The organism is Pseudomonas sp. FSL R10-2964 (assembly GCF_009600035.1).
GTDB classification, from domain to species: Bacteria; Pseudomonadota; Gammaproteobacteria; order Pseudomonadales; family Pseudomonadaceae; genus Aquipseudomonas; species Aquipseudomonas bubulae.
In genome coordinates, this window is sequence record NZ_WIWH01000010.1 from 1 (window position 1) to 57,671 (window position 57,671).

Consider the following 57,671-nt stretch of genomic DNA (forward strand, 5'->3'; position numbering starts at 1 on the left):
CCGCGCCAGCATGATTTGATTCCTCCCCACCTCAGACGCCGCCTGTTTGGATAGGTGAGGTTTATGGATCAGTTACAATGGTTCGCCAGCTGGATTCAGGTGCGCGTTCCGGCCATTCGGTGGTTGTGCTCAAACATGGTCTGGCCAGCGACATTGCCAGGATCATGGAGCAAGCGCTGGACAAAAAGGATGCGGGTTCGAACAGTCGAGTGATCGCCGACACATCGACCAATCGCGTGGTAATCATTGGCAACGAAACAGCGCGCAAGCGCTTGAGTGCACTGGCCCGCTCTCTCGATGCTCCGGGCAGCATCAAGCAGGAAAACTCACGGGTGCTGCGTCTTCGCTATGGCGATGCCAAGCAATTGGCCGCAGTACTGGAATCAGTAAGCCCGGGTTTGAAAAAGGACATGGCCCTGGAGAGCAGTACCCAGAAAGCATCAACCCGCGAAGTGATGGTAGCGGCAGATGAAAGCCAGAACGCACTGGTGATCATGGCTGAGCCTGCGCAGGTTCGTACCCTGGAAAATATCGTGCGCGAACTGGATCAGCCGCGCTCACAAGTGTTGATCCATGCCGCTATTGTTGAAGTTTCCGGGGATATTGCGAAAACCCTCGGCGTGCAATGGGGTGTCAACGCAGGCAGAGGCCGAGGCGGTATTACCTTCCCGGGCACCGGAATTCAAATTGGTGCGTTGTCCCAAAGTAATATCAAACTCCCAGAAGGTGCCGTGCTGCAGGTTGGCAACGACCGTTTCAACGTCCTGGTTTCAGCGTTGGCCAGCGATACCAACAACAATGTGTTGTCCACGCCGAGCCTTCTGACCCTGGACAATCAGGAAGCCGAGATCCTGGTGGGCCAAAACGTGCCGCTCAAAACTGGCTCCTATACAGGCTCTGGTGAAAACGCCAAAAACCCCTTTACCACGGTGACGCGTCAGGACATCGGCATCAGCCTAAAGGTCAAGCCGCATATCAATGAAGGCAGCTTGATGCGTCTGGAAGTTGCACAGGAAAACTCCGAGATAGCCCCTTCACTGCAGGGTGTCGAGTCAACCGATCTGATCACCAATAAACGCGCCTTGAAAAGCACCATCCTGGCCGAAGACGGGGAAATCATCGTGATTGGCGGGCTGATCAAGGACAGCGTTCGAACCCAGGTCAGTGGCGTTCCTTTACTTAAAGACATTCCGTACCTGGGCGCCCTGTTTCGCTGGAACAAAGACACCCGTACCAAAACCAACCTGATGGTTTTTTTGCGTCCGACCATTGTGCGCAGCAAGAATGATCTGCGTGAAATCAGCGAAAGCCGTTACAACGCTTTGCGCAAGCTCGATGAGAGCGGTCCCAAGGGCAAAAGCTCGCGGTTGTTGCCCGACAATGCACATCAAATGTTCGATACCCCTACGCAAGATAACCGTCGCCCACCTGAAGCAGGTCGACCATGACATCGCCAGGTGAGCGTTTGCCTTTCGGCTTTGCCCGGCGTTTCGGGGTGCTGCTGGACACCTCATCCACGCCTGCCACCCTGTTGCTTCGTGCCGACACACCATTGACCGCGTTGGCCGAAGCACAGCGCTGGGCAACGGCTGAATTAAAGGTCAGCACACTCACCGATGCACAATTCAGCGAGCGGCTGGCCAGCACCTATAGCGCTGGCCAAAGCGCGGCCGAGCAAGTAGCCCAAGGGCTGGACGACGAACTCGACCTGATGAGCCTGGCCGAGCAAGTACCGCAAACCGCAGATCTGCTGGAGCAGGAGGGCGATGCCCCGATCATTCGCCTGATCAATGCCCTGCTGCGAGAAGCCATGCGTGAGAAGGCTTCGGACGTACACCTCGAAACCTTTGAGCACTACCTGTCCGTGCGCATGCGCATTGATGGCCAACTGCGTGAAGTGCTCAGGCCCAAACGCGAACTGGCCAGTCTGCTGGTATCACGGATCAAGGTGATGGCGCGCCTGGATATTGCCGAGAAACGCGTGCCCCAGGATGGCCGCATCAGTTTGCGTCTGGCCGGGCATGAAGTCGATGTGCGAGTTTCTACCCTGCCTTCTGCACACGGTGAGCGGGTAGTCATGCGTCTGCTGGATAAACAGGCCGGGCGCCTGGATCTCCAGTGCCTGGGCATGCCCGCCGAGACCCTGAGTCGGTTTCAACACATTCTTGCGCGCCCCCATGGGATCTTTCTGGTCACGGGCCCGACCGGCTCGGGCAAAACCACTAGCCTGTATGCTGCGCTTAGCCATTTGAATCACCAGAGCCGTAATATTCTGACTGTCGAAGATCCGGTGGAATATCACCTTCCCGGCATCGGCCAGACCCCGGTCAACACCAAGGCTGACATGACGTTTGCCCGAGGTCTGCGGGCGATTCTGCGTCAGGACCCCGACGTGGTCATGGTCGGTGAGATCCGTGACCATGAAACCGCCGAAATCGCCGTACAAGCTTCGTTGACCGGGCATCTGGTGCTGTCGACCCTGCACACCAACAGCGCCATTGGCGCCGTCACCCGGTTGGTAGACATGGGGGTGGATGCCTATCTGTTGTCGTCTTCTCTGGTGGGCATATTGGCCCAGCGGCTGCTGCGCACGCTGTGTGCGGACTGCAAAACCCCGTACGCCGCCGACCCGGTCGCCAGGGCACGGCTTGGCCTTGACCCTGAGGCCAGGCCGATCCTGTTCCGGGCTCGGGGCTGCACACACTGCCGGCAAGGTTATCGCGGTCGTACCGGTATCTACGAACTGGTCAGTATCACCCCGGCCCTGGCCGGGATGATTCATCAGGGCGCCAGCGAGCCGGAACTGATCCGCGAAGCGCGAAAGTTATCCTGCGGGCTGTTTCAAGATGGCCAACGGCGGGTGCTTGACGGTCAGACCAGCCTCGACGAACTGCTGCGTGTCACTCAGGAGGACTGAGCATGCCTGCTTTTGAGTATCGCGCGCAGGACGCCAACGGGCGCAATTGCCGGGGGCTTCAAGAGGCTGACAGTGCCCGCCATGCTCGCCAGCTTTTACGTGAGCGGGGCCTGCGCCTGAGTCATCTTGGTGAGGCCAGAAAAAATCGGCAGAAGGACAGCCATGCGCAGTCCGGCACCCGTCTGGGGGGCACGGATCTGGCGCTGCTCACCCGTCAATTAGCCACTCTGATCCATGCCGGCCTGCCCCTCGAAGAAGCCTTGAGCGCCGTCACGGCTCAAAGTGAAAAGCGTCGGGTTAGCCATTTACTGGCGGCTGTGCGCAGCCGGGTGCTGGAAGGTCATGCCTTGGCCACCACGTTGGCGGTGTTCCCCCGCGCTTTCCCCGAACTGTTCCGGGCCACGGTCGCTGCAGGCGAGCGCAGCGGGCACCTGGGGCTCGTCCTGGAGCAATTGGCCGACTACACCGAAGCCCGTCAGGCCTCGCGCCAGAAAATCCAGCTGGCGTTGGTCTATCCCCTGATCTTGCTGGTTGCTTCGTTCTCGATTGTCGGTTTCCTGCTCGGCTACGTTGTACCCGACGTGGTCAAGATCTTCATCAACAGTGGCCAGCCATTACCTGTTTTGACACAAGCCATGATCGCCATCAGCAATGGTCTGCGCAGTTATGGCGCGTTGCTTTTTATCGTGCTGCTGGTTGCCTGCGGCGCGACCCGTTGGGCACTGCGTCAGCCGCGGCTGAAGCTGCGCTGGCATGTGCTGTTGCTCAACCTTGTGCTGGTGGGCGGGGTGCTGAGGGCAATGGAAGCAGCACGGTTCGCCAGCACCCTGGCGATACTGGGCAAAAGTGCCGTACCACTGGTGGATGCCCTGGAAATTTCGGCCACGGTCATCAGTAACCTGGCCATACGCCAACGCATGCTCGACGTTGCCCGCTCAGTCCGCGAAGGCGGCACTCTGGCTCGAGGGCTGGAGCGCAGTGGTGATATCCCGCCCATGATGCTGCATCTGATTGCCAGTGGCGAACGTGCCGGCGAGCTGGACAGCATGCTGGCGCGGGCCGCCGAGCAACAGGAAAAAAACCTCGCCGCCCGTATCGCCCTGGTAGTGAGCCTGTTTGAACCGATCATGCTGGTGCTGATGGGTGGCGTGGTGCTGCTGATCGTCATGGCCATTCTCTTGCCGATTCTTGGCCTCAATCAACTGGTGGATTGACCTATGAACAGTGCTTCAAAACCCAAGCAACGGGGCTTCACCCTGATTGAAATCATGGTTGTGGTAGTCATCATTGGTGTGCTCGGTGCCATTGTCGTGCCTCAGTTTATGAACCGCCCGGATCAGGCCAAGGTGACCGCTGCGCGCACTGATATTCAGGCCATTGCCACAGCCCTTGAAATGTATCGCCTCGACACCTTCAGCTACCCCTCGACCCAGCAGGGCCTTGAGGCTTTGAGCAAGCACCCGGCCGGCAGCCCGGTGGTAAAAAACTGGAACCCGCAGGGGTACCTCAAGCGGCTGCCACTGGATCCGTGGGGCACGCCTTATCAATACCTCAGCCCGGGTACCCGTTCGACAGATTACGATCTGTTTTCCTTGGGTTCAGACGGCGTACCCGGCGGTGAAGGGAGCGCGGCAGACATCGGCAACTGGAGCTACTGAGCCATGCGCAGGCGGGCGTCGGGCTTTGCCCTGATCGAGTTGCTGGTGGTCATTGTGCTGGTGGGTGTGCTCGCTTCAATGGTGCGTATCAGCCTGGGTGACAACAACAGCCGCAACGCTCGACAGGAAGCCGATGTCCTGTTGGGCGTTATGCACGGTTTACGCGAGAAAGCGGTTCTGGATGGCCGGGAATATGGCCTGCGGCTTGAGCCCGGGGCCTATCAGGTGATGCGCTTTGAACGTGATGCCTGGAAGCCGGCTGATGCCCGGGTGAAGTTGCCTTACGGACTGGCCCTTGCCCTGACTGTGGAGGGGCGCTCGCAGCCCCTTATACCTATGGCAGAAGCACCGCAGTTAATGTGGTTGAGCAGCGATGAAAACACCGCTTTCAGTCTGCACGTCGACAGTCCGCCCCGGCGCTGGCGAAGTATCGTCAGCGACGGCCTTGGCGACGCGCTGGTTGTTGTGGCGCAGGCATCCCATGAAGGCTGATAAAGGTTTCACCCTGCTGGAAGTCATGATTGCGCTCGCCATCTTTGCCATCCTGGCGGCGGCGGTCATGTCTGCCTGCCAGTATGTGCTGGGCCAGAGTGCGAGGGTCGAGGCAAGGTTGTTGGGCGCATGGCTGGCGGACAACCACCTCAATGAAATGCAGCTGCAAACTGCTCCTCCGGCCTTGGGGCTACAAACCCTCAATGTGACCTATGCCCGGCGTGACTGGCGCCTGAGTCGACGCATCACGGCCGAGCCCGGTACAGGCCTGCTGCGGGTAGAGTTGAGTGTCAGCCCGGCGGGCAGCGAGCATGCGATACAGTCTGTGACCCACTGGCTGGCGTTCAGCCATGAATAAGCCCCAGGCCGGCTTTACCCTGCTCGAACTGGTGATTGCCATTGCCATTTTCGCCTTGCTGGGCCTTGGCTGCTGGCGACTCTTTGACGCAGTTGTACGTGTCGAGCGCAGCAGCACGGCACAACAGCAGGCCCTGCGCAGCTTGCAGAGGGCGGTGGCGATGATCGAACGCGATGTTTTGCAGGCCCAGAGTTCAGCCCAAAGCCCGGGTGTCGTGCTGTACCCCGATAAACTCGAAGTGCGCCGCGTCAACTGGCGCAACCCGTTGGGCCTGCCGCGCAGTGAAGTGCAGGATGTCAGTTACCAGCTCAAGGATGGTGTGCTCTGGCGCTTTAGCCGCGGGCTGGAGGAGGGCGCGCAACTGCAACAACAAAAACTGCTTGGCGATGTGCGCGAGGTGCGCTGGCGGTTGTTCAATCGCAAGACGGGTTGGCACAGTGCAGGTGCTTCTGCCCCCAAAACTGCGCAGCACGCCCTGGAGTTAAACCTGTCGGTGGGTCGCTTCGACGGTGTACGCCGTGTGCTGTTATTGACGGGGGGCACGTGATGCGCCGCAACCAGCGAGGGATCGCCCTGATCACCGTGTTGCTGGTGATGAGCCTGGCGTTGTTGATCACCGCCGGCATGTTGCGCAGCCATCGTCTGGCCCTGAACAGCAGTGCCCAGCAGATCCACCAGTTGCAACTGCGCACCCTGGCATTTGCGGGCGAGACCTGGGCCCGTGAACACTTGCGTACCCTGATCCGCGACCCCATGGTGGCCGTTGCTTCTGGCCAGGCCTGGGCCAGCAGCCAGCCACAGTTGCGCATCGACGATGGACAAATCGACGTGGTAATTGAAGACCTCGCCGGGCGATTCAACATCAGCCCCTTATTGGCCAAAGGTCCCGCCAGCGATGTGATGGAGCAACGCTGGATGCGCCTGCAAACCCTGCTTGAATTGACCCCGCTGGATGCCAGCGTACTGCAGGGCCAGAGTTTGAGTGATATCAGCCAGTTGCGTGTGCTGCCCGGTGTCGACAGCCAGTGGTACATGCGTATGCAGCCGTGGATCGTGCTGTTGGGCAAGGATGCCGTACTGAACATAAACACTGCGCCTGCCACTCTCCTTGCGACGCTGGAAGGCGTGACGCCTGAGCTGGCGCGCGCGCTGGTGACTACCCGGCCGCTGCAAGGCTATGCCAGTGTTCAGGATTTCACGTTCACCCCGGCGCTGATCGGGTTGGGTGTTCAGGCTGCGGGTCTGGGCATCAGCAGTCGCTGGTTTCGGATCACCACCGATGTGCGCCTTGGGCAAAGTCGCTTGCGGCTTGAAAGCGATGTGGTCCGCGATCCTCATACCGGCGAATGGCACTTGTTGCAGCGACGCCTTTTAGCTCCCCGACACCGCGAGCCCTTTGTATGAACAGCTGGCTTTACCTCACCGCCAAGGGTTTTGCCCACAGTGTCGAGATTGATTATGACAACGCCCCTGTATTCGTCTGGCACGATGCTCAGTCGCCGACAGAAACCTCATTGAGCGAAGCTGCAGCCGGGCTGAAAGGCCGGAACGTCGCACTGGTCCTGCCCATGGAAATGTGCAGCTGGGTGCTGACCGAACCCTGGCCGGGCAAGCGTAGGCCCACCGCACAGGCCCTGGCTTTTGCCGTCGAAGATCAACTGGCCGATGATCTGGACGAACTGCACTTCGCCGTCGGGCCGGTGGATACGCAGCAGCGTTATCCCTTGCTGATCACTCACAAACAGCGATTTAGAACCTTGCTGTGCCAGCTCCATGAGCGCGGTTTGACTATCGTCAGCGCGCAGGTGGATGCGGATCTGTTGCCACGCGATCAAGCATGTATGCAATGGTGGTGTGGGCGCTGGTTGGTTGGCGGGACGCTTGAATTCCGGCTGGCCGTCTCCCTGGTGGGGCTGGAGTTGGTTAAATCCGGTTTGCCCACCGCATTGACGGCGCGAAAAATTGACTGGGACGCACTCCCGGAAGATGCAATCAACTTGCTCCAAGGTGAGTTTCGGCGTCAGGTGCGGGGTTGGCCGTGGCGGCGACTCAGGGTAATGGCACTGCTGATGTTCACGCTGGCCTTGGGGTTTACCCACCTGCGCAGCAGTTTTCTGGAGGGGGAAGCGGCGCGGATTTATGTCATGAGCGAAGAGCGGTTCAAAACCCTGTACCCGGCGCAAACCCGTATTGTGGACCTGTCCGCACAACTCAAGGCAATGCAGCAGCGCGCCACGGGTGCACAAGGAGGGCATATGGCACGGTTGCTTCAACTGACCGAGCAGGTGATTGGCGCCAGCAGTGTCGAAGTGCAGCATATGGAGTGGCGGGCAAGCATCGGTTGGGTATTGAACCTCACGGTCGGCAGCTTTGCCCAGCTTGAGCAATTACGCGAGCGAGGCGTGCAAAGCGCACTGCCGATTACGCTGGGCAATGCGAGCCAGCAGGGCAGTCGGGTGCAGGCCATGCTGACCCTCAGGGATGAATCATGAAGACGTTTGTGCGTGAGCGCTGGTTGCACCTGCCGCCTCGAGACCGCCAGTTGTGCGGTGTGCTGGCGGTATTTCTACTGATTGTGTTCAGCGTCTACGGGCTGTGGTTACCGGCTCAACAACGTCTGGATGCGGCCCGGGCGCTATACCTCAAGCAGCTGGCACTCGAAGGTGAAGTCCGGCAGGCACGCCCCGGATCCATCGCCAGGGGTGCTGAACAGCCCTTGGTCTCGCGTTTGAGCGACAGTGCCGCAGACTCCGGGTTGAGCGTTGAGCAGTTTGAAATGGATGGCGGTGTTGTACGCATCTCCCTGAACGGGGATGCGGTTGCGGTGCTGGGCTGGCTCAATCGTATTGAACTGGAAGGTGCAGGCTTCGAAAGCCTGAGTCTGGAAAAACGTGGTACCAGCCTCCAGGCACGGCTACAGATCAACAACCCGAATTGAGGTAGTGCCTGTAGCCGCAGGTGCAGGGAGTTACGTGTTCTTCGCGTTTCCCGGCAGCACTGGCAGCCGGGCCAGATGCAGCGCTACCAGCAGGGCAACCACCAGCATGCTGGAGATAAACAAGCCGATGCCGTTCCAGCCCGCCAGATGCCAGAACACCCCCCCCAGGGTGCCAGCTACGCTCGACCCGGCGTAGTAACTGAACAGGTACAGCGACGACGCCTGCCCCTTGGCCTTGCTTGCCCGGCGGCCGATCCAGCTGCTGGCCACCGAATGCGCGCCGAAGAAGCCGAAGGTGAACATCAGCATGCCGATAATCACAAACGCAATGGGCGTGAGCAGGGTCAGCGCGATCCCGGCCAGCATCAGCACAATCACCGCCCACAGTACGCGACGACGGCCCAGTTTGTCGGCCAGTGCGCCAATCTGGGCCGAGCTGTAGATACCCGACAGATAGACGATCGACAGCAAGCCTACCAGTGCCTGGTTCATATTGTACGGCTCGGCCAGCAGGCGGTAGCCGATGTAGTTGAACAGAGTGACAAAACTCCCCATCAGCAGGAACGCTTCGAGAAACAGCCAGGGCAGCCCGGCATCGCGAAAATGCATGGTGAAACCGTCGAGCAGGCTGCGCGGATTCATCGAGCGCGGGCGGAAGTTGCGCGACTCGGGGAGGATTTTCACGAACACCACCGCGGCCACCAGCGCCAGCGCGCCAATCACCAACATCGCGGTGTGCCAACTGACAAAGTCGATCAATACACCGCTGATCAGACGACCGCTCATGCCGCCAATGGCGTTGCCACCGATATACAGGCCCATGGCCAGGCCGATGTGCTGCGGGTGGATTTCTTCACTCAGATAGGTCATGGCTACCGCAGCCAGCCCGCTAAGAGACAGCCCTACCAGCGCCCGTGTAATCAGTACACCTTCCCAGGTCGGCATCAGGGCACTGAGGAGGGTAAACAGCGCGGCACTAAACAACGCAAACACCATCACGGGCTTGCGCCCGAAGGCATCGGAAATGGGCCCGGTAATCAGCAGGCCAATGGCTAGCATCGCCGTGGCCACGGACAGAATCAGACTGCTTTGAGCGGCATTGATCCCGTACTCATGGGATAGCACCGGCATCATCGGCTGCACGCAATACAACAGGGCAAAGGTTGCGAACCCACCCGAGAACAGGGCCAGCACCGTGCGCATAAACATCGGCGTGCCTTTCTCGATAAATACATCATTCAGTTGGGTAACAACATCATCCAGCGCGGACGGCGGGATTTCGTGGGCCAGGGGTGCAGCGGCAGTTTTCACGGGGACCTCAAATAGGGGTAAAGCCGAACGGCAATGACAAAAGAATATAGGCGGCTAACGATTCTTTCCAATATATAATTCGACCTGTTTAATAGGTTTTACGACTTAATGGAGGTTGTATGGAGCTGCGCCATTTGCGCTACTTCATTGCCGTGGCCGAAGAGCTTCACTTTGGTCGGGCGGCGCAGGTGCTGGGCATTTCCCAGCCACCGCTAAGCCAGCAAATTCAGGCGCTTGAGCAGGAATTGGGGGCACGGCTGTTCGAGCGAACCAATCGTCGGGTTGCCCTGAGCGAAGCCGGACGCTTGTTTCTGGAGGAGGCGCGGCGGGTGTTGGCCCAGGTCGACAAAGCCGCCGACGTGGCCCGGCGGGCGCAGTTGGGTGAGCTGGGTGAATTGAAAATTGGCTTTACCTCGTCGGCGCCGTTCAACTCCAGTATCCCCCAGGCCATTTTTGCCTTTCGCCAGGCGTTCCCGGCGGTGCATCTGGACCTCAAGGAAATGAGCAGCCGCGAGGTGGCCGAGGGGCTGGTGGATGAGTCCATCGAAGTCGGGATCATGCGGCCGCTGGCGTTGCCGGATTCGTTGCATGTCGTGGAACTGTTTCGCGAGCCGCTGGTGGCTGTGATTCGCGCCGATCACCCGCTGGCCGAAGGCAGCGAGGATGGTTTGCAACTGGCGGCATTGGCGGACGAACCCTTTGTATTCTTCCCGCGCAGCTATGGCAGCGGCTTGTACGCGCAATTGCTCAGCCTGGCGCGGGTGGCGGGGTTCAGCCCGCATATCTCCCAGGAGGCGGGGGAGGCCATGACCATTATCGGGCTGGTGTCGGCGGGGTTGGGGGTGTCGGTGCTGCCGGCGTCGTTCCAGCATATGCGTATCAAGGGTGTGGTTTATCGGCCGTTGCTGGATACCGATGCCAATACGGCGGTGTGGCTGGTGCAGCGCAAGGGTCACTCATCACCGATGGCGACCGCGTTTGCGCAGTTGCTGACGCGCAAGATGGTGCACCCCTCACCCTAGCCCTCTCCCGGAGGGAGAGGTTTGGGGTGAGGGCAGGGCTGATCAGCGAGCCAGCAACTTATCCACAGACGCTTTGATCTGATGGATCAGATGCACCACCGCCAGCGCCACATCGCGGTTCAGGCCTTGCAGGTTATCGGCCGACGCATAGGCCGTGGCGATGGCGCAGCGCAGCAGTTCATCGGTGTGTTCGAGGGTTTGTTCGTGATCGTGTGTAGTCATGGTGAGTCTCCATCTATACGAATTGGAAGCTGTCACCATTTGCTTGCACACAAAGAGGGTGGCAGCTGTACGCGGGTGTGCAAGACCGGTAGATAGGAGCAAAACCCGGCAGATCCGAAGACCTCCCACGTACAGCCGCCATAAAACAGAGTTTCTGGCGGTGATACTCAAATCTCAATCGGACTTGCACGCCCGGTCAACCATGGGGGATGACGTACCGGAGGCTAGCGATCGAAAGAGACAGGCGCAAGACCCAAGGATTCTCTAGGAAGCGTCCTGCGAATGAAAGAGATATGACCCTCGGACGTCGCTGCCCGGTCAATGTTGGCGCGCAAGATTTCCTCTTGGCGAAAAGTCTCTTAACAAATCGATGCCGGGAGGTGATCGCCTTTTGTGTACGTTTGTCGTTAGGTTATTAACCCCTGACATCGAGATTTGATCATGGCCCATAAAGGTTACGCAGTGCTCGCTGGCTTATGCTTGGCACTCAGCGGTTGTGGAACGACCAATACGGTATTGCGTGGTGATGAAGTAACGCGTCGTAATCTTAAAGAGTGGAAAACCTACTGTGATTCCGTGCCCCGGGTTTACAGTGGCGTGTCATACGGTCTGTGTATTCTGCACGGGCCATCCCCTACTGTTTCACAAGATATTGCAGCGTCTGCCTTGCTACCACTCAGGCTTCTGGATTTCGTGCCTTCCGCCATTGCTGACACGGTGGTGCTGCCCTACACGATTTATCGCCAAAGCACCGAAGGAAGTATCACTCTCGCCCGATAGTTGTAGCTTTGGGAGCGTGTATTACCGGGCCAGTCACTTATCCACAGACGTTTTAGCCTGATGGATCAGATGCACCATCGCCAGCGCTACATCGCGGTTCAGGCTTTGCAGGTTATGTCCTGCGAATGAAAGAGATATGGCCCGCAGGGGCTGCGGTTTGGCCGAGAATTGCGAAACGCGCAGTTATAAAACACGCTTGGAAACTTGAAAGTAATGCTGCGCAAAATCGCTTCTTTAAGCACGGGTCCAGTCAATGTCACTTCAATATCAACCGAAAGAAGGCAGCGTACTTATTTGTGATTTCAGAGGCTATGAAGTGCCGGAATGATCAAGGTCAGGGCCATCGTGGTTATTCGTAAACATCGGCTGTCCGCTGCGCTTTGAGCTTGTAAAAGAGCGGCCAGAAACTATAAGCGGGCGTCATGCTGGTTGCCTAAACGCTTAGCGCGAGTAATAGTCCATTCGTACCCGCAAGGGGCTTGTGAGACTCTGAGAATCCTGGGAAACCAGCCATTACAGAGCCGGACAGACACAGTGCTATGACAAGCCAGTCTGTTTGTGAATAAGGCGCCGAAAGGCGCCTTTGTCGTTTCTGATGGTTACAACGGTTTTACCCGCGCCGCTTCAGACAGCTGTTTGGCCGTGCGTTCGTTCTGATTGTCCTTGAGGTCGCGCACGATATCGCGATCCAGCAGGCGCACCCAGCGAATGTAATTCTTGTGAATCTTGCCGTCCTTGTAGTCCAGGCCGCTGCTGTCGCGGTACTGGATCCGGTAGTGATCGGCGCTGTACGGAATGTCGATTTCAGCGTGGTATTGCCCGCGCACGGTGATCTGCGCCTGCACCAGTTGCGGGGTGATTTTTTGCACTGTCCAGCCGCGCCCGACCAGGGCCTTGACGATGGCCTGTTGCATTTTCGCACGGTCGCTGTTGATCGAGGCATGCAATGTGCGGTCGGGGGTGAACACGGGTTTGCTGGTGCAGGACACGGTGGTCAGCAGGGCCAGGGCAATCAAGGTAATGCGCAGCAGGTAAGTCATTGCATGGGTTCCACAGGTATCAGGCCCAGCGACGGAAGATCAACGATGTGTTGACCCCGCCAAAGGCAAAGTTGTTGTTCATCACATAGTCGTTGTGCATCACCCGGAACTCGTCACGCAGGTAATCCAGTTCGCCGCAGCGCGGGTCGACTTTATCGAGGTTAAGCGTGGGAACGTAGCGGTCGCGGTTCATCATCTCGATGCTGAACCAGGATTCCAGCGCCCCACAGGCGCCCAGGGTATGGCCAAAAAAGCTCTTCTGCGAACTGATGGGCATGTGTTTGCCGAACAGCTCGCTGGTGGCCAGTGTCTCGGCAATATCACCCTGTTCGGTGGCGGTGCCGTGGCCGTTTACATAGCCGATGGCATCCGCGCCAATACCGGCGTCTTCCAGTGCCAGTTCCATCGCCCGGCGCATGGTGCCGACTTCCGGGCGGGTGGTGTGCTGGCCGTCGGCATTGCTGCCAAAGCCGACGATTTCTGCGTGGATATGGGCGCCACGGGCCAGTGCGTGTTCCAGCTCTTCGAGTACCAGCATGCCGCTGCCTTCGCCGATCACCAGGCCGTCACGACCACTGTCGTAGGGGCGTGGGCTGGTGTGCGGGGCGTCGTTTTTCAGGCTGGTGGCGTACAGCGCGTCAAACACCATCGCTTCGGTGGGGCACAGTTCTTCGGCGCCGCCGGCGAGCATCAGCGGCAGGCGGCCGAACTTGATGGCCTCGTAGGCATAGCCGATCCCCTGGCTGCCGCTGGTGCAGGCACTGGAGGTCGGGATCAGGCGCCCGGTCAGGCCAAAGAAGATGCTGATATTGGCCGCTGTGGTGTGCGGCATCATCCGTACGTAGCTGTTGGCATTGAGGCCGTCTGCCACCGAGTTGAGCAGCATATTGCCGAACGCCATGATCTCGTCGGTGCTGCCGGTGGACGAGCCGCAGGCTACGCCCATGCGCCCGTCGCGAATGATCGGGTTGCCGAGCAGGCCGGCGTCCTGCAGGGCCTGCTCTGCAGCGCCGACGGCCAGCCGCGACACGCGGCCCATGCTGCGCAGTTGCTTGCGGGTCCAGTGGGCGGGCACCACAAAGTCATCAATGGGGCCGGCCAGTCGGGTGTTAAGTTCAGCGAACCGGTCCCACTCGTCCATGCGCCGGATACCGCTGCGCCCGACCACAAAGTTGGCTTCGATACTGGCCCAGTCACTGCCCAGCGAGGTGATACCGGCCATGCCGGTGACAACGACGCGTTTCATCAGCACAACCCTCCGTTGACGGCCAGCACCTGGCGGGTGATATAGCCCGCTTCGGCCGACATCAAAAAGTTGACCGCCCCTGCGACTTCTTCGGGGGTGCCCATGCGTTGGGCGGGGATCATTTTCATCAGTTCGTCTACCGGTACGTTTTCGTCAAGCATGGCGGTGTCGATCAGCCCCGGCGCGACGCAGTTGACGGTGATTTTGCGTTTGCCCAGCTCGATGGCCAGAGCCTTGGCGGCGCCGATCAAACCGGCCTTGGAAGCGCTGTAGTTGACCTGCCCGCGGTTGCCGATCAGGCCCGAGACCGAAGTAATGCAGACGATACGCCCGGCTGCGCGGCGGCGGATCATCGGCATCATCACCGGGTGCAGCACGTTGTAAAAGCCGTCGAGGTTGGTGCGCATCACCACGTCCCAATCGTCTTCGCTCAGCGCTGGAAAGGCGCCGTCGCGAGTCAGGCCGGCATTGAGCACTACGCCGTAGTAGGCGCCGTGGGTTTCAACGTCGGCTTCCAGGATGGCTTTGCATTGGGTGCGATCCGATACGTCGAATTGCAACACCCGGGCACTGCGACCCAAGGCGTGTACTTCGGCCATGACGGCATCGGCTTCGCTGCGGCCGCTACGGCAATGCAGGACCAGATCGAAGCCGGCCTGGGCCAGGCGCAAGGCGATGGCGCGGCCAATGCCACGGCTGGAACCTGTGACCAGAATGGACTCAGTCATGGCGGGTCTCCCGGGGTGTTTGAGCAAGGTAGGTGTCAGCCTGGGGTGGACGGAACACGTTCAGGCGGGCGCTGGCATGGATACCGGGGCCGGTGAGGTGACACTCGAATACGCCCATGCCGTTGTCGTCCTCCAGTGAGCGCAGGGCGTGGATATGCAGCGGGGCGCCGAGCGGGAAATGGTCGACGTTACATTCAAATTTACGTGTGCCCAACAAAAAGCCCAGCGCCACGGGGCGGCCCTGCAAGCGGGCGCGACAACCGGCGTAGGCCGCGACGCTTTGCGCCATCAACTCAATGCCTGCCCAGGCGGGCAGGCTACCGTCTTCGCGGTTGAACAGGCCGCCGGCTTTTACGATCAGGCGGGTTTCAATCTGCTCTTCATCAAACGCCAGGACCTGATCGATCAGGATCATGTCGCCAGCGTGGGGCAGCAGTTCGGCGAGTGGCCAGTCAATCATGGGGCCTCTCCGATAATCAGGCTGACGTTATTGCCGCCGAAGGCAAACGAATTGCTCATCAGGCAGCGCTGTGGGGCGGGTGCGAGGGTCTGGCCGGGGGTAACCCAGTTTAGCGCCGGCAGCGCCGGGTCGCCTTGGCCGTCCCAGACATGGGGCGCCAAAGCACCACCGTGGCTCAGGCTCAGCCAGCAGAAGGCAGCTTCCAGCGCGCCAGCCGCACCCAGGGTATGGCCGGTCATGGGTTTGGTCGACGAACACGGCACACCGTTGGCGAACACCTGCGACACGGCGTGGCTTTCCATCGCATCGTTGTGCTGGGTGGCGGTGCCATGCAGGTTCAGGTAACCGATCTGAGCGGGCTGTAAACCCGCGCGCCCCAAGGCTTTGTGCATGGCTTGTACGGCGCCGCGGCCGCTGGGCTCCGGGGCGGAAATATGGTGCGCGTCACTGCTGGCGCCTGCGCCGAGCAGAGCGATGGTGTGGCCGTTGGCGGGGTGCCTGCTCATCAAGAACAGCGCTGCCGCTTCGCCGATATTGATGCCTCGACGGTTGACCGAAAACGGGTTGCAGCGCTCATCCGCCACCGCCTCCAGCGCCGAAAAACCGTTGAGCGTCAATTTGCATAGCGTGTCGACACCGCCGCACAGCACTACGTCGCACAGGTTCATGTCCAGCAACCGCTGGGCGCTCATCAGCGCCCGGGCGCTGGAGGTACAGGCGGTGGAGATCACATAGGCCGGCCCGCTGATGTTCAGCCAGTCGGCCAGGAACGTGGCCGGTGCACTCAGCTCTTGTTGCTGATAGCTGTAGTCAGCGGGGAACTGCTGATGCTGCAGGTAATGGGCAATGCCCTGACTGGCTTCATCAATGCCCGAGGTACTGGTGCCCAGCACGATGGCAATACGATCGCGGCCGAAGGTAGCGATTGCTTGCTCAATATCGCCCTGTATTTGCAATGCGGCTTCGAGCAACAGTCGGTTGTTGCGGCTGTTTTGCTGTTCGAGCCCCGCGGGGATCGCTGCCAGTTCGCCGCTTACCGCGCCGATGGTCGGCGAGCGTTCAGGCACCCAGCCGCTTTGCCGCTGCATGCCCGAGCAGTCACCGGCAAACAGTTTGCTCGCCACTTCGGCGGGGCCTCGGCCCAGAGAGCAGACCACGCCCAGTGCGTTGAGGTAAGCAGTCATGGGGCGGCCTCCAGCGGGCTGATTGTGTAATGCAGATCGCCCTTCATATCGATGCGAAATGCCTCGGGTTGCTGGTAGTGCACTTGCCAGCGCTGTTCAATAACTCGCAAGTCAGCCGCAGTTTTTGCTTGTGGATAATTGTCCGCCAGCTCAGTTGCCGGTGTCAGTGCAAACAATAGCGCGGCGAAGAGTTCGCGGGCCTCGGGGTTGGGCGGCAACAGACCGTCAGCCTGCCAGGTGCCGTCTTGCAGTAATTGGCGCGCCAGCGGAATACCCAGGGGGTCCATCAGCGACCAGCGTAGGGCAGGTCCTTGCTGCTGGATCACCAGCAACCAGTCTTGCCGTTGTTCGGCCTGTTCGCGCTGGATATGCAATTGCATGGGCAGGGCCAGGGTTGGCGTTTTCCTGGGCAGCGGCAAGCTGGTGCAGCTACTGAGCAGCATGCACATCACTAACCACACAAACATTATCCGTGTGGGAGCGGGCTTGCTCGCGATGCAGGCAACTCGGTTCATCTGATTCACAGCAGCGATCCTGTCGCGAGTAAACCCGCTCCCGCAGGGGATTGGGGTTTGCGCGCCACCACGTTGACCAGGGTTTCATCACGCTGGCCCACCGGTTTTGGCTTTAGCAAGCCAACCCGCTCCAACAGGCCGAAGTCCTTGGAGCGACTCCACCACAGGTAAGGATAGGAGATATTCTGTGGCTCAAATTCAAAGCCCTGGTCACGGATCATCTCCAGGTATTGCGCTGCGCTTTTTTGCACATGCATGGGGTGACGGAACAGCCAGCGGATCACCCAAGTGTCGATATAGGCTTCGGTGGACTCGGCAAACAGCAAGTAACCACCGGGCTTGAGCACCCGGTAGAACTCGGCCAATGCCCGGTCCTGTTGCACCAGGTGATGAAAAGTCTGGTGACAGAACAGGATGTCGATGCTGTCATCGGCCACCTTCAGCTCAGCGCAATCGCTGCCGATCAGCTCAATGTCGATGCCCTGACGCCGGGCTTCTTCGGCGCTCAAGTGCAGGCTCAGGGGATCAGCATCGAGGCCGATCAGGCGCTTCGGAGCGAAGGTTTTGTCCAGGTATTGGAACGATTTGCCCTGGCCGCAACCGGCATCGAGGATCACCGGCGCGGTTGGCAGTTCATCACTGAACAGGCTGCGCAGGTCATTGATGGCCACCCGCAGTACATGGTGCTGCCAGGTGTGGCTGCGCAAGAACCAGAACCCCAGGCGGGTTTCTTCAACGTAGGTATCGCTCAGAGGTTTCATGCGGGCTCCGTGGCGCAGATATCCGACAGCATGCGCAAACGGCGCCTGGACTCGCTGACAAAGGGGTTGCTTTCGTCCCAGGCATAACCGGCCAGGATCGAGCTGATCATGCTGCGAATATGCGGCTGGCTACCGGGGTGGTAGATCACGTCCTGGAAGGTGCCGGCGTACCAGCCTTCAACATAGCAACGGAAGGTGTCGACCCCGCGCTTGAGCGGTTCGGCAAACTCGCTTTGCCAGTCCACCGCCTCGCCTTGCAACTGACGGTGCAGCACGCCCGCCGCCATGCTCGCTGAACGCATGGCGATGGTTACGCCCGAGGAGAACACCGGGTCGAGGAACTCGGCAGCGTTGCCCAATAGTGCAAAACCAGGGCCGTGCAGGGTTTTGACGTTGGCCGAGTAACCGCCCAGGGTACGGGCCGGAGTGTCCCATACGGCATTGGCCAGCACCCGTTGCAGGCTGGGGGTTTCATCGATAAAACTGCGCAGGCAGGTGTCGAGGTTTTCACTGCGGCCTTCGAAATGCCCGGCTGCCGCCACCACGCCCACCGACGTGCGGCCATTGCTGAACGGGATGCTCCAGAACCAGATGTCGCGCTGGGTCGGGTGGGTGGTAATAAGGATTTTGTTGCGATCAAAACCTTCGTAATCGATACGGTCTTCCACGTGGGTAAACACCGCCTGACGCAGCGGAAAGTTCGACGGTGCTTCAAGGTCGAGCAAGCGCGGCAATACGCGGCCGTAGCCGCTGGCGTCGAGAATGAAGTCAGCTTCAACCTGATAGCGGCTGGTGTCTTCGCGCTCAATGTGCAGGAGCGGTTTGGCACGCTCGATATCCGTGCTGATCACGGTTTCGCCATAACGGATTTCGACACCTTGCAGCGCGGCTTGATCGGCCAGCAGTTTGTCGAAGTCCGCGCGTTGCACCTGAAAGGTGGTGGGTTTGCCGTTACTGAATGTGTCACCAAAATCGAAGGCGCTGTATTGCTCGCCCCAGGCGAAGGCAGCACCGTTTTTCAGCTGGAAGCCGGCGGCCTGCACCGCGTCCAGCATGCCCGCTTCTTCGATGAAGTCGATGCAGTGCGAAAGCAGGCTTTCGCCAATCGAAAAGCGCGGGAAGTGCTGGCGCTCGATAACCAGCACATCGTGGCCCTTGCGTTTAAGTAGGGCCGAGGCAATGGCGCCGGACGGTCCTGCACCGATGACTACAACCTGACGACGTTCCATTTCTATTCCTGACACAGGCGCTCCTTGCCGGGTACCACGGCAGACTTCAAGGGGGGGTTGCTCATACCCGCCAGCGCCGGCAGCAGCGTGGCGATGAGGCTCATCAGTATCAACGCGAAGTACAACGCGGGACTGATCAGCTGTTGTTGCAGCAGCAAGTTGAGGAATACGATCTCACTCAACCCGCGAATGTTCAGCAGCAGGCTCTCACGCCATCGGCTGGCGCCTGCAAACGAGGGCGTGGCCCAGCTCAGTCCGAGCCAGTTGCCCAGCAGTTTGCTGGCCATCGGCAGAAGCAACAGGGCCGCCAGTTGCAGCGGGCTTATCTGGCCCAGGGCGCTGTGTACATCAATCTGCACAATGCCGAACGTCAGAATCAGCGGGATCGCCAGCGTGGTCTGCATGCGCTCAAGCCACACGGCCTTTAACGGCATCACCAGCGGTACCTTGAGCCATGCCATGCAGACCAGATAGCCGACGCCAAATATCAACGCATTGAGGCGGTAATGTTCAGCCACCACCAACAGTGCGAAAAAACTCAGGCTGTAGCACAGCGGCTGACGAATGCGCAGGCCGCGCATCAGCAGCGGCAATAAAGCCCCGGCCAGCGGCAGTAATACACTGCTCAGGTTCAGGCTGCCCTGGGCCAGGCCGAACAGGCTCCAACAGGTCAGGTCGATCACAATTGCGCTTTGCACCAGGCGACGGGAGGCAGCAGGCGGGTAGTCGATATGGCGCAGGTACAGGTACAGCACCGGGATGGCAGTGATGGCAAACACCAGCCCCACGGCCAGCGAATTCAGCCAGGGTTGCTCGGGCAACAGCCAGACGGCGCAGGCGAGCCCGCTGACGAAGGGCACGGCAAAGCTGGGCAGGGCGATTTTCAGGCTCTGGCGGTCCAGTCGCAGATCAATCACGTCGCTCAAAATGGTCCCCAGCAACAGGGCGAAGCTCAGGCTGTAAAGGCTTTTGAGCCAGACCGGCGCCACCAGTTGTGCACCGTTGAGCTGCCAGTGCGGCTCGATCCAGAACAGCATCAGCAACGGCAAACCGATGGACGCCAGCAACAACTGGCTGACAATCGGGATCATGCGAAAGCGCCGACCCACGTGAGTGGCCAGCGCAAACAGGACTAACGCCAGCAGCCAGAACAGACCCGTCAACACGGCCTATGCTCCTGCTTGCCCGCCCAGGGGGCGAGGATAAAGCTGAACGCCAGCCCCAGGCTCACCGACAAGCCGAAATTGCTCACCGCCGGTGTACTCGACACCGCCAGCAAGCCAAACGACAGCCATGTGGTCAGGGCGGCCAGCAAGGTGCCCAGCAAGCTGACGGCCGCACCACCGATTTGCTCGCGCATCAGAATCGCGTAGTCGACGCTGATGGCGGTGACCAGCAATAAGCCGAACAGGCTGAACAAGGTCAGCGGCTGGCCCAGCCAGCCAAGGCTGGCGAGGCTGCACAGGGCGGCGAGGAGCGGCAGCGCAACGATGCGCAATGCTCCGCCAAAGCCAAACGGAGCGATCAAGAGCACGACGATCAGCGCGCATGACAACAGCTTCAATTCAGCAGCGCTGATTTGTGTGGCCGCAAACACTTTGTTCAAGTCCCCCAGGCGATCCACCAGTTTCACACCGGGCAAGTCCTGCGTTTGCGCACGCAACAGGCTGGCATCATTTAAACCTTGCAGGCTGACCATCGCGGCGACGCCGTCGGTATTTTTGCCCAGCCATAGTGCTCGCCATGGTTCGGCCAACGGGCCTGCCAGCGCATCGTCGATTGACTGATCGGGCAAGGCTTGCAGCTGCGTCAGCTCGGTTTGCAAGGCGCTTTCGGGTACGCCCAGCGCCAGCAGCGGCTGCCAGTGTTGAGGCAGCGCGCTGAGGGCGGCGCGCAATCGTTGTTGCTCGCCGGGCTGGCTGACCAGTTGGTTGAGGGCCAGAAAGCCTTGCAACTTGCCGCTGCCGATCAACTGTTCCAGGCGCTGGCTCAGGCTGCTCTGGCGCTCCAGTAATTGCTGTTCGTTGTCGGCGCGTACCAGAAAGAACTGGCTGGTTGGCTGATAGCCGGTGATGCGCGCAATGGCCTGGGCTTCGTTCATCAACTGTGGCGGGGCGCCGACCCATTGGCGGATGTCGTTTTTGCTGGTGAGCTGCCACAAGCCGGCGGCACAAAAGGTCAGCAGCAGTGCCAGCAGCGCAGCTGTCGGGACTTTTTTCAGCAGTGCTGCGCGTGCATCAAGCAGACTTTGCGCAATGCTCAGTGGCCATTGCGCAGGACGCAACTCGACGCCTTTGAGCAGCGCCGGCAGCAGGCACACCGCACTCAAGTAAGCGCCGATCAAACCGGCCGCGGAAAAAAGGGCGATTTGTGTCAACGCCGGGAAGGGTGTGAAAGCCAGCGCCAGATAACCGATGCAACTGGTGGCCAGGCTCAGGCTCAGACCGGGCAAGGTCAGGCGCAAGGCGGGCCAGCTGCGCCAGGGTCTCAGGCTCCAGCTTTTGGACAGGTAATGCAGGGGGTAATCCACCCCCACGCCGATCAGGCTGGAGCCCAGCACCAGTGTCATCACGTGCATGCTGCCAAACCACGCGACACAGGCCACGGCGCCAAACAGCATGCCCACCAGCACTGGAACGAAGGCCAGCAGCACGCGCCAGCGCCGGAAGGCCAGCAGCAACAGCAGCAAAATACCCACCGTTGCACCACCGCCGACCCAGGTGATTTCCCGGCTGGCTTGTTGTTGCCCGCTGGCGGCATACAGCAGGCCACTGGCGGCGAGTAATTGCACGTCGTTTTTAGCGACCTGTTCACGGCTCTGTTCGAGCAGTTCGGCGACCCGCAGAGGCAGCTTCATATCGAATGCATTGCCTTGCGTACGGGCGCGCAACAGCACCCAGCTTTTGCCGTCGGCATCGGCAATCAGGGCGCCGCTGCCAATGTCCAGTTGCACTGCACCGTGTTGCGGCTGGCTGTTTTGAATGCGACCGGTCAGGCCCAGCCAGTCATCCTGGCTGGGCACCAGGCTAAAGCCGGTAAAGGGGTCGAACAACGCCTGCACCCGCTGCTGGATAAAGGCCTCGGGGTGTTCGATCAACTGGGTACGGTCGGCGTTCGAGAGCATCGCCAGACGCCCGCGCAGCAGTTGCTCGCGCAGGGCCGGGAGGTCGGCTTGCAGGTCCCACTGGACCTTTTCAAACAGGCCGCTGGCTTGCCATTGCTCGCCCAATTGTTGAGCGCTGGCGATCGCCTGCTGACGGTCTGCACTGGCGACCAGCACCAGCATTTCGCGGTTCAGGGGCTCTTGCATGCGCTGTTCGGCGCTGAGCTCCAGCGCATCCGGTGTGTCGCCTGGCACCAGCTCCATCAGGTTGGCCGACAGCGGCGCACCGTGGCGCCACTGCCAGCCAGCCAGTGCCATCACGGCCAGCAACAGAACCAGAAAGGCCCGTGGCAGCCAGCGCTCACTGCGCAAAGTCGTTTTGCTCCGCGTCGCTCAAGGGTTGATTGCCGACGCTGTTTGGCATTTTTAGCAGCGTGCTGTCACCTTGGGCTTCTTGCAGTTCGATACGTTGCACCAGCTCGCCGCCTTCAATATTGATCCGGGTGAACACTTGCTTGAGCAGCAGTGAACGTGGTGTCAGCGTCAGCGCCCAGCGGCTGGGTTCGCCTTGTAATTGCAGGTCGAAATCACGTTGCAGGCCGCTGCTGTCGCCTTGCAAAACAGCGAGGAACAAACGGTTCTGCTCGGCGCCCGCGCTTTTGCCCGGGAGCATCTGCCATTGCGTGCCGTCGCGTCGGGCGATGCCCTGGGCGTTGATGCGGTAATCCTGTTGCAGCGGGGTTTTCAGTTGCCAGAGCAGGCCGTGGTCCTTGGCCAGGACAAATGTGCCGGTGCTGGTGAGTGGCTTGGGCAGCGCGCGCAGGTGTTTTTCCTGGATGAAATCACCGTGGATCACCTGGGGCTTGGCCAGTTGTTCGCTCAGTTGTTGCAGGTCGAAGGCGTGGGCCAGTGGGGTGAACAGCAAGGCGGCGAACAGCAATGAGAGACGGGTGCGGCCTTTGCCCTCTCCCAGAGGGAGAGAGGGCAGAATGGCTGAGTTCTTGAGTGCGCCGCGGTCAATCCCCTCTCCCTTTGGGAGAGGGCTAGGGTGAGGGGCTTTTGATCCATTCATGACAGCACCCGCTCTACAGCCCGCACAAAACACCCAGGCGAGGCCAATTGCATCTCCCGGCTCTCAATTTCAACCGCCACCTGCACTGTAACTGCCCTAGTCAAACGCTCACCCGTGACCGCATCGCTAATCAGATAATTAATCTTCAGGCGGTTCTCCCATTCCACCAGGCTGGCGCGCACGTTGATCCGCTGGCCGAACGTGGCGCCGCGGACATAACGCAACTGCATGTCGATCACCGGCCACGCATAACCCGCTTCGAGCATCTGCGTGTAGTTGTGACCGATATGGTCAAGCAGCGCACAGCGCGCCACTTCGAGGTATTTGACGTAATGCCCGTGCCACACCACGTGCATGGTATCGATGTCGAAAAACGGCACCAACACTTCGGTATCAACGTGAAAAACCCCTTTACTACGCATGCAGCCTCCAGTGTTGTTGGGCGATGCGGCTCAGGCACAAACGCAGTTCGGCTTCCAGGGCGCGGTCTTCAACCACGGGGGCAAAATCCTTGGCCAGTTCGGCATGCATCTGCGCCAGCGCCGGCGGCAACGGGCGAGCGTCTTCGGCACGGCTGCGCAGCCAAACGCCCTGATGGGCAGCCAGCAAGGTGGCCGCTGCCACCTGCTCGGTCAACTCCAGTACGCGGATCGCATCACGAGCGGCGATGGTGCCCATGCTCACCTTGTCCTGGTTATGGCATTCCGTGGAGCGGGAGAAGACGCTGGCCGGCATGGTGTTTTTCAATGCCTCGGCAGTCCAGGCGCTGGTACCTATCTGCACCGCTTTAAAGCCGTGGTTGAGCATTGCCCGTTCTGCGCTGGCGCCCGACAGGTTGCTCGGCAGGCCGTGGTTGTAGCGCACGTCCACCAACAGGGCGAGCTGGCGGTCGAGCAGGTCGGCGACGTTGGCCACCAAGGTCTTGAGGCTGTCCATCGCAAAGGCGATATGGCCGCCGTAGAAGTGCCCGCCGTGCAGTACGCGCTCCTCTTCGGCGTCAATGATCGGGTTGTCGTTGGCGCTGTTGAGTTCGGTCTCGATAAACCCGCGCAGCCAGCTCAGGCTGTCTGCCAGCACGCCCAGCACATGGGGCGCGCAACGCAGCGAGTAGCGGTCTTGCAGGCGATGCAACGGTGCGGTGGGGGCATCGATGGCGAGGTCCTGACGGATCCAGGCAGCGACCTGCATTTGTCCCGGGTGCGGCTTGGTGGCAAACAGGCGTTCGTCAAAGTGCTCGGGGTTGCCTTGCAGCGCCACCACGTTGAGGGCGGTGATGCGCGTGGCCAGTTTGAGCAGGTAGTCGGCGCGGGCATAGGCCAGGCAGGCGAGGCCGGTCATCACGGCGGTACCGTTCATCAGTGCCAGCGCTTCCTTGGGCCGAAGTATCAGCGGTGTCCAGCCCAGTTCCCGGTGCACATCTGCTGCAAGGCGGCGCTCGCCCTTGAACAGGACTTCGCGTTCGCCCGACAGGGTTGCGGCCACGTAAGACAGTGGCGTCAGGTCGCCACTGGCCCCCACCGAGCCTTCTTCGGGGATCAGTGGCAGGATGTCGTGGGCAATAAAAGCCTGCAATCGTTCCAGCAACTCTATGCGCACCCCCGACACGCCGTGGCACAGCGACTGCAAGCGTGCCGCAAGCACCGCGCGGGTGGCTTGCGCATCGAGCAATTTGCCCAGGCCGCAACCGTGGAAGGTATAGAGGTGGCGGGGCAAGGCTTCGACGTGCTCCAGCGGCACCGCAACCACGCAGGAGTCGCCGTAGCCGGTGGTTACGCCATAGATCACGCCTTCCTTGTCCAGCAGCGAGTCGAGAAAGCGCGCGCCCTTGGCGATGCGCTCGCGGTAGTCGGGGTCGTCCTGCAGCCGCGTTGGCGCCTGACGATTGGCCAGGGCCAGCACGTCTTCAATGCGCAACGGGGTTTGGCCGAAGGTTACTGGCTCATGCGGATGCGTCGTCATCGGTCTTCCAGAAAGGGTAAAAGTTGAACCATTGTTGCGGTGCCTGCAGGCAGTAGTAGCCCAGGCGGTCGGCGTAGAGCGTGGCCCAGTCGTCGATCACCTGCTCGCGGTTATTGCGTCGCCACACCACTTCGCGGGCAAAGGGTTCGAGGATGACTCGATAACGGCCTTTGTGTTTGAGGCAGAACATCAGATTGACCGGGCATTTGAGCAGTCCTGCCAGCAACCACGGGCCTTGGGGGAATGCTGCCGTATAGCCGAGGAAACCGACCTCTATATGGCGCCCGCCATTGAGTGGTACGCGGTCACCGGCGATGGCCAGCCATTCGCCGTTTTCCAGGCGCTGGTTGAGTTGCAGCATCACCGCCGGGTTGAGTTCACTGACCTGAATCAACCGTAAATGGCTGGCCCCGGCTTCGCCCAGCAGGCGGTTGAAGTGTTCGGCATGCCGGGTGTGAACCAGCACATTCATGGTCACCTGCTCGCCCAGTTCGGCGAGCGCACGGCAGACTTCAAGGTTCCCCAAGTGGGCGCCTACCAGCATCTGCCCGCGTTCGCCGCGCAGTTGATTGCGCAGCAGCGCGGGGTCAACGATTTCGATGTCTTCGATCTTGAGACGGCCATTCCATACATCGAGCTTGTCGAGCAGGGCGTCGGCAAACGCCATGAACTGCCCGAATACCCGCCAGCGAGTAGGGCGCAACTCGCTTTGCTCGCTCCAGTCGGCCAGGCGCTGCTGGTATTGCCAGATGCTGCGTCGTGCGCGGCCGCCGAACACAAAGAAGTACAGCACAATGGCGTAAAGCACCGGGCTGAGCACACGTCGGCCCAGCAACCTGACGCCCAGGGCGGTGAGCTTCATCAGCCGGAAACTGCCGCGCTCTTTGTGGGCAGCCCAATGCTGTTGAGGTTCATTCATGCTTTGCAGCGCCTCCAGAGGATGCCCGGCAAGCGTATCAACATGCCGAAAAACAGCTTGGTGTGCATGCTCGAAATCAGCGCATTGTCATGGAACAGGCGAAAGTGCGAGAGACCGTCCTGCGGGTAGTGGACCTGGGTCGGCAGCCAGCACATCGGCTGGTTGCGCCACGCCAGGCGAACCAGGATCTCGGGGTCGAAATCCATGCGCTTGCCCAGCGTTACCGAGTTGATCAGTGCGAGGGTCGGCGCCAGCGGGTAGACCCGAAAACCGCACATCGAGTCGGGAATCTGCAATGAAAGGCTGTTGATCCACACCCACACATGGGTCAGGTAACGCGCATACAGGCGGCCCTTGGGCACGCTGGCATCGTACTGTGGGTAACCGCAAACCAGCGCTGCAGGGTTTTGCTGTGAAACCCGCATGAAAGTAGCGACGTTGCGCAGATCGTGCTGGCCATCTGCATCCACTTGCAGGGCATGGGTAAAGCCCAGTTGCATGGCTTCACGAAGACCGGCCATGACTGCGCCGCCTTTGCCCTGATTGACGGCCAGACGAATGAGGAAGATGTTTTCGCCACGGGCAAGCTCACCAAGAACAGCGGCGCAAGCGGGGCTGCTGGCGTCGTCGACCAGCACACAGGGCAAACCGGCGGCGCGCAGGGCCGCGACCACGCCAGGCACGGCGGTTTCGTGGTTGTACACCGGGATCACGGCGCAGGGGTTATGCACGGGACTATTACTGTTATCCACAGGGGGCCTCCAGCACGATGCGACCACTGGAACAGGGTGCAGTGGCGTTGCGGTAGGCGAAGTGCAATTTTGCGCGTTCGCTGTCAAAGCGCAGGGTTAATTCAATGGCGTCCCCGGGGCGCACCAGTTGCTGGAACTTGAGTACTTCCATCCCGGCAAAACGCGGCGGCAGGTCGAGCAGTTGCTGGCCCAACACCATTGCCCAGTCCACTTGCACCACACCCGGCAACACCGGTGTTTTGGGGAAATGGCCGCTGAAGAACGCCAGGTCCGGCGGGATCGACAGGTTCAGCGTCCACTGACCGGCGTCTTCGCTTTGGCTCAACACTTCCGGCAGCTTGGGCCGGGGTGCGAGTAACAATGCATCGATCCGGGCCTGTGGCAGCTTGCCCTGGCTGTTGAGTGGTAACTGGCGCAGCAAACGCCAGCGGCGCGGCAAGGCCACGGCTTCGCAGTGCTGACTCAAGTGCTGGCGCAGGGTGTGGGTCAGGGCTCGGCGCCCCTGTTCGCGCAGGGCAAACAGGCCACTGGCGCTGAGCACCAGCAGGGCGCCCAGTGAGGCGCGTTGGTCATGCACCACGCCCAGGCGGGCTTCGGCTACCCAGTCATGGGAGACCAGCGCCTGCTCCAGCATTGGCAGGGAAATACGTTTCTCTTCGAGTTTGACGATGCGATCCAGTCGCCCGAGCAACTCAAATCGCCCGTCGGCTTCAATACGGGCGGCATCAGCCGTGTGTTCGACATGGCCCTTGGGCAAGTAGCTAGAGGCGATGATCAAGGCGCCGTCACTGCTCTGGCTCAATTGCACATCGGCAAAGGGCTGCCACAGGTGTTGCCCCTGACGCCAGGCGATACCGCCGGTTTCGGAGCTGCCGAGGATCTCGGTCGGCCACTGGCCCAGCCGTTCGAACAGCGTCCGGGCTGCTTCTTCGGGCAGGGCACCGCCAGAAGAAAATACTCGGCGGACCGAGCTTAACGCCGGCCAGTCGAGGTTGTCGGCCATGCGCTTGAGCAAGGCCGGGCTGGCGATCCAGGCAAAAGCAGCGTGCTCACGGCTGGCGCGTTGCATGTCTTCAGGGAAGGCCAGTTGTTTGCGTACAAAGCTGCGGCCTGCGCACAGAGGCCACAACACACGGAACAACAGCCCGTAGATGTGCTGCGCCGCCACACTGGCAATAATGCATGCATCACCCAGATCAGCACCCCACAGTTGCTCCAGTGCCTGAACCTCGTTGGCCATCTGGCGCAGGCTTTTGTCGATCCGTTTGGGTTCGCCGCTGGAGCCCGAGGTGCACAAACTGAGCTGGCACTGGTCCAGATCCAGTTGCGCTGCAGGCAGAGGATCGGCGTACAGGTCCTGCAACTCTTCGCTTTGAGTTATCCACAGGTCAACCTGGCTGTCCCATCGAAGGCGGGTTTGCGCTTGCAGGTCGGCGGGCAAGAGCACGCTGACTCCGGCCTGCCAAGCACCGAGCAAGGCCTGCGCCAGCTCGGCGGCATCTTCAAGGTGTACGGCAACGCGTCGCACGCCGCGCTGTTGCAGGCCGCCCGCCAGGCGCAGGGCCCGTTCACGCAGGGTGTCGTGGTTCAGTTCGGGGTCAACGCTGACCCGGCGATCTGCGTGCCCCTTGAGCAACAGGTGCTCAAGATTTATCCAATTCATGCCCGGCCTCTTACCTTCTGTCGTATCAGCCATTCAATGAAAAACAGCAGCCCCATCAGCGCGTAGGCGATCAGGCCGTTGTACAACGTCCACCAGCTCAGCGGCGCCCACAGCGTCAGGGAGGCTGCGACTAATCCGTTTAGCATGAAGAACAGGCACCAGACCTTGGTCACCTGCCGCGTGTAATCAATTGCAATATCGGGCAGCACGGGCTCGCGCAACCGCGCCAGCCGCTCGATCATTGGCGGCCCGTACTTCAGGCTCAGGCCGAACAGGCAAAGCATGAACGTGCTGACCAGCACCGGGTACCAGCGCAACAGTGCCGGGCTGTTGAACAGCCCCAGCAGGGCGCAGAACATCAATGCAACCACCGCCATCAACAGACTGCCCGGGCGGCGTTCGCCGGTCAGGGCGCGGGCCAGCCACAGGCTGCCCAGCAGCAGCGCGAATTGCCACGGGGCGAAATGGGCCATGCCGAAGTACACCGCAAAGGGGTACATCAGTCCGGCCAGCAACAGGCCGAGGCCAATCAGGCGGTTCATGCGTCAGCGTGAACCAGGCGGTAAACCGCCTCGACCACGTCATTGACGGTACGCACCGATTTGAATTCTTCAGCGGCGATTCGTTTGCCGGTTTTACGCTTGATATGGTCAATCAGGTCGACAGCGTCAATGCTGTCGATTTCCAGATCCTGATACAGGTTGGCGTCCAGGGTGATGCGTTCGGGTTCCAGTTCGAAAAGTTCGACCAGAGCGTCGCGCAGGGTGTTGAAAATGTCGTCACGGTTTTGCATGGTTCGGTCTCAGGCTGCCTGTTTGGCGGTGACAAAAGCCGCAAGGCTGGCCACGTTGGAAAAATGATTGCGTGTATCTTTGGCGTCGGCGTCTATTTTGATGCCGTAGGTCTTTTGAATCGCCAGGCCCAGCTCCAGTGCGTCGACCGAGTCCAGCCCCAGGCCGTCGCCAAACAGGGTTTGATCGTCGCCAATGTCGCTGACACTGATGTCTTCGAGGCCCAGGGCATCGATGATCAGCTGTTTAATATCGTTTTTCAGATCGCTCATCTGTGGCGAGCTCCTTAATAAAATAGTCATGCACGAAGTCGTTGAGCAGGCGCGAGGCTTTGGGCGGCGGGCCAAGCGCGGAAAATGTATGTGGATCTATATCGGCACCGACCCGAAAGCTGAAGTGCACGCGACGCTCGGGTATGCGATACCAGGGCTCGGCCTTGGTCAGCGTGGTGGGGCTGACCTTGATCACCACCGGCGTAAGGATCTTCGCACCCCGCAGTGCAATCGCGGCGGCCCCGCGATGAAAGGATGGCGCATGGCCTGGCCGGGTACGCGTCCCTTCCGGGAAAATCACCAGGGTCTGGCCTTGCTGCAACGCCCCCGCAGCGTTATCGAGCATGTCTACGCTGCCATCATTGCTGATGTATTGCGCCGCACGCACAGGGCTACGGGTAAACGGGTTTTGCCAAAGGCTCTGTTTGACCACGCAATTGGCGTTTCTCACCAGGCCGATCAAAAAAACCACATCGATTAGCGACGGGTGGTTGGCGATGATCATCTGCCCGGGGCGGCCTAGCCGCTCGGCACCCTGGACGTCATAGGTCAGCACGCCCATGCGCGCCATGGTGCGAATAAACAGCCAGAACAGGCGGCTGACGGTAAAACGGGCACGCTCGCGCTGACGCGTGGCATCGCCCGGCAGGCAACTCAGCACCGGAAAAATCACCAGACGCAGGCACAGGCAACCGATACCGAACAGTGCAAAGCTGATGGCAGTGGCGATCAAGCGCCAGGCATAAGCATCACGGCGGGCGCTCACAGGCTGTGCTGCCAGTTCCACACGCGGTTTTTCCAGGTGTGCTGGAATGATCTCTGCTGCTTATCGAGCAGTTGGCGCAACAGATTCAGGGCATGGGGCCATTGAGCTTGTTCTATGCCTGCGGTACCACTGGCGAGTGAAACCTGCCATTGCTCGCCCGGGGTCAGCAGCAGGCCCACGGCATAAGGGAAGGGCACGTCATTGATACAGCGTGCATAGGCCTCGGGTGGCTGCTCTTCGGTGATGATCAGCAACACGGCGGGCGCGCCTTCATTGAGCAGGGCGCAGGCTTCGATCAGGCCGTGCTCCAGGCCGTCTCCGGCGGCAGCAATAGCGGTCATTTCGCTGGTTTCGCCGCGCATGATCGACCACAGGCCAATCACGGCGTTATGCACCGAGAGGCTGAACTGCGTGGGGGACAAGGGCTGATCCGCCGCGAGGTCGCTGAGTATGTCGAATGTGCGCGGGGTTTCACCGTGACGCGAGGCAAAGACCAGCGGTAATGCTTCATGGCCTTCGGCCAATGGCCAGCCGACGCAGAATGCCATGCGAGCCAGGCGGCTGAGGCGGCGCCGTTGCATGGCGGGTAAAAATGAGACATCGGGTGCTGTGCTGTTGGCAGCAAGTACACAGGGGTGCTGGCTCCAGGCTTGCCAATCGGCCACGGTGTCGAGGCCTGGAGCCCAGGCGCGCCACGCGGCGATATTGAAATTGATCACTGGAGTTCATCCCGCCCTTGCAGGCTTCCTTGATGCGAAAGTGGACACCGATCGACGCCGCACTTGATACAGAGGGGCGATATTATCCCGGTGCAGTTGGTTCGTAGCAAATATTGCTTACAGCCCCAGTGTGGTTTTTCTGGGAATTTAGAAAAATAGGATCAATGGATTTTATTTGAGAGATTTATTCGTTTGTTTTTATGGAGATATTCTCGATTGATGTAGGGCATTTCTTAGCAAGGTAGCTAAGCCGCGCAAAGGGCATCTACACTCGGACACTCATAGGTACACGGAGGTTTTGAAATGCGTCGCGTGGTGTTTAACCAGAAAGGCGGTGTGGGTAAATCCAGCATCGCGTGTAACCTGGCTGCGGTTAGCGCCAGCGAAGGGTATCGCACGTTGTTGGTGGATCTGGATGCCCAGGCCAACTCTACTCAATACCTGACCGGACTGACCGGCGATGATATCCCTATGGGGATTGCCGAGTTCTTTAAACACACCTTGTCTGCGGGCGTGGGCTCGAAGAAAAACCGGGTCGATATTTACGAAACACCCTTTGAAAACTTGCACGTAGTGACGGCTACGGGTGAATTGGCCGATTTGCAGCCCAAGCTTGAGGCCAAGCACAAGATCAACAAGTTGCGTAAGTTGCTGGACGAGCTGGCTGAAGACTATGACCGCATTTATGTCGACACTCCACCCGCGCTGAATTTTTACGCGGTATCGGCGTTGATTGCCTGTGATCGTGTGCTGATTCCGTTCGATTGCGACAGTTTTTCACGTCAGGCGCTCTATGGCCTGCTGGCTGAAATCGCTGAGCTAAAGGAAGACCACAATGAAGACCTGCTGGTCGAGGGCATCGTGGTCAACCAGTTTCAGGCCCGGGCCAGCCTGCCCCAGCAAATGCTTGATGAGCTGATTGCCGAGGGGTTGCCGGTGCTGCCCATGTACCTGAGCAGCTCAGTGCGCATGCGTGAGTCGCATCAGGCCTGCCAGCCTTTGATTCACTTCGACCCGAGGCACAAGCTGACCCAGCAGTTTGTGGAGTTGCACGATTACCTGGATCAGAACGCTTAAGCGCTGATGCCTTGGCTGCGCAGCCAGGCGCCAAGTTGCTGCAATGGCAACGCACCGCTCTGGCGTGCGATTTCGCGGCCATTTTTAAACAGGATCAGGCTGGGTATCGAACGGATGCCCAGTTGCCCCGCCAGGTGCTGGTTGGCCTCGCTGTCGAGCTTGGCAAGCCGACACTTGCCCAGCAGTTGGCGGGCGGCCTGCTCAAATACCGGAGCAAAGGCCTTGCAGGGCCCGCACCACTCGGCCCATACATCTATCAGTAGCGGCAGGTCGCCCTTGATCTGGCTGGCGTAATCGGTTTGCTGCAAATCGAAGGGCCTGGCCAGCAATACTTCATTTTTGCAGCGCCCGCATTTGGGGTGCTCACCCAGGCGATCGCCGGGGATGCGGTTCAGGCCGTTGCAGTGGGGGCAGGGGATCAGCAGCGGTTCGGTCATGGAGAGCTCCTTGGAAGTGGCCATTGGTGCCGCCTGTCGCAGCGACTCCAGATTGATGGCGTGCAGTTCAGCAGATGAACACCTGGGCCGCCACCCCCCATGACGTATCTGCTCACAATGTGCTCAAGCCGGCCACCAGGTCTCTATCTAGGCTGTAAAAACCCCCCGGGCTTTGCACCGCTGGTCTGGCAATAGTTATCGCAAGTTGCGATTGCCAGGGTTCGGGTTTAGCCTTCATAGCAAGATGCGATAAGGACATTGCATGCGAGTGATTGCAGCAAAACGAATTTGGGAAGCCAAAGCACAATGGCCGCAATCGGCGAGCGCACTGGATGAGTGGTATCGCAAGATCAAAGTCCTCAGCCCTGAAGACTTCGCCGCGTTGAGGTCGTTTTTCCCCGCCACCGACAAGGTGGGTTCGTTTCATGTTTTCAATATAGGTGGTAACAAACTGCGGTTGATCGCCGTGGTGCGTTACCGGGTACAGCGCCTCTACATCCGTCATGTGCTGGATCACCGTGACTATGACAAGGGCAAATGGAAGGAATCAGCACCATGAACGCATTGGTCGAACAGGCAGCAGAGCATTGGCAATTCGTGGCGCCGCTGCTGCGCAAACCGAAAAACGAAGCCGATTACGACGGGCTGGTCGCCGCCCTTGATACGTTGATCGACTTGATAGGCGATGATGAGACCAACCCCTTGATGAGCCTGGTGGACATCATCGGTGACTGGGTTGAGGCTTACGACCTAGAGCATCGACCGATGCCCAAGGTCAGCGGCGTCGATGTGCTGCGCTCGGTGATGCAGGAACACGGGCTGACGCAAAGCGATTTGCCAGGTGTCGGCACCCAGTCTGTGGTGTCCGAAATCCTCAGCGGTAAACGCCAGCTCAACGTACGGCAGATTCGCTGGCTGGCCGATTACTTCAAAGTGCCTGTGGATATGTTTATCTGAGGCTGACGGCGTGCGCCACGCTGTGGCTGGTATGTGGGCCGACGACTGGCGACCAGCCTCGGTTCTGTGGGAGCGGGCAAAACCGGCAACAGTATATTTACCGGTTTTGCATCACGACGAGCAGCTGATTTCCAGATGCTTGCCCCACTCCGGCGGGCGTTCGGCGTAGCCTTCCATGCCCGGTTGTTCGGTGAACGGTTGGGTCAATACCGTGTGCAAGCGTTGCACTTCGCTGTAATCCCCGGCCTCAGCCGCATCGATGGCCTTTTGTGCCAGGTAGTTGCGCAGGATATACAGCGGGTTGACCGCGTGCATGCGCTCACGCCGGACGCTTTCATCGCTTGCGCCGTCTCGGGCAACCCGGGCCACGTACTGCGCGGCCCATTCGTCAAAACCCTTGAGATCGACAAATTCGTCTCGCAGCCGTGCTACTGCCTGTTCTGCCGGGAGGTCCCCCAGGCGCCGGAAAAACAGGTTGTAGTCGACGCTGCTGCCTTGCATCTTTTGCAGCAAGGTTTCGACCAGGTGTTGATCGGTGTCTTCGGCACTGGTCAGACCCAACCGACGGCGCATCAGGTCGAGGTAGTGGGCCTGGTACAGCGGCAAGAAAAGCCCCAGGGTTTCGCGCAAGGCTTCAACGCTGATAAACGGCGTCAATGCCTGGGCCAGGGCACTCAGATTCCACTGGCCGATCGGCACCTGGTTGCTGAAGGAGTAACGCCCTTCATGGTCGGAATGGTTGCAGATGAAGTTGGCGCCGAAGTCGTCGAGGAAGGCGAACGGACCGAAGTCAAAGGTGATGCCCAGGATCGACATGTTGTCGGTGTTCATTACACCGTGACAAAACCCGTAGGCCTGCCACTTGGCGATCAGTTCAGCGTTGCGTTCGACGATTTCGCGAAACATGGCCAGATAGGGTTCGGGTTGCTCAAGGCACTCTGGGAAGTGCATCGCCAGCACATGCTCACCCAGTAGCTTTTGCTGCTCGGGGCGCTTGGTGTAGTAGAAATACTCGAAGTGCCCGAAGCGTATATGGCTGGGTGCCAGGCGCAGCACCATGGCGGCGCGCTCCTGGGTTTCGCGCCACACCGGGGTGTCGGAGGCGATCACACACAGGGCTCGGCTGCTGGGGATGCCCAGTGCATGCAGTGCCTCGCTGGCGAGAAACTCGCGGATCGAGGAACGCAGTACTGCGCGGCCATCACCCATGCGCGAATAAGGGGTCATGCCGGCGCCCTTGAGGTGCAGGTCCCAGTGCTCGCCCGCGTCGTTATACACCTCACCCAGCAGTAACCCGCGGCCATCGCCCAGTTGCGGATTGTAAGAACCGAACTGATGACCGGAATAGACCATCGCCCGAGGCTCGGCGTTGGCCCACAGGGTATGGCCGCCAAACAGTTGCGCAAATACAGGGTCTTGGGTGACAGCGGGGTCGAGGTCGAGCAGTGCCAGGGCGGCGTCGCTGGCGACCACGACACGCGGTGCGTCAATGGGCTCAGGCAGCACATGGGTCGAGAAGGCATCACCCAGGCGGGCAAAGCGGTTATCAAAAGTCAGTTCGTCGAGGGCTTTCAATGACCGTCTCCAGTGAACAGTGGCGGATCGTGGCAGCGGGCTTGCCCGCGATGGCATCAACGGGCTTGGTTGGTTAAACCGATTCGTTTGCATCGCAGGCAAGTCAGCTCCCACAGAGGTTGCATCGGACTTGCGTCAGTCGAGCTTGCCCAACTGCGGCTTTTGCGGTGGTGGTGTCGGCTCGGGCGGGACTTCCGGCCCAACGGGCACCAGTTTGTATTCTTGCCCCTGCAGGTTCTTGAGGTACACCTCCATCTGCTGGAAGGAGATGTTGATGTGGTGGTTCTTGAACTCGCGGTTGATAAAGCGGTTGACCTCGTCGATCACCGGGTTGCGGTCGCCCAGGTCGCGTACGTGCATGCGCAGTTCGTGGTCGAGAGTGCTTTGGCCGAAGTTGAGGAAGTACACATGGGGCTCCGGGTCTTTGAGCACCCGCGGGTTCTCTTGCGCAGCCTTGAGCAGCAACTGCTTGACCAGGTCGAGATCGGAGCCGTAATCGACGCCCAACTTCAGGGTCACACGGGTGATGGTGTCCGTAAGCGACCAGTTGATCAGTTGCCCGGTAATAAAGGTCTTGTTCGGGACGATGATGTCTTTGCGGTCGAAGTCGGTGATGGTGGTGGCCCGGATGCGGATCTTGCTCACGGTACCTGACAGATTGCCGATGGTGATGGTGTCGCCGATCCGTACCGGGCGTTCGAACAGAATCATGATCCCGGAAATAAAGTTGGCGAAGATTTCCTGCATGCCGAAGCCCAGGCCTACCGACAGTGCCGCAACCAGCCATTGCAACTTGTCCCAGCTCACGCCCAGTGTCGACAGGGTGGAGACAAAGCCTACGCCGATGATCACGTAGGTCAGCAGGGTCGTAGTTGCGTAAGCACTGCCCTGGCCCAGATCAAGGCGCGACAGCACCAGCACCTCCAGCAGGCCGGGCAAGTTACGCGCCAGCGCGATGCTGATGCCGATGATGACCAGCGCACCTATCACGTCGCCGATGCTGATGGGCACCATGCTCATATTGGCGCCGGTACCGCTGGTATATTCGTAGAGGGTGATGTTGTCCAGGTAGGAAAAAACCGAGATCAAGTCAGCCCACACCCAGTACAGAATGCCGATAAAGCCAGCCAGCAGGGCCAGGCGGATCAGGCGCAGGGACTGTTGGTTGACCTGTTCGATGTCCAGGGTCGGCTCTTCGATAATCGTATCGTTGCCTTCGCCTGCTTCCTTGGCGGCCTGGCGTTTGGCCAGTGCACGCTGGTAGGCCAGGCGCCGTGCCGCTACTGCCAGGCCACGGACAAACGCCGCTTCGACCACCAGCCAGAGCATCAGCAGATAGAGGGTGTTGATCAGGCGGTCGCTGAGCTTGAGTGCGGTGTAGTAGTAGCCAAAACACACCGCTACAAACAGCGCCAGCGGCAGCAGGGCGAAGGCAAAACCGAGCAGCTTGCGCAGGCGATAGGCTTTTGTTGCTGTTTCAAAGTCGTTGAGCAACAGGCGGCAGAGCAGCCAGGCCATGGCCGCATAGCAACTGAGCACCACCAGAATACCCAGGACATCGTCGGCCAGCGCAGCCGGTTGTTGCTCGGCAAAGGCGACGACGGCCACCAGGGCCAGGACCACAAAACCGAGTTTGCGGATCCAGTTTTGCAAGAACGCGACCAACGGTTTTTCCCAGCGAAAATGCAGTTCGGCCACGCCACCCGGCGCCAGAATCCGGTAAGCGGTGTAGAACACCAGCCAGGCCTCGGCCATCTGAATCAACGCCGCGCCCGTATTGGCATTCATGCCCCGGGCATCGGTTTGCAAGGCGTAGCCGCACAAGGCCAGCGCCAATGAAATGGGCATCGCCAGCAAGATATTGATCAATATTGCCAGCGGCGTGTGCCATTGGCTGTCACGCTTGAAGTGACCGATGTCCTGATGGATCTTGTTCAATTTGCTGTAGAGGTAGCGACGTTTCCACAGCAGCGCCACGACCACCAGCAAAAACGGCAAGAACAGCAGGGGACGTTGCACCAGGCCTTCTGCCAGTTCACTGACGCTGGAACCCCAGGGCAGGGTGGTGATTTGCTGCTCAAGCTGGCGCGGTGCGGTTTCCAGCCATTCCAGATCCAGCGGCTTGTTGCTGGGGATCCAGAACATTTGCTCATCCAGCGTGGCGCGCAGGCTTTGGGCGGTGCTGAGCAGTTGTTTCTGGTTCAGTTGCAGGGTGATCGATTCGTTGAGCAGCGAGCTTAGTTCGCGGTTCAGGCGGTCCAGCAGATCGCTGCGGGTGTTGACCAGTTCGAGCAGGGTTTTGCGCAGTTGCGGTGTGACCTGGTCGGCAGGTTGGGTGGACAGCAGGTTGTCGACGTAAGTCGTGGGGTTGCTGATCAACTCGCGCTGCTGGTTGATTTCAAACTGGTACAGACGGATATCGGCGATTTCGTCTGCCAGATTCTTGTCCATTTTTTGCAGGCGCGGCAGGGCTTGCTTCTGCTTATAAAGTATCTTGGACAGCAACAAACTGCCCTTGAGCACGTTGATCTGCTCATCCAGGGCCTGGTCGCTCTGGGTAACGTTGTCCAGTTGTTGCTTTGTTTGCAGATTCTGCTGGGTCACCTCGTTGAGGCGATCGGTGCTGCGCAACAGGTAGTCGGAGAGCTTGAGGTTGATCGCGCTTTCGGTCGCCAGCAGGCTGCTGCTGCCGGACTTTTTAGCCTCGATGGATTGCTCGGTCACGGTCTGCTGCGACTGGGCCAGGCGCTTTTGATTGATCAGGGTTTGCAGGTCCTGGATTTCCTGGTCCTGGCGCGTGGTTTTTTCCAGCAGTAGGTCGTGCTGGCTGCCGCTCAGATCTTGCAACAGGCTGTTGCCAGCCAGTTCCTGGCGGCGCAGGGCAATCAGTGCGTTGAGCGAGGCGGCTTCGGCGTTGAGCTGGTTGCGCTGATCGGGGGTAAGCAACTTGCCATTGTCGCGTCCTGTTTTCAGGGTGGTGTTGATCTGCTGGATACGGGTCTGGCTGTTGCTGATCTCGGCCTGAGCCCGCTCGGGTCGGGTCTGCGCGGCAATGCTTTGGCTGTTGGCGATAGCCAGGGCTTTTTGCAGCTCGCCCTGTTGCGTGGTGCGTTCCGCCAGCAGTTGTTCCAGCTGCTGCACGGACAGCTCGCTGTAGCGCTGGGCTACGGGTATGGGTTTGCTGGCCTTGATTTTGGCCAGTTCGCGCTGGTTTTCGGCAGTCTGGCGAGGGGCATCGTTGATCTGTTGTTTGACGTCGTTCAGGCGCTGTTCGTAATCGGCTTTGCTGTCGAGCAGGGTCAGGGTCTGCTGGAGCACCGCCTGCAGGGCTTTTTGGTCGGCGTCCGGCAGTTTGCGCTCGGCAATTTTGTCCAGGCTTTGCTGCACCGCTTCGGCGGTAGGCGGGTCGGCAGCCTGAAGCGTGCCGACACAAAGGCTCAGGCCGAGCAGGACGGTGGCGATGAACGTGCGCAGAGTTGGCATAGATACCGGTCAGACAAGGGCGGAAAGTTGGAGTTTAGAGGAACAGCCCCGGGCCCGGTGCACTTCCTTCGGGGAATCTGACGCCCACTTTGGCGATCTTGTTCCCTTCCATCATCGCAACCGTCCAGATGGTGTTGTTCCACTCCACCTGGTCACCGACCACCGGCGCGCCGCCGACCTTGTGGGCAATGAAGCTGCTCAGTGAGGTGTTCGGGTCGATGCCGTCCAGCTTCAGGCCGTACAAGGCGGCCACAGCGCCCAGCTGGGCGTCGCCCTCGAGCACGAAGTCGCCGAAGAAACGCAGGTCCAGGCCACGGCTCGGGGGCTGGCTGAACAATTTGCCCAGGGCAGGCAAGTCGTGTTCGTGGCCGATGACGCAGAGCAGGTCACCCACTTCAAGCGTGGTACTACCCGACGGATGGAGCAGTTTTTTATCGCGAAACAGGGCGGCGATACGGGTGCCGTCGGGCATTTTCAGTTCACGCAGGGCCGCACCGATGCACCAGTTTTGTGCGTCGAGGCGATAAACAAAGAGTTCCCACTCGCTGGTGACATGCACTTCAAGGGCTGAACGGGACACAGGGGCCAGATCAGGCGGTACGGTCACCTTGAGCAGCTTGGCGACCCACGGCAGGCTGGTGCCTTGCACCAGAAGAGATACCAGAACGATAAAGAATGCCAGGTTGAAATACAGCTGCGCATTGGGCAGCCCGGCCATCAACGGGAACACCGCCAGAATGATCGGCACCGCACCGCGCAGGCCTACCCATGAGATAAAGGCTTTTTCGCGTCCATGGAAGGCTTTGAAAGGTAGCAGCCCCACTACCACTGACAGCGGGCGGGCAAACAGAATCATCCACAGGGCCAGTGCCAGTGCTGGAATGGCGATGGGCAACAGGTCGTGTGGCGTGACCAGCAAGCCCAGCACCAGGAACATGCCAATCTGGGCCAGCCAGGCCATGCCGTCGAGCATATGCAAAATGCCATGACGGCTGCGGATCGGACTGTTGCCAATCACCAGGCCGCACAGGTAGACCGCGAGAAAGCCGCTGCCGTGCAGGGCGTTGGTCAGGGAAAAGACCACCAGCCCGCCTGCGATCACCAGAATCGGGTACAGGCCGTTGGCCAGGTTGATACGGTTGACCATTTGCAGCATTAGCCAGCCGCCTGCCAGACCGACCGTGCCGCCGATGGCAAATTCACGCACCAGGTTGAGCAACAGGCTCCAGTGCAGGCCTGTTTCACCGCTGGCGAGCATGTCGATCAGGGTGACGGTGAGGAATACCGCCATCGGGTCGTTGCTGCCGGACTCGATTTCGAGGCTGGCTGAAACCCGCTCGTTCAGACCTTTGCCACCCAGCAGCGAGAACACTGCGGCGGCATCGGTGGAGCCGACAATGGCGCCAACCAGCAGACCCTGGATCAAGTTGAGATTAAACAGCCAGGCGGCCATCAGCCCGGTCAGCCCCGTGGTGATCATCACCCCAACCGTGGCCAGCGATAACGCGGGCCATAACGCCACGCGAAAACTGGAAACCCGGGTGCGCAAGCCGCCGTCGAGCAAAATCACCGCCAGAGCGAGGTTGCCCACCAGATAGGCCGTGGGGTAGTTGTCAAAAATGATGCCGCCGCCATCGACACCTGCGGTCATGCCCACCGCAAGGATGATGACCAGTATCGGGATGCCCAGGCGCGAGGACAGAGAACTTACCAGGATGCTTGCGCCTACCAGCAACGCGCCGATCAAGAACAGGCTGTTGATGGTCGTCGCATTCAAAGGCAGTACTCCAGAAAGCTAAAAAAGACAGGGCGCAGACCTGGCATGCAGCCTGCGTGCCATCGATTCTAACCTGCGCCATTGGCGGGCTGTCAAAAAAGGTTTTGAATGGATTACACCCTGGAGGTGTTTGGGCCTGTCGAGTAGGACTGAAGGCCTTTCTTACAAAAAAATGGGATTTTCACTGCATTTTTATATTAGGTAAATTGTGTGTACTGCGGCCTCCCACTTGCGCACGGACATGACATGAACCCTGCTACTGAGGCTGGCAACAGGCTATCGAAGACAACACCGTGGTGTGACGACAAACGAATCAACCTTTATGTCGTGTCTGTCAGCAAGTTTCTGCTGCTGTATGGGCTTACGGCAGGCGGGTACATGGTCTATTGGTCATATCGCAACTGGGCGTCCTACAAAGCGGAAACCGGGGCGCCGATCGCGCCGTTGCTGCGCGCTGCGCTCTGGCCATTTTTTATCCTGCCGCTGTTTGAAGTGGTTCAGAACGGCCTCGACAGGACAGGGCGCTGCTATTTTTGGCAACCCGAGACCAGAGGCCTGCTCATTATGCTGCTGGTCATGTTCTCGGTGCTGGTGTCCACGCTGTTTACCCGGCCCGCGGATGCGGTCTATGTGTTGTTCACCAATGCAGTACTGATCACCGGTTGTTGTGCAATGCTGGTGGCGGCCCAGCGCGCAATCAATATGCTGGCGGGTGACCCGCAGGGCAGCGTCAACAAGGCCCTGAGCTGCGCTAATTTTGCCTGGATGGTGGCCGGCACGCTGTTGATGGCCATCGTTGGCTATATGGAATTCATGAGCCAACGTTGAGTTCATGGCGTAAAAAAACCGGGCAACCCTTTCGGGTGCCCGGTTTTTTATTGCCCGATCACATCCTCAACCGATGGTCATCAGGCTTGCGTTGCCACCCGCAGCAGCGGTGTTGACGCTCAGTGCGCGCTCGATCACCAGGCGTTCCAGGGCGATATTGGTTTCGCCCTGGGACAGGCCCTGTACGCCAACGATGGCGCCTGCGCGTTGTGCCACTTGCTGGCACACGTCACGCAACTGGTCACAGTCGCCGTGGTGCAGGACGGCGTCGAAGATCACTTCGTCCTTGGTCCAGTCCGCGACCAGTGTGATGCGTGGCTGCACCTCTGCAGGCAGGCGGGCCAGCAGGGCCTTGGCCAGTTCACTTTGCGGCAGTACCGCCGAGCTGCCCACGGCCAGAACGGCAGCCAGTTGGGTCAGCAGGTCGCTTTCAACTTCAGCCAGGCACAGCACATGTTCACGCGGCAGAATGGCGTAGCTGTTGCGTTCGCCGGTCGGGCCGTTGAGCAGGCGCGTGATGCCACTTTGCGAGTGTGCAGCGTACTCGGTGCACAGCTCGGCCAGTGCTGGTTGCTGGTTGCTGGTTGCCCAGGCTTGCAGGGCGCTGAGCGGTTTGCTCATGGCCTCGCGGGCCTGGGTGTCCGGTGCGGTCACGGCATCGACCTTGGCGAACGATTGCTCGATTGCATTGCCCGGGCGGGTCGACAGCAGGCGGTACAGGTACAGCGGGCCACCGGCTTTCGGGCCGGTACCCGACAGGCCTTCACCGCCGAACGGTTGCACGCCGACCACTGCACCAACGATGTTGCGGTTGACGTAGACGTTACCGGCGTTGACGTTGTTGACCACCTTGGCAATGGTTTCGTCGATACGGGTATGCACGCCCAGTGTCAGGCCATAACCCGAAGCGTTGATCTGTGCGATCAACTGGTCGATGTCTTTGCGCTTGTAGCGCACCACGTGCAGCACCGGCCCGAAGATCTCGCGTTCCAGCTCGTCAAAGCTTTCCAGTTCAATCAGGGTCGGCATGACAAAGGTGCCGCGTTTACATTCTTCGCTATCGGCGATGGCCATCTGGTACACAGAGCGGCCCTTGTCGCGCATGCCCTGGATATGCTGCTCGATCCCGGCCTTGGCTTCGGCGTCGATCACCGGGCCGATGTCCACGTTCAAGCGCTCGGGGTTGCCCATGCGCGATTCGGCCATGGCACCTTTGAGCATTTCGATGACGCGATCTGCCGAGTCCTCTTGCAGGCACAGTACCCGCAGTGCCGAGCAACGTTGACCGGCGCTGTCGAAGGCCGAAGACACCACGTCGATAACCACTTGCTCGGTCAGGGCCGAAGAGTCGACGATCATGGCGTTCTGGCCGCCAGTTTCGGCGATCAGCGGGATAGGGCGGCCCTGGGCATCCAGGCGACCGGCAATATTGCGTTGCAGCAGGCGGGCCACTTCGGTGGAGCCGGTGAACATCACGCCTTTGACGCGATCATCACCCACCAGGCGTGCGCCGACGGTTTCGCCGCGGCCAGGCAGCAATTGCAGCACGCCTTGCGGGATGCCGGCTTCGAGCAGGATGCGTACGGCTTGTGCGGCAACCAGCGGGGTTTGCTCGGCAGGCTTGGCCAGTACCGGGTTACCGGCAGCCAATGCTGCAGCCACCTGGCCGCTGAAGATGGCCAGCGGGAAGTTCCACGGGCTGATGCAGACCACCGGGCCCAGCGGGCGGTGGGCATCGTTGGTGAAGTCGTTACGGGCCTGCACCGCGTAGTAGCGCAGGAAGTCCACTGCTTCGCGCACTTCGGCGATAGCGTTGGCGAAGGTCTTGCCAGCTTCACGGGCCAGCAGGCCCATCAGTGGTTGGATCTCGCCTTCCATCAGGTCGGCGGCGCGCTCCAGGATCGCAGCGCGCTCGGCGGGCGGGGTGGCCTGCCAGATCGGTGCGGCGCTCAGGGCACACTGGATAGCGTTATCGGCGTCTTCAACGGTGGCTTCTTGTACATGACCCACCACATCACGCAGGTCGGCCGGGTTGAGCACCGCCGCCGGCGCTTCGTTGCTGGAGTCACAACCGAGCATCGGCGCGGCTTTCCAGTCGTTATGGGCCGTGGCCAGCAAGGCGCAGGACAACGACGCCAAGCGGTGTTCGTTGGACATGTCGATGCCGCTGGAGTTGGCGCGTTCGCTGCCATACAGATCACGCGGCAACGGGATGCGCGGGTGCGGCAAGCCGAAGCCGCCTTCGGTCGTGGCCATTTGTTCAATCTGGCTGACTGGATCGGCCACCAACTCGTGGATTGCGATAGTGTGGTCGGCGATACGGTTAACGAACGAGGTGTTCGCGCCGTTTTCCAGCAGGCGTCGCACCAGGTAAGCCAGCAGTGTTTCGTGGGTACCCACTGGGGCGTACACACGGCACGGACGGTTCAGCTTGCCTTCGGCAACCTTGCCTACAACCTGTTCGTAGAGGGGTTCACCCATGCCGTGCAGGCACTGGAACTCGTACTGACCCGGGTAGTAGTTTTGACCGGCAATGTGATAAATCGCCGACAGCGTTTGGGCGTTGTGGGTGGCGAATTGCGGGTAGATGGCTTCTGGTACGGCCAGCAGCTTTTTCGCACAAGCGAGGTAGGACACGTCGGTGTACACCTTGCGGGTGTAGACCGGATAGCCTTCCAGGCCTTCGACTTGGGCGCGTTTGATTTCGCTGTCCCAGTACGCGCCCTTCACCAGGCGGATCATCAGGCGATGACGACTGCGGCGAGCCAGGTCGATCACGTAGTCGATCACATACGGGCAGCGCTTCTGGTAAGCCTGAATCACGAAGCCGATGCCGTTCCAGCCAGCCAGCTGCGGCTCGAAGCACAGGCGCTCGAGCAGGTCGAGAGAGATTTCCAGGCGGTCTGCTTCTTCGGCGTCGATATTGAGACCGATGTCATACTTCTTGGCCAGCAAGGTCAGCGACAACAGGCGCGGGTACAGCTCGTCCATCACGCGTTCGTACTGGGCGCGGCTGTAGCGCGGGTGCAGGGCCGACAGCTTGATGGAAATGCCCGGGCCTTCATAGATGCCGCGACCGTGGGAGGCTTTGCCAATCGAGTGGATGGCTTGCTCGTAGGACGCGAGGTACTTTTGTGCGTCATGTTCGGTGAGTGCGGCTTCGCCGAGCATGTCGTAGGAATAACGGAAGCCCTTGGCTTCAAAGCGCGTGGCGTTGGCCAGGGCTTCGGCGATGGTTTCGCCGGTGACAAACTGCTCGCCCATCAGGCGCATGGCCATGTCGACGCCCTTGCGGATCATCGGCTCGCCGCTCTTGCCGATAATGCGGCTCAGGGAGGAGGTCAGGCCTGCTTCGTTGTGCGTCGACACCAGCTTGCCGGTCAGCAACAGACCCCAGGTTGCAGCGTTGACGAACAGCGACGGGCTGTTGCCCAGGTGCGGGTGCCAGTTGCCAGTGCTGATCTTGTCGCGAATAAGGGCGTCGCGGGTGCCTTTGTCCGGGATACGCAGCAGCGCCTCAGCCAGGCACATCAGGGCCACGCCCTCCTGGGACGACAGGGAAAACTCCTGCAGCAAGCCCTGCACGATACCGGCACGGCCGCCGGCGCTCTTCTGGTTGCGCAATTTTTCGGCAATCGAGGCTGCCAGGGTTTGCGTGGCTTCGGCCATAGGGGCTGGCAGTCGCGCCTGCTCCAGCAACATGGGCACCACTTCGGGTTCCGGGCGACGGTACGCCGAAGTAATGGCAGCGCGCAGTACGGACTGCGGCAGGATGCTTTCTGCGAACTCCAGGAAGCATTGATGCGCGTGGTCGGCTTGTACTTCGTCGGCGTCATCGCTGGCAGAACCAGGGATACCGCTCAACTCGGTCAGGGTTGCACCACCCTCGAGTTTTTCCAGGTAATTGAAGATTGCCTGCTTGATCAGCCAGTGTGGCGTGCGATCAATCGAGGTCGCGGCGGCCTTGAGGCGCTCGCGGGTCGGGTCATCAAGTTTGACCCCAAGGGTGGTGGTAGCCATTTTTTTATCCTCATGGGTGCCACATTTGCGTGGCAGCAGCTGGCGGCAAGATTAGCGCTGCGCCGAAACGGGTGCAACTAGGTGCAACCCGTTTTTTTGTGGATTGGTCGACGCTTCGTCAGGAATATTCAGGCGGGGTGAAATCAGTGCCCTGGTGTGGTGCTTTCTGTTTGGTTTGGTAGGGTCTTTGCTCCGAAAAGGCGCAAAAACTCCGAATTGAGACGAAAAGGCGACAAGGTGCAACTTGGCTCGCAGAAACTGGTTGCACCCGATTTGCTTTGTTGCATAGCATTCGCGCCCAAGGTGCAACCTCCTACAGAAGATTGGTTCATCGGCTGATGGATTTCCTGGGGAAACATCAGTCATAAATGCGCGGCAGGGTTAATCGTCTCAAACAGGACGTTTGTGAGCGTACGGCCAGACCGCCGCTAAACATAAAAACAATGCCAGGGCTTTATCAATGAGTGTTAGTAACCCAACCCTGATCACGTTCGTGATCTATATTGCGGCAATGGTGCTGATTGGCCTGATGGCTTATCGCTCCACCAACAACCTTTCTGACTATATTCTCGGTGGCCGTAGCCTGGGCAGCGTTGTCACTGCATTGTCCGCCGGTGCCTCCGACATGAGCGGCTGGTTGTTGATGGGTTTGCCGGGTGCGATCTACATGTCCGGCTTGTCGGAAAGCTGGATCGCCATCGGTCTGGTGACCGGCGCTTACCTGAACTGGCTGTTTGTTGCCGGTCGCCTGCGGGTACAGACCGAGCACAACGGTGATGCGCTGACCTTGCCGGATTACTTCTCCAGCCGTTTTGAAGACAAAAGCGGTTTGCTGCGGATCATCTCGGCCATCGTGATTCTGGTGTTCTTCACCATCTACTGCGCTTCCGGCATTGTGGCCGGCGCCCGCCTGTTCGAAAGCACCTTCGGCATGTCTTACGAATCCGCCTTGTGGGCCGGTGCTGCGGCGACCATCGCCTATACCTTTATCGGTGGGTTCCTGGCAGTGAGCTGGACCGACACGGTTCAAGCCACCCTGATGATCTTCGCGCTGATCCTGACGCCCATCATCGTGCTGCTGGCCACGGGTGGCGTAGACACCACGTTCCTGGCCATCGAGGCCAACGACCCAAGCAACTTCGACATGCTCAAGGGCACGTCCTTCATCGGCATCATTTCGCTGATGGGCTGGGGTCTGGGTTACTTCGGTCAACCGCACATTCTGGCGCGTTTCATGGCCGCTGATTCGGTCAAGTCGATCGCCAAGGCGCGTCGCATCTCCATGACCTGGATGATCCTGTGCCTGGCCGGTACCGTCGCTGTAGGCTTCTTCGGTATCGCTTACTTCTCGGCACACCCTGAAGTGGCCGGGCCGGTGACCGAAAACCCAGAGCGCGTATTCATTGAACTGGCCAAGCTGCTGTTCAACCCGTGGATTGCCGGTGTGCTGCTGTCGGCCATTCTGGCTGCGGTCATGAGTACCCTGAGCTGCCAGTTGCTGGTGTGCTCCAGTGCCCTGACCGAAGACTTCTACAAGTCCTTCCTGCGTAAAAATGCCTCCCAGCTGGAACTGGTATGGGTTGGCCGGATCATGGTGCTGGTGGTTGCACTGATCGCCATTGCACTGGCCTCCAACCCGGAGAACCGTGTGCTGGGTCTGGTGAGCTACGCGTGGGCAGGTTTCGGTGCTGCGTTCGGTCCAGTAGTACTGATCTCTGTACTGTGGAAAGGCATGACCCGTAATGGTGCATTGGCCGGTATTCTGGTCGGTGCCATTACCGTGATCGTGTGGAAGCATTTCGCCTTGTTTGGCCTGTACGAAATCATCCCGGGCTTTATCCTGGGCAGCCTGGCCATTGTGCTGGCAAGCCTTGCGGGCAAAGGCCCAAGCAAAGGCATGATCGAGCGTTTCGACGCTGCTGAAAAAGACTTCCAGCAAAACAGCTGATCAGAGAAGCGCTTGCGCTGACCTTGAAGTGTTCAAAAACGGCCCGTCTCCAGGTGAGACGGGCCGTTTTTTTTGCCTGGGCGTTGCTCACCGTATCTCGGAAAAAACGCCCGCGACCTGACGTCAGGTTGCGTACAAGGTAAACTTCGCCTCCTGCGCAGGAGCAACCATGAACTATCGTCACGCCTTCCACGCCGGCAACCACGCCGACGTCTTCAAACATATCGTCTTGACCCGCCTCATCGCCCTGATGTCGCGCAAAGAGCAGCCTTTTGCCTATCTCGATACCCACGCCGGTATTGGTCTGTACGACCTCAAGGGCGATCAGGCCAACCGCACGGGCGAGTACCTTGAAGGCATTGCACGGTTGTGGGGGCAGAAAGACCTGCCTGCAGTGACTGATGACTACATGCAAGTACTGCGCAAGATGAACCCGGATGGCGAGTTGCGCTATTACCCGGGCTCGCCGGAGTGGGCGCGACGCCTGACCCGTTCCCAGGACCGTGTGCTGTTGAACGAGAAACACCCCGAAGACGGCGTATTGCTCAAAGACAACATGAAGGGTGATCGCCGCGTAGCGGTGCATTTGGGCGAAGGCTGGCATGTGCCGCGTGCTTTGCTGCCGGTGGCTGAGAAGCGTGGCTTGATGCTGATCGACCCGCCGTTCGAGAAACTCGACGAAATGAAGCGCTGCGCCGAATCGTTGAAAGACGCGATCAGTCGCATGCGCCAGACCGTTGTAGCGATCTGGTATCCGATCAAGGACAAGCGCCAGTTGCGTCGTTTCTATCAGGACTTGGCAGGTTCAGGTGCACCGAAGTTGCTGCAGGTGGAGTTGTTCGTGCATCCGCTGGATACGCCCAACAGCCTCAATGGTTCGGGCCTGGCGATCGCCAACCCGCCTTGGGGTCTCGAAGAAGAGCTGCGCGAACTGTTGCCGTGGCTGGCCAAAAAACTGGGTCAAACCCAGGGTGGCTGGCAGATGGAATGGTTGATTGCGGAAAATAGCTGAAAACCAATGTGAGAGCGGGCTTGCTCGCGATCGAGGCGATGCGGTGTAACAGAAACACCGAGTCGCTTGCATCGCGAGCAAGCCCGCTCCCACCGTTTTTTGTGCTACATCAAATCGGGCAGGTCACACCGGTGCCGCCGATACCGCAATAACCCTGCGGGTTTTTCGCCAGGTACTGCTGGTGGTATGCCTCGGCGAAGTACACCGTTGGCGCCTGGTCGATTTCAGTGGTGATGGTGCCCAGCCCGGCCTTGTCCAGTTCCGCCTGGAACACCTTCTTGCTTTCCAGTGCCTGCTCAAGCTGTTCAGGGGTGGTGCAGTAGATCACCGAGCGATACTGGGTGCCGATGTCGTTGCCCTGGCGCATGCCCTGGGTGGGGTTGTGCAGTTCCCAGAACATGGCCAGCAATTGCTTGTAGCTGACCACTTCCGGTTCGTAGACCACCAGCACCACTTCGGTGTGGCCGGTCAGGCCCGAGCAGACTTCTTCGTAGGTCGGGTTCGGCGTGTAGCCGCCCGCATAGCCCACTACGGTGCTGACTACGCCTTCGCGCTCCCAGAACTTGCGTTCTGCGCCCCAGAAGCAACCCAGGCCAAAAATCGCGAAGTCCACGTTCATCGGGAACGGGCCCAGTAGCGGCTGGCCGGTGACGTAGTGGGTTTCCGGCAGTTGTACGTGAGTGTCACGGCCGGGCAGGGCTTGTTCTTTAGTGGGTAGCACGTTTTTATTCACCAGGATTTCCGAGCGCAAGACCATGTTTCATGTCCTCTCAGTCAGAGTGTAGGAAGTCAGGCTGCTAGTGTGCCCGAGTGTTACGGCGCTGTCAGGCCAGTGGGCCACGCGGGTAGCGTTTGAGTTTTTCTATCAGTTCGCTGCCGGGGATAGGTCGGTCGAACAGATAACCCTGGCCTACATCACAGCGATGGCGGCGCAGGAATGCCAACTGTGCAGCGGTTTCAATGCCCTCGGCAACCACTTTGAGCTTGAGGTTGTGGGCCATGGCAATCACGGCGGAGGTGATTTCCATGTCGTTCTGGTTGTCGGGGATGTCTTTGATAAAGCTGCGGTCGATCTTGATGATGTCGATCGGAAATTTTTTCAAGTAGCTGAGTGATGAGTAGCCGGTGCCGAAATCGTCCATGGCCAGGGTCAGGCCCAGTTTTTTCAGTTGGTCGAGTTGCAGGCGGGTGTCGTCGGTGGCTTCCAGCAGCAAGCCTTCGGTCAGCTCCAGCTCCAGCAGCGCAGCCGGTAACTGTTCTTCCTTGAGGATACTGGCAATCGAGGCAACCAGGTCGGGGTCGGAAAACTGCTTGGGCGACACGTTGATCGCTACTTGCAGACTGCCCAGCCCGGCCAGGCTCAGTTGCCGGCTCATCCGGCACGCCTGGCGGGCGACCCATTTGCCGATAGGGATGATCAGCCCGGTTTCTTCGGCCACGCTGATGAACTGATCGGGGCGGATCATGCCGTTTTTAGGGTGGTTCCAGCGCAGCAGGGCTTCCATGCCCAGCAGTCGTCCGGTACGCAGGCACAGCTTGGGCTGGTAGAACACCTCAAGTTCGCTCTGGGTCAGGGCGCGGCGCAGGTTGTTTTCGACAAACAGTTTGTAGCTGGCTTCGGCATTCAGGGCTTCGGTAAACACCTGCACCTGGTGCTTGCCGCAGGCCTTGGCCTTGTGCAGCGCCAGGCCTGCGTTGCGCATCAGGGTTTGCGGATCCCGGCCATGCAAGGGCGCACAGGCTACCCCGACCGAGCCGGTGACGCTGATCAGCTGGTTATCGACGAACATCGGCTTGTCGAGGGTCATCAGCAACTGGCTGGCAATTTGCTGTCCGGTCGTCAGGTCAGTATCGTCCAGCAATACCGCGAATTCGTTACTGGCAAAGCGCGCCAGCCCATCGCTGGCGCTCAGGCTGTTGCGCAGGCGCCGGGCCAGGCTGATCAGCAGCTTGTCGCCGGTCTGGTGGCCAAGGCTGTCATTGATGCGCTTGAAGTTGTCGATGTCCACCAGCAACAGGCACACCGGCGTGTTGCTGTTGCGGGCGAAGCGTTCATCGAGGTTGCGGATAAAGGCCGGGCGGTTGCCCAGGTTGGTCAGGTTGTCGGTGTAGGCCAGGCGTTCGATGCGCTGCTGCGCCAGCTTGGCCTCGGTGATGTCTTCATAAATACCGATGTAGTGGGTCAGCTCACGGTTGTCGCCATACACCTTGGAAATCGACATCTGCCCCCAGTAGGGTTCCAGGTTTTTGCGTCGGCTCTTGAATTCACCCTGCCAGCTGTTGCCTTTGCTCAGGCTGGAGTGAGCATCGAAGAGCAGTTCGCTGAGGTTTTCCAGAGCGGGCAGCTCGGACAGTTTATGGCCCTGGACTTCCTCGGTGCTGTATTGGGTGATGGCGGTAAAGCTGGGGTTTACGTACTCCACCACGCCATCGCAGTTGACCAGCAAAAAGGCGTTGGCACTTTGTTCGACAGCGCGCTGGAACAGGTGCAGGGCGTTGGTGGCGGCGCGGCGGTTGTGGTTGTTGATGACTTGGGCAAACTGGTCGGCCAGCTCGCCGGCGAAGGCGATTTCGTCCGCTTGCCAGGCGCGGGTTCTGCCGACCTGCTCCAGGCACAGGACGCCCACCACCTGACCGTCGATGCGGATACCTGCGTCGAGCATGGCATTGGCTTCGTGCCGGCCCAGGCTGGCCACCAGTTCGCGGGTGCGCGGGTCGCGGCTGGCGTTCGGCGCGTCGATCGAACGGCTGGTGTGCAAGGCTTCCAGGTAGTCGGGGAAGTGGTTGGCATCGAAGATGTCTTGCGCGACATGGGCCTGGGTCTCGCGTTCGAACGCCGAAACAGGCAGCAACCGGTTGCCTTCAAGATTCCACAGGCTGGCACCATCGATTTGATAGATATCGCAGGCGCTGCGGGTGATCAGCTCGGCGGCTTCTTGCAGCGAATTGTGCTGGCTGTAGCGATGACGGGCGAGGCGCAGGATCAAGTCCTGCTGGGCACGCACGCGCTCCAGATGCTGAAGTTGATCCGCCTGGGTACGCTGGTTGAGCGCCAGGGCGATCTGCAGGCGGCTGTTTTGTGTTTCAAGTTCGGCCACCGGGGCGGGCGAAGGGCTGGCAGCGCTGTCTTCAATGGCCAGCAGATAGCCGCGCAAAAAATGTCGATTGTGCTGTTTGTAGGCCTCGCCCAGCTCCATCAGGTTCAGTGGGCCCAGGGCGGTGTGCAGGGTGTAATGCACAACGTAGTGGTGGCTGGTTCTGAGCTGATGCTCGATTGCATCGTGCAGGTGATAGCGGGCGCGGGGTTCCATCAGACTGGCGTAGGGCGAGCCAACCAGCGCGCACAAGTCTGCCGCGGGCATGCCGAATTGGCGCTCGCAGTGCGGGTCGAGATAGAGCATGGCCCAGCTGGCTTCATTAAGCCGTTCGAAACGCAGCATGCCGAGCCTGGAAGGTACGGGGAGCTGGGTCACGACCTCGGCTGCCAGGCGCGGGGCAGCATCAGGCTGGCTTTTCATTGGGGCACTCGCTTCACAAATGCGGATTGCGCACGGGCTGTCACCCTGTCTCTGTGGTAGACGGCAAGGTTGCATCATGCTCGGCGTGCTGACAAGTGAACATAAAGGCTAAGTGCTATAAGGGCTTATCGGCCGGTCGGGGATTTCCTGCAGGCCGATCGGCAAGGTTTGCAGCTTATTTAAGCTCAACAGTTGCGGACTCGATAATCCGGCCCTTTTTATTGTGAAAATCAACCTTGAGTTGTTGGCCGCTAATGCTCAGGCAGACGAAGTTGTCTTCGCTGACCACTCGACTGTTGAGCTTGAGTGAGTAAGTGCCTGTGCCCACGCTGGTCAGGGGGGTGTTGACGAGCAGGTCTCTGACGTTCGCGTACGGCAGCAGTCTGGTATTGCACAGGGGTGAGGACACCACGCTGTGTACGATAAAGTCCGGGCTTTTGTCGTGGGTCAGATGACAGCAGAGCGAGCCATGAATATCGCCCGACACGAACACCACGTTCTTGATGGCGTTGCTGCGAATGGTTTCGAGGATGCGGTTGCGCTGCGCCGCAAAGGCCTTCCAGCCGTCATTGTCGCGCCGTTGGTCGGGCATAAGCATGACGCTGCTGACGATGAACTTGACCCTGGCGTTGCTGTTGATCAGCCATTTGAGCAGTGCCTGTTCCTGAGTGACGCCGATCATGCGTTTGTCACGCCCCGTAAGGGTGCGCTCGGTGCGGCAATCCATGACGAACCAGTCGATGTCAGCGTTGGCAAACCTGTACCAGTAGCGGGACAGGTTGCGGTTGATGCGCCCGTCGGGCAGCAGGTCGTGGGCCGGGCCATGGCTGCACTGGTAAGCCTCGTAAGCTCTCATGGCGTTGTTGTAGAGCGTTTTATCTCCGGTATCCCGATTGGCTGGCCAGTTATCTTCGATTTCATGGTCGTCGAGGATCATGTAGGTCGCAGTGCCTGCCATTAGCTTGCGGATATGGGGTTGTGTGAAAGCGGCGCGGTATTTTCGGGTGATGCTGGAGTAGTCGCGGTCCGGGGCCACAATATTCAGGTCATCGACATACACCTGATCGCCGGCCATCACCACAGCATCAATGCTTTGCTGGCGGGTCAGTGCATGGATGTTGCCGAAGATTTCGTCCCCTAGGTGCGGGGCAGAAGGGATGCCTGCCGTGAGCCTGAGGTAGCGGCAAGAGCCAACGACATATCGGCGAGTACGGTTGCGTGCAGTTGAGTCGGTCTTGAAACTGTATACCGTGGCAGGCCATTGAAGCGGGATCTGCTTGACGGTTTCAGTCGTGTGCCCGGGGTTTGCGGTGGCGAACCAGCCAGCCTGGTATTCGTAGCGGGTATCACTGTGCAGAGTGTTCAAGACCAGCGTATCGGACATGTCGAACTCAGGGCTCAGTCTTGAAAACACACCGGCAGACCACTGGCTGTCGCCAGCCTTGCGATGCCGGATACCGGCGAAGACGGCGTTGTTTTTGTCGAGTTCGCCGCGGACAAAAATGCGCGCGTGCTGTGAAGTGGTAAAGCCCACTATCGGGCCAACGGTGGGTGGGATCACATCGAAATCCTTTCTGATGTTTGGGCGATGGCAATCGCGTGGTTCAATTCCTTTGGTTAACGGTAGAAAAGGTTGGGTGGTTGACCCATTCATGGATTCAGCGCTGGGTGTAGTGCTTGAAGGGCAGTGAGTGTCAGAAAAGCCCCTCACCCTAGCCCTCTCCCAAAGGGAGAGGGGACTGAGCGCACGCAACTTCAAAAACACCGCCAATCAGCTCCCTCTCCCTCCGGGAGAGGGTTGGGGTGAGGGGCTCTTCAAATCGCAGGCAAAAAAAAGCCCCGCCAAATGGCGGGGTTGAGGTACGAGCGTGGCGCTCGGAAAACAGTGCGCTACCCCGGCCTTCAGTGACGAAGGCCGGGGCGTGGCTTACAACAGGATAGTGCGGATGTCGCCCAGCAACTGGCTCAGACGCTGGGTGAAGCGTGCAGCAGCAGCGCCGTTGATCACGCGGTGATCGTAGGACAGCGACAGTGGCAGCATCAGCTTCGGCTGGAAGGCTTTACCGTCCCAGACTGGCTGGATGGTTGCCTTGGATACGCCGAGGATCGCCACTTCCGGTGCGTTGACGATCGGCGTGAAGCCGGTGCCGCCAATGTGACCGAGGCTGGAAATGGTGAAGCACGCGCCTTGCATGTCGTCTGCGGTGAGCTTCTTGTCACGGGCCTTGGCGGCCAGTGCAGCGGCTTCAGCAGCCAGTTGCAGCAGGCTCTTCTGATTAACGTTCTTGATCACAGGCACCAGCAGGCCATCCGGGGTGTCAACGGCGAAGCCGATGTTGACGTACTTCTTGCGGATGATCGCTTTGCCGCTTGGCGCCAGCGAGCTGTTGAAGTCCGGCATTTCCTTGAGCAGGTGCGCGCAGGACTTGAGCAGCAGAGGCAGTACGGTCAGTTTCACGCCGGCTTTTTCTGCGACGGCTTTTTGCGCGACGCGGAAAGCTTCCAGCTCGGTGATGTCAGCCTGGTCGAACTGAGTCACGTGCGGAATGTTCAGCCAGCTGCGGTGCAGGCTCGACGCGCCGATTTGCATCAGGCGGGTCATGGCCACTTCTTCCACTTCACCGAAACGGCTGAAGTCGACAGCAGGGATCGGCGGAATGCCAGCACCACCGGTTGCGCCGGCGGCCGGTGCTTCCTTGGCTTTTTGCATCATGGCTTTGACGTGCGCCTGCACGTCTTCCTTGATGATACGGCCGTGCGGGCCGCTCGGAGTGACTGCACTCAGCTCGACGCCGAATTCGCGGGCCAGTTGACGCACGGCAGGGCCGGCGTGAACCTTGCCACCTTTTGGCGCAGGCGCGGCGGCCGGGGCAGGAGCAGCCTCGGTTTTCGCAGCAGGTGCCGGGGCTGCAGGTGCTTCAGCTTTTGCCGGTGCTGGAGCAGCAGCGGCCTGGGCAGGAGCAGCAGGTGCCGCAGCGCCTTGAACCTTGAGCTTGAGGATAAAGTCGCCAGTGCCGACTTCGTCATCCAGCTTGACCGAAATACTCTCAACCACACCGGCGGCTGGCGATGGAATTTCCATGCTGGCCTTGTCGGACTCGAGAGTGATCAAGGATTGATCAGCCTCGACGGTATCGCCGGCCTTGACCAGGATTTCGATGATTTTAGCTTTGCCCGACGAGCCGATATCCGGGACATGAATGTCCTGGATGGTAGCAGCGGCAGGTGCAGCCGGGGCCGCAGGGGCCTCGGCAGCAGGAGCAGCAGGTTTTTCGGCCGCAGCAGGAGCTGCAGCAGGGGCCGGTGCTTCAGGCGCCGCAGCGGCGCCCTCGGCTTCCAGTTCCAGCAGTTCGTCGCCTTCTTTCAGGCGGTCGCCCAGCTTGATCTTCAGGCTCTTGACGATACCGGCCTTGGGAGTAGGGATTTCCATGCTCGCCTTGTCCGATTCCAGGGTCAGGATGCTCTGATCGGCTTCGATACGGTCGCCGACTTTTACAAACAGCTCGATGACTTCACCGTCGCCGCTGCCGATGTCAGGTACTCGAATGAGTTCGCTCACAAATATTCTCCTCAGCAGTCCAGTGGGTTGCGTTTTTCCGGGTTGATGCCGAACTTGACGATGGCTTCTGCCACCACTTTAGGTTCGATATCGCCACGGTCAGCCAGTGCTTCCAGGGCTGCCAACACCACGAAATGACGGTCTACTTCAAAGAAGTGACGCAGTTTTTTGCGGCTGTCGCTGCGGCCGAAACCGTCAGTGCCCAGCACTTTGAATTCCTTGACCGGTACCCACTGGCGAATCTGTTCGGCGAACAGCTTCATGTAGTCGGTAGAGGCAATCACCGGACCTTTACGGCCGGTCAGGCACTCTTCAACGTAGCTCAGCTGAGGCTTCTGGCCAGGGTGCAGGCGGTTGTGACGCTCTACGGCCAGGCCGTCGCGACGCAGTTCGTTGAAGCTGGTAACGCTCCATACGTCAGCGCCGATGTTGAACTGTTCACGCAGGATGATCGCCGCTTCACGGACTTCACGCAGGATGGTGCCGGAGCCCATCAGCTGAACGTGGTGCGCCGCTTCCTTGGTGTCTTCCTCGAGCAGGTACATGCCCTTGACGATGCCTTCCTCGACACCGGCCGGCATGGCTGGCTGCTGGTAGGACTCGTTCATGACGGTGATGTAGTAGAAGACGTCCTGTTGCTCTTCGGTCATCTTCTTCATGCCGTCCTGAATGATCACCGCCAGCTCATAGCCGTAGGTCGGATCAAAGGTGCGGCAGTTCGGGATGGTACCGGCCAGGATGTGGCTGTGACCGTCTTCGTGCTGCAGGCCTTCACCGTTGAGCGTGGTACGCCCGGCGGTGCCGCCGATCAGGAAGCCACGGGTGCGGCTGTCGCCAGCGGCCCAGGCCAGGTCGCCAATACGCTGGAAGCCGAACATCGAGTAGAAGATGTAGAACGGCAGCATCGGCTGGTTGTGGTTGGAGTACGAAGTACCGGCGGCGATGAAGGAGCTCATGGCGCCTGCTTCGTTGATGCCTTCTTCGAGGATCTGACCTTTTTTGTCTTCGCGGTAGAACATCACCTGGTCTTTATCGACTGGCTCGTAGAGCTGGCCGACAGAGGAGTAGATGCCCAGCTGGCGGAACATGCCTTCCATACCGAAGGTACGGGCTTCGTCCGGGATGATCGGAACGATGCGCGGGCCGATTTCCTTGTCCTTGACCAGCTGCGCGAGGATGCGCACGAAAGCCATGGTGGTGGAAATTTCACGGTCGCCGGAGCCGTCAAGGATGGCCTTGAGGGTTTCCAGTGGCGGGGTCGGAATGCTGATGCTCTGTGCGCGGCGCTGAGGTACGAAACCGCCCAGTGCGGCACGGCGCTCGCTCAGGTAACGGGCTTCGGCGCTGCCTGCTTCCGGTTTGAAGAACGGCAGGTTTTCGATTTCGTCGTCTTTGACCGGGATGTCGAAACGATCGCGGAACAGCTTCAGGCTTTCAACATCAACCTTCTTGGTGTTGTGCGCGGTGTTTTTCGCTTCGCCGGCGCCGGTGCCATAACCCTTGATGGTCTTGGCCAGGATAACGGTTGGCTGGTCTTTGTGGTTGACCGCTTCGTGGTACGCCGCGTAGACCTTGTACGGGTCGTGGCCGCCACGGTTGAGCTTCCAGATCTCGTCATCGGACAGATCGGCAACCATCGCCTTGAGTTCCGGCGTGTTGAAGAAGTGTTCACGTACGAACGCGCCGTCTTTGGCTTTGTAGTTCTGGTACTCGCCGTCGATGACTTCGTCCATGCGACGTTGCAGGATACCGTCGACGTCTTTGGCCAGCAGCGGGTCCCAGAAACGGCCCCAGATGACTTTGGTTACGTTCCACTGAGCGCCGCGGAACACGCCTTCGAGTTCCTGGATGATCTTGCCGTTGCCGCGAACCGGGCCGTCGAGGCGCTGCAGGTTGCAGTTGATGACGAAGATCAGGTTGTCGAGGTTTTCACGGCCTGCCAGGGAGATTGCGCCCAGGGATTCCGGCTCGTCGCACTCGCCGTCGCCCAGGAAGCACCAGACTTTCTGGCCAGCAGGGATGTAGCCACGGGCTTCCAGGTACTTCATGAAGCGCGCCTGGTAGATCGCCTGGATCGGGCCAAGGCCCATCGATACGGTCGGGAACTGCCAGAAATCAGGCATCAGCCAAGGGTGCGGGTAGGACGACAGGCCCTGACCGTCCACTTCCTGGCGGAAGTTGTTCATTTGTTCTTCGCTGATGCGGCCTTCCATGAACGCACGGGCGTAAACGCCTGGCGAGGTGTGACCCTGGAAGTAGATCAGGTCGCCGCCGTGTGCGTCGGTCGGGGCCTGGAAGAAGTAGTTGAAGCCGATGTCATACAGGGTTGCGCTGGAAGCGAAGCTGGAGATATGACCGCCCAGGTCAGAATCTTTCAAGTTCGTGCGCATCACCATGGCCATGGCGTTCCAGCGTACCAGCGAGCGAATGCGGCGTTCCATGAACAGGTCGCCAGGCATGCGTGCTTCGTGGGTTACGGGAATCGTGTTGCGATAAGGCGTGGTGATGGCATACGGCAGCTGCGAACCGGTGCGGGTAGCGAGCTCACCCATACGGGTCATCAGATAGTGAGCGCGGTCTTCGCCTTCTTTGTCGAGAACCGA

At 59.8% G+C, this 57,671-nt stretch carries 51 protein-coding genes (1 of these 51 running past the window's edge); 18 read left to right on the plus strand and 33 right to left on the minus strand.

Features of this window, described 5'->3' with window-relative positions; genetic code table 11:
- Positions 1-77 precede the first annotated feature (77 nt).
- From gspD to gspM, 10 genes are read left to right on the plus strand one after another with little or no spacing between them, the layout of a single operon-like run.
- Entirely contained in the window at positions 78-1,448 is a 1,371-nt protein-coding gene (gspD, locus tag GHN92_RS07525; protein ID WP_153379805.1) for a type II secretion system secretin GspD, read from the plus strand.
- Complete coding sequence (gspE, locus tag GHN92_RS07530; RefSeq protein WP_153379807.1) at positions 1,445-2,917, plus strand: type II secretion system ATPase GspE; 1,473 nt, start codon at positions 1,445-1,447, stop codon at positions 2,915-2,917. Before gspD ends, gspE begins: the two co-directional genes overlap by 4 nt.
- Positions 2,918-2,919: 2 nt before the next feature.
- Positions 2,920-4,131 (plus strand): type II secretion system inner membrane protein GspF, encoded by a 1,212-nt coding sequence (gspF, locus tag GHN92_RS07535; RefSeq protein WP_153379810.1) that lies wholly within the window; start codon positions 2,920-2,922, stop codon positions 4,129-4,131.
- Positions 4,132-4,134: 3 nt separating this feature from the next.
- Positions 4,135-4,575: a type II secretion system major pseudopilin GspG gene (gene gspG, locus GHN92_RS07540; RefSeq protein ID WP_095000859.1), complete on the plus strand. Its 441-nt coding sequence runs from the start codon at positions 4,135-4,137 to the stop codon at positions 4,573-4,575.
- 3 nt (positions 4,576-4,578) lie between these two features.
- A complete protein-coding gene (gene gspH, locus GHN92_RS07545; RefSeq protein WP_130872292.1) occupies positions 4,579-5,067 on the plus strand; it encodes a type II secretion system minor pseudopilin GspH in 489 nt (162 codons plus the stop codon).
- The gene (gspI, locus tag GHN92_RS07550; RefSeq protein ID WP_095020164.1) at positions 5,057-5,425 is read left to right on the plus strand and encodes a type II secretion system minor pseudopilin GspI; all 369 of its coding nucleotides are present in this window, start codon (positions 5,057-5,059) and stop codon (positions 5,423-5,425) included. The genes gspH and gspI overlap by 11 nt, the downstream gene beginning before the upstream one ends.
- Positions 5,418-5,972 carry a type II secretion system protein GspJ gene (locus tag GHN92_RS07555; protein ID WP_095017721.1) on the plus strand — a complete coding sequence of 185 codons (555 nt, stop codon included), beginning with the start codon at positions 5,418-5,420 and terminating at the stop codon, positions 5,970-5,972. Before gspI ends, GHN92_RS07555 begins: the two co-directional genes overlap by 8 nt.
- Entirely contained in the window at positions 5,972-6,829 is an 858-nt protein-coding gene (locus GHN92_RS07560; RefSeq protein ID WP_095017720.1) for a general secretion pathway protein GspK, read from the plus strand. Before GHN92_RS07555 ends, GHN92_RS07560 begins: the two co-directional genes overlap by 1 nt.
- Complete coding sequence (gspL, locus tag GHN92_RS07565; protein WP_095017719.1) at positions 6,826-7,917, plus strand: type II secretion system protein GspL; 1,092 nt, start codon at positions 6,826-6,828, stop codon at positions 7,915-7,917. Before GHN92_RS07560 ends, gspL begins: the two co-directional genes overlap by 4 nt.
- The gene (gspM, locus tag GHN92_RS07570) at positions 7,914-8,363 is read left to right on the plus strand and encodes a type II secretion system protein GspM (RefSeq protein WP_095020166.1); all 450 of its coding nucleotides are present in this window, start codon (positions 7,914-7,916) and stop codon (positions 8,361-8,363) included. The genes gspL and gspM overlap by 4 nt, the downstream gene beginning before the upstream one ends.
- 30 nt (positions 8,364-8,393) lie before the next feature.
- Here gspM and GHN92_RS07575 read toward each other — a convergent pair whose 3' ends face one another.
- Entirely contained in the window at positions 8,394-9,572 is a 1,179-nt protein-coding gene (locus tag GHN92_RS07575; RefSeq protein WP_254925317.1) for an MFS transporter, read from the minus strand.
- A gap of 221 nt (positions 9,573-9,793) precedes the next feature.
- On the opposite strand from GHN92_RS07575, the gene GHN92_RS07580 reads away from it, so the two are divergent.
- Entirely contained in the window at positions 9,794-10,696 is a 903-nt protein-coding gene (locus GHN92_RS07580) for a LysR family transcriptional regulator (RefSeq protein ID WP_095000866.1), read from the plus strand.
- A 42-nt stretch (positions 10,697-10,738) separates the two neighbouring features.
- Here GHN92_RS07580 and GHN92_RS07585 read toward each other — a convergent pair whose 3' ends face one another.
- Positions 10,739-10,918, minus strand: a complete 180-nt coding sequence (locus tag GHN92_RS07585) for a DUF6124 family protein (protein ID WP_095017718.1) — start codon at positions 10,916-10,918, stop codon at positions 10,739-10,741.
- A gap of 441 nt (positions 10,919-11,359) precedes the next feature.
- Between GHN92_RS07585 and GHN92_RS07590 the strand changes: the two genes are divergently transcribed.
- Positions 11,360-11,698, plus strand: a complete 339-nt coding sequence (locus GHN92_RS07590; RefSeq protein ID WP_095000867.1) for a YceK/YidQ family lipoprotein — start codon at positions 11,360-11,362, stop codon at positions 11,696-11,698.
- Positions 11,699-12,297: 599 nt separating this feature from the next.
- On the opposite strand, the gene GHN92_RS07595 is transcribed toward GHN92_RS07590, so the two are convergent.
- The 21 genes from GHN92_RS07595 to GHN92_RS07695 are packed head-to-tail and all read right to left on the minus strand — an operon-like array spanning position 12,298 to position 30,877.
- Entirely contained in the window at positions 12,298-12,738 is a 441-nt protein-coding gene (locus tag GHN92_RS07595) for a hypothetical protein (RefSeq protein ID WP_153379812.1), read from the minus strand.
- A 19-nt stretch (positions 12,739-12,757) separates the two neighbouring features.
- Positions 12,758-13,984, minus strand: a complete 1,227-nt coding sequence (locus tag GHN92_RS07600; protein WP_095026335.1) for a beta-ketoacyl-ACP synthase — start codon at positions 13,982-13,984, stop codon at positions 12,758-12,760.
- The gene (fabG, locus tag GHN92_RS07605; RefSeq protein ID WP_095000870.1) at positions 13,984-14,712 is read right to left on the minus strand and encodes a 3-oxoacyl-ACP reductase FabG; all 729 of its coding nucleotides are present in this window, start codon (positions 14,710-14,712) and stop codon (positions 13,984-13,986) included. Before fabG ends, GHN92_RS07600 begins: the two co-directional genes overlap by 1 nt.
- Entirely contained in the window at positions 14,705-15,172 is a 468-nt protein-coding gene (locus tag GHN92_RS07610) for a hotdog family protein (protein WP_095000871.1), read from the minus strand. The genes fabG and GHN92_RS07610 overlap by 8 nt, the downstream gene beginning before the upstream one ends.
- A complete protein-coding gene (locus GHN92_RS07615; protein ID WP_095000872.1) occupies positions 15,169-16,356 on the minus strand; it encodes a beta-ketoacyl-[acyl-carrier-protein] synthase family protein in 1,188 nt (395 codons plus the stop codon). The genes GHN92_RS07610 and GHN92_RS07615 overlap by 4 nt, the downstream gene beginning before the upstream one ends.
- Positions 16,353-16,871: a DUF3261 domain-containing protein gene (locus GHN92_RS07620; protein ID WP_165446537.1), complete on the minus strand. Its 519-nt coding sequence runs from the start codon at positions 16,869-16,871 to the stop codon at positions 16,353-16,355. The genes GHN92_RS07615 and GHN92_RS07620 overlap by 4 nt, the downstream gene beginning before the upstream one ends.
- Positions 16,872-16,876: 5 nt before the next feature.
- Entirely contained in the window at positions 16,877-17,632 is a 756-nt protein-coding gene (locus tag GHN92_RS07625) for a class I SAM-dependent methyltransferase (protein ID WP_153379814.1), read from the minus strand.
- A complete protein-coding gene (locus GHN92_RS07630; RefSeq protein WP_153379816.1) occupies positions 17,629-18,861 on the minus strand; it encodes an NAD(P)/FAD-dependent oxidoreductase in 1,233 nt (410 codons plus the stop codon). Before GHN92_RS07630 ends, GHN92_RS07625 begins: the two co-directional genes overlap by 4 nt.
- A gap of 2 nt (positions 18,862-18,863) precedes the next feature.
- Entirely contained in the window at positions 18,864-20,027 is a 1,164-nt protein-coding gene (locus tag GHN92_RS07635) for a sodium:proton antiporter (RefSeq protein WP_095020169.1), read from the minus strand.
- A complete protein-coding gene (locus GHN92_RS07640) occupies positions 20,021-22,282 on the minus strand; it encodes an MMPL family transporter (RefSeq protein WP_372239734.1) in 2,262 nt (753 codons plus the stop codon). The genes GHN92_RS07635 and GHN92_RS07640 overlap by 7 nt, the downstream gene beginning before the upstream one ends.
- Positions 22,283-22,325: 43 nt before the next feature.
- Positions 22,326-23,036 carry an outer membrane lipoprotein carrier protein LolA gene (locus GHN92_RS07645; RefSeq protein ID WP_256666444.1) on the minus strand — a complete coding sequence of 237 codons (711 nt, stop codon included), beginning with the start codon at positions 23,034-23,036 and terminating at the stop codon, positions 22,326-22,328.
- Complete coding sequence (locus GHN92_RS07650) at positions 23,033-23,458, minus strand: thioesterase family protein (protein WP_095000878.1); 426 nt, start codon at positions 23,456-23,458, stop codon at positions 23,033-23,035. The genes GHN92_RS07645 and GHN92_RS07650 overlap by 4 nt, the downstream gene beginning before the upstream one ends.
- Entirely contained in the window at positions 23,451-24,995 is a 1,545-nt protein-coding gene (gene hutH, locus GHN92_RS07655) for a histidine ammonia-lyase (RefSeq protein WP_095000879.1), read from the minus strand. Before hutH ends, GHN92_RS07650 begins: the two co-directional genes overlap by 8 nt.
- Entirely contained in the window at positions 24,976-25,914 is a 939-nt protein-coding gene (locus tag GHN92_RS07660) for a glycosyl transferase (protein WP_095000880.1), read from the minus strand. The genes hutH and GHN92_RS07660 overlap by 20 nt, the downstream gene beginning before the upstream one ends.
- A complete protein-coding gene (locus tag GHN92_RS07665; protein WP_095000881.1) occupies positions 25,911-26,645 on the minus strand; it encodes a glycosyltransferase family 2 protein in 735 nt (244 codons plus the stop codon). The genes GHN92_RS07660 and GHN92_RS07665 overlap by 4 nt, the downstream gene beginning before the upstream one ends.
- Positions 26,646-26,658: 13 nt before the next feature.
- Entirely contained in the window at positions 26,659-28,329 is a 1,671-nt protein-coding gene (locus tag GHN92_RS07670) for an AMP-binding protein (protein ID WP_095000882.1), read from the minus strand.
- Positions 28,326-28,871: a hypothetical protein gene (locus tag GHN92_RS07675; RefSeq protein ID WP_095000883.1), complete on the minus strand. Its 546-nt coding sequence runs from the start codon at positions 28,869-28,871 to the stop codon at positions 28,326-28,328. The genes GHN92_RS07670 and GHN92_RS07675 overlap by 4 nt, the downstream gene beginning before the upstream one ends.
- The gene (locus GHN92_RS07680) at positions 28,868-29,122 is read right to left on the minus strand and encodes an acyl carrier protein (protein WP_095000884.1); all 255 of its coding nucleotides are present in this window, start codon (positions 29,120-29,122) and stop codon (positions 28,868-28,870) included. Before GHN92_RS07680 ends, GHN92_RS07675 begins: the two co-directional genes overlap by 4 nt.
- Positions 29,123-29,131: 9 nt before the next feature.
- A complete protein-coding gene (locus GHN92_RS07685; protein WP_095000885.1) occupies positions 29,132-29,392 on the minus strand; it encodes a phosphopantetheine-binding protein in 261 nt (86 codons plus the stop codon).
- On the minus strand, positions 29,367-30,179 hold the full coding sequence (locus GHN92_RS07690) for a 1-acyl-sn-glycerol-3-phosphate acyltransferase (RefSeq protein WP_095000886.1): 813 nt from the start codon (positions 30,177-30,179) through the stop codon (positions 29,367-29,369). Before GHN92_RS07690 ends, GHN92_RS07685 begins: the two co-directional genes overlap by 26 nt.
- Positions 30,155-30,877 carry a beta-ketoacyl synthase chain length factor gene (locus tag GHN92_RS07695; RefSeq protein ID WP_133144758.1) on the minus strand — a complete coding sequence of 241 codons (723 nt, stop codon included), beginning with the start codon at positions 30,875-30,877 and terminating at the stop codon, positions 30,155-30,157. The genes GHN92_RS07690 and GHN92_RS07695 overlap by 25 nt, the downstream gene beginning before the upstream one ends.
- 303 nt (positions 30,878-31,180) lie before the next feature.
- Here GHN92_RS07695 and GHN92_RS07700 point away from each other — a divergent pair, with 303 nt between their 5' ends.
- The gene (locus GHN92_RS07700; RefSeq protein WP_095000888.1) at positions 31,181-31,954 is read left to right on the plus strand and encodes a ParA family protein; all 774 of its coding nucleotides are present in this window, start codon (positions 31,181-31,183) and stop codon (positions 31,952-31,954) included.
- Here GHN92_RS07700 and trxC read toward each other — a convergent pair.
- Positions 31,951-32,391 (minus strand): thioredoxin TrxC, encoded by a 441-nt coding sequence (gene trxC / locus GHN92_RS07705; RefSeq protein WP_095000889.1) that lies wholly within the window; start codon positions 32,389-32,391, stop codon positions 31,951-31,953. The two genes, GHN92_RS07700 and trxC, sit on opposite strands and share 4 nt — an antisense overlap.
- A 262-nt stretch (positions 32,392-32,653) precedes the next feature.
- Between trxC and GHN92_RS07710 the strand changes: the two genes are divergently transcribed.
- Together GHN92_RS07710 and GHN92_RS07715 are read left to right on the plus strand one after the other, a co-directional pair.
- Entirely contained in the window at positions 32,654-32,950 is a 297-nt protein-coding gene (locus GHN92_RS07710) for a type II toxin-antitoxin system HigB family toxin (RefSeq protein WP_153379821.1), read from the plus strand.
- Positions 32,947-33,348, plus strand: a complete 402-nt coding sequence (locus tag GHN92_RS07715) for a type II toxin-antitoxin system HigA family antitoxin (RefSeq protein WP_095017710.1) — start codon at positions 32,947-32,949, stop codon at positions 33,346-33,348. Before GHN92_RS07710 ends, GHN92_RS07715 begins: the two co-directional genes overlap by 4 nt.
- Before the next feature lie 111 nt (positions 33,349-33,459).
- Here the strand turns inward: GHN92_RS07715 and selO are convergent, their stop codons facing one another.
- The 3 genes from selO to GHN92_RS07730 form a co-directional block, all read right to left on the minus strand.
- Complete coding sequence (gene selO / locus GHN92_RS07720; RefSeq protein ID WP_153379823.1) at positions 33,460-34,923, minus strand: protein adenylyltransferase SelO; 1,464 nt, start codon at positions 34,921-34,923, stop codon at positions 33,460-33,462.
- A gap of 135 nt (positions 34,924-35,058) precedes the next feature.
- Positions 35,059-38,406 carry a mechanosensitive channel MscK gene (mscK, locus tag GHN92_RS07725; RefSeq protein ID WP_095017708.1) on the minus strand — a complete coding sequence of 1,116 codons (3,348 nt, stop codon included), beginning with the start codon at positions 38,404-38,406 and terminating at the stop codon, positions 35,059-35,061.
- A 34-nt stretch (positions 38,407-38,440) separates the two neighbouring features.
- Complete coding sequence (locus GHN92_RS07730; RefSeq protein WP_095000894.1) at positions 38,441-40,183, minus strand: potassium/proton antiporter; 1,743 nt, start codon at positions 40,181-40,183, stop codon at positions 38,441-38,443.
- Between the two features lie 246 nt (positions 40,184-40,429).
- Between GHN92_RS07730 and GHN92_RS07735 the strand changes: the two genes are divergently transcribed.
- Positions 40,430-41,011 (plus strand): hypothetical protein, encoded by a 582-nt coding sequence (locus GHN92_RS07735; RefSeq protein WP_095000895.1) that lies wholly within the window; start codon positions 40,430-40,432, stop codon positions 41,009-41,011.
- Between the two features lie 66 nt (positions 41,012-41,077).
- On the opposite strand, the gene putA is transcribed toward GHN92_RS07735, so the two are convergent.
- Positions 41,078-45,031, minus strand: a complete 3,954-nt coding sequence (putA, locus tag GHN92_RS07740) for a trifunctional transcriptional regulator/proline dehydrogenase/L-glutamate gamma-semialdehyde dehydrogenase (RefSeq protein ID WP_095017706.1) — start codon at positions 45,029-45,031, stop codon at positions 41,078-41,080.
- 460 nt (positions 45,032-45,491) lie between these two features.
- On the opposite strand from putA, the gene putP reads away from it, so the two are divergent.
- Both putP and GHN92_RS07750 read left to right on the plus strand, forming a co-directional pair.
- Positions 45,492-46,979, plus strand: a complete 1,488-nt coding sequence (gene putP / locus GHN92_RS07745; protein WP_095000897.1) for a sodium/proline symporter PutP — start codon at positions 45,492-45,494, stop codon at positions 46,977-46,979.
- A gap of 169 nt (positions 46,980-47,148) precedes the next feature.
- Positions 47,149-47,991 carry a 23S rRNA (adenine(2030)-N(6))-methyltransferase RlmJ gene (locus tag GHN92_RS07750; RefSeq protein ID WP_095017705.1) on the plus strand — a complete coding sequence of 281 codons (843 nt, stop codon included), beginning with the start codon at positions 47,149-47,151 and terminating at the stop codon, positions 47,989-47,991.
- A 109-nt stretch (positions 47,992-48,100) separates the two neighbouring features.
- Here GHN92_RS07750 and msrA read toward each other — a convergent pair whose 3' ends face one another.
- The 5 genes from msrA to aceE form a co-directional block, all read right to left on the minus strand.
- Positions 48,101-48,748: a peptide-methionine (S)-S-oxide reductase MsrA gene (msrA, locus tag GHN92_RS07755; RefSeq protein WP_095000899.1), complete on the minus strand. Its 648-nt coding sequence runs from the start codon at positions 48,746-48,748 to the stop codon at positions 48,101-48,103.
- A gap of 67 nt (positions 48,749-48,815) precedes the next feature.
- Positions 48,816-51,509: an EAL domain-containing protein gene (locus GHN92_RS07760; protein ID WP_153379825.1), complete on the minus strand. Its 2,694-nt coding sequence runs from the start codon at positions 51,507-51,509 to the stop codon at positions 48,816-48,818.
- Positions 51,510-51,684: 175 nt separating this feature from the next.
- Complete coding sequence (locus tag GHN92_RS07765; protein ID WP_178102610.1) at positions 51,685-53,070, minus strand: alkaline phosphatase D family protein; 1,386 nt, start codon at positions 53,068-53,070, stop codon at positions 51,685-51,687.
- Positions 53,071-53,436: 366 nt separating this feature from the next.
- The gene (gene aceF / locus GHN92_RS07770; RefSeq protein WP_178102611.1) at positions 53,437-55,068 is read right to left on the minus strand and encodes a dihydrolipoyllysine-residue acetyltransferase; all 1,632 of its coding nucleotides are present in this window, start codon (positions 55,066-55,068) and stop codon (positions 53,437-53,439) included.
- Positions 55,069-55,079: 11 nt separating this feature from the next.
- On the minus strand, positions 55,080-57,671 hold the 3' portion of the coding sequence (gene aceE / locus GHN92_RS07775) for a pyruvate dehydrogenase (acetyl-transferring), homodimeric type (RefSeq protein ID WP_095000903.1). It continues 51 nt past the right edge of the window; the window shows 2,592 of its 2,643 coding nt (coding positions 52-2,643); its start codon lies off the right edge, out of view; its stop codon occupies positions 55,080-55,082.

Bases quoted from the DNA above. Each gene is read 5' to 3' on its own strand.
- gspD (WP_153379805.1), top strand. From the start codon at position 78: ATGGTTCGCCAGCTGGATTCAGGTGCGCGTTCCGGCCATTCGGTGGTT.
- gspE (WP_153379807.1), top strand. From the start codon at position 1,445: ATGACATCGCCAGGTGAGCGTTTGCCTTTCGGCTTTGCCCGGCGTTTC.
- gspF (WP_153379810.1), top strand. From the start codon at position 2,920: ATGCCTGCTTTTGAGTATCGCGCGCAGGACGCCAACGGGCGCAATTGC.
- gspG (WP_095000859.1), top strand. From the start codon at position 4,135: ATGAACAGTGCTTCAAAACCCAAGCAACGGGGCTTCACCCTGATTGAA.
- gspH (WP_130872292.1), top strand. From the start codon at position 4,579: ATGCGCAGGCGGGCGTCGGGCTTTGCCCTGATCGAGTTGCTGGTGGTC.
- gspI (WP_095020164.1), top strand. From the start codon at position 5,057: ATGAAGGCTGATAAAGGTTTCACCCTGCTGGAAGTCATGATTGCGCTC.
- GHN92_RS07555 (WP_095017721.1), top strand. From the start codon at position 5,418: ATGAATAAGCCCCAGGCCGGCTTTACCCTGCTCGAACTGGTGATTGCC.
- GHN92_RS07560 (WP_095017720.1), top strand. From the start codon at position 5,972: ATGCGCCGCAACCAGCGAGGGATCGCCCTGATCACCGTGTTGCTGGTG.
- gspL (WP_095017719.1), top strand. From the start codon at position 6,826: ATGAACAGCTGGCTTTACCTCACCGCCAAGGGTTTTGCCCACAGTGTC.
- gspM (WP_095020166.1), top strand. From the start codon at position 7,914: ATGAAGACGTTTGTGCGTGAGCGCTGGTTGCACCTGCCGCCTCGAGAC.
- GHN92_RS07575 (WP_254925317.1), bottom strand. From the start codon at position 9,572: ATGTTTATGCGCACGGTGCTGGCCCTGTTCTCGGGTGGGTTCGCAACC.
- GHN92_RS07580 (WP_095000866.1), top strand. From the start codon at position 9,794: ATGGAGCTGCGCCATTTGCGCTACTTCATTGCCGTGGCCGAAGAGCTT.
- GHN92_RS07585 (WP_095017718.1), bottom strand. From the start codon at position 10,918: ATGACTACACACGATCACGAACAAACCCTCGAACACACCGATGAACTG.
- GHN92_RS07590 (WP_095000867.1), top strand. From the start codon at position 11,360: ATGGCCCATAAAGGTTACGCAGTGCTCGCTGGCTTATGCTTGGCACTC.
- GHN92_RS07595 (WP_153379812.1), bottom strand. From the start codon at position 12,738: ATGACTTACCTGCTGCGCATTACCTTGATTGCCCTGGCCCTGCTGACC.
- GHN92_RS07600 (WP_095026335.1), bottom strand. From the start codon at position 13,984: ATGAAACGCGTCGTTGTCACCGGCATGGCCGGTATCACCTCGCTGGGC.
- fabG (WP_095000870.1), bottom strand. From the start codon at position 14,712: ATGACTGAGTCCATTCTGGTCACAGGTTCCAGCCGTGGCATTGGCCGC.
- GHN92_RS07610 (WP_095000871.1), bottom strand. From the start codon at position 15,172: ATGATTGACTGGCCACTCGCCGAACTGCTGCCCCACGCTGGCGACATG.
- GHN92_RS07615 (WP_095000872.1), bottom strand. From the start codon at position 16,356: ATGACTGCTTACCTCAACGCACTGGGCGTGGTCTGCTCTCTGGGCCGA.
- GHN92_RS07620 (WP_165446537.1), bottom strand. From the start codon at position 16,871: ATGAACCGAGTTGCCTGCATCGCGAGCAAGCCCGCTCCCACACGGATA.
- GHN92_RS07625 (WP_153379814.1), bottom strand. From the start codon at position 17,632: ATGAAACCTCTGAGCGATACCTACGTTGAAGAAACCCGCCTGGGGTTC.
- GHN92_RS07630 (WP_153379816.1), bottom strand. From the start codon at position 18,861: ATGGAACGTCGTCAGGTTGTAGTCATCGGTGCAGGACCGTCCGGCGCC.
- GHN92_RS07640 (WP_372239734.1), bottom strand. From the start codon at position 22,282: ATGGCACTGGCTGGCTGGCAGTGGCGCCACGGTGCGCCGCTGTCGGCC.
- GHN92_RS07645 (WP_256666444.1), bottom strand. From the start codon at position 23,036: ATGAATGGATCAAAAGCCCCTCACCCTAGCCCTCTCCCAAAGGGAGAG.
- GHN92_RS07650 (WP_095000878.1), bottom strand. From the start codon at position 23,458: ATGCGTAGTAAAGGGGTTTTTCACGTTGATACCGAAGTGTTGGTGCCG.
- hutH (WP_095000879.1), bottom strand. From the start codon at position 24,995: ATGACGACGCATCCGCATGAGCCAGTAACCTTCGGCCAAACCCCGTTG.
- GHN92_RS07660 (WP_095000880.1), bottom strand. From the start codon at position 25,914: ATGAATGAACCTCAACAGCATTGGGCTGCCCACAAAGAGCGCGGCAGT.
- GHN92_RS07670 (WP_095000882.1), bottom strand. From the start codon at position 28,329: ATGAATTGGATAAATCTTGAGCACCTGTTGCTCAAGGGGCACGCAGAT.
- GHN92_RS07675 (WP_095000883.1), bottom strand. From the start codon at position 28,871: ATGAACCGCCTGATTGGCCTCGGCCTGTTGCTGGCCGGACTGATGTAC.
- GHN92_RS07680 (WP_095000884.1), bottom strand. From the start codon at position 29,122: ATGCAAAACCGTGACGACATTTTCAACACCCTGCGCGACGCTCTGGTC.
- GHN92_RS07685 (WP_095000885.1), bottom strand. From the start codon at position 29,392: ATGAGCGATCTGAAAAACGATATTAAACAGCTGATCATCGATGCCCTG.
- GHN92_RS07700 (WP_095000888.1), top strand. From the start codon at position 31,181: ATGCGTCGCGTGGTGTTTAACCAGAAAGGCGGTGTGGGTAAATCCAGC.
- trxC (WP_095000889.1), bottom strand. From the start codon at position 32,391: ATGACCGAACCGCTGCTGATCCCCTGCCCCCACTGCAACGGCCTGAAC.
- GHN92_RS07710 (WP_153379821.1), top strand. From the start codon at position 32,654: ATGCGAGTGATTGCAGCAAAACGAATTTGGGAAGCCAAAGCACAATGG.
- GHN92_RS07715 (WP_095017710.1), top strand. From the start codon at position 32,947: ATGAACGCATTGGTCGAACAGGCAGCAGAGCATTGGCAATTCGTGGCG.
- mscK (WP_095017708.1), bottom strand. From the start codon at position 38,406: ATGCCAACTCTGCGCACGTTCATCGCCACCGTCCTGCTCGGCCTGAGC.
- GHN92_RS07735 (WP_095000895.1), top strand. From the start codon at position 40,430: ATGAACCCTGCTACTGAGGCTGGCAACAGGCTATCGAAGACAACACCG.
- putA (WP_095017706.1), bottom strand. From the start codon at position 45,031: ATGGCTACCACCACCCTTGGGGTCAAACTTGATGACCCGACCCGCGAG.
- putP (WP_095000897.1), top strand. From the start codon at position 45,492: ATGAGTGTTAGTAACCCAACCCTGATCACGTTCGTGATCTATATTGCG.
- GHN92_RS07750 (WP_095017705.1), top strand. From the start codon at position 47,149: ATGAACTATCGTCACGCCTTCCACGCCGGCAACCACGCCGACGTCTTC.
- msrA (WP_095000899.1), bottom strand. From the start codon at position 48,748: ATGGTCTTGCGCTCGGAAATCCTGGTGAATAAAAACGTGCTACCCACT.
- GHN92_RS07760 (WP_153379825.1), bottom strand. From the start codon at position 51,509: ATGAAAAGCCAGCCTGATGCTGCCCCGCGCCTGGCAGCCGAGGTCGTG.